The organism is Jiangella asiatica, from assembly GCF_004349065.1.
Lineage (GTDB): Bacteria > Actinomycetota > Actinomycetes > Jiangellales > Jiangellaceae > Jiangella > Jiangella asiatica.
Map to the genome: position 1 here is coordinate 1 of NZ_SMKZ01000046.1, position 56,471 is coordinate 56,471.

Sequence of the window (56,471 nt, forward strand, 5' to 3'; positions counted from 1 at the left end):
CACCACCCCCGGCCACGACCCACCCACACCACACACAACCCCAGTCAACGCAACACAGCGGCGACGACAACCAGGACCGGCAGCGAGGCGATCGTCGTCACCAGCACCGCCTCACGTACCAGCGTCGTCGCCTGGCCGTAGCGAATCGCGTACGTCAGCGCGTTCTGCGCGGTCGGTAGAGCCGACAGCACCACCGCGGCCAGCAGCTCATCCCGCGACAGGCCGGCGAGCACGCCGAGTGCCCATGCCGCGCCCGGGTGCACCACCGACTTCAACGCCATCGCCAGGGCGAGCGGCCGTCGGTCAGGACCCCGGCCCGGCCAGGAGCTGCCGCACAGCGAGATCCCGAAAACGATCAGTACGGCCGGGATCGACATCGAGCCCACCAGGACGAACGGCTCCATGACCGGCTCCGGAATGGCCACCCCGCTGGCCGCCACCGCGACGCCGGCGAGCGAACCGACGGTGACCGGGCTCTGCAGCGGCGTCAGGAAGCGCCGCCACAGTGGCACCGTCGCCGTGTGCCCGGCCAGGTCCAGGATCGTCAACGCGACCGGAACGATCACGATCGTCTGCATCAGGAAGATCGGCGCCACCAAGGTCGCGTCCCCCAGGACGTAGGCCGCGATCGGGATTCCGAGGTTGCCCGCATTCACCAGGCCGGAGCACAGCGCCCCGAGCGTCGTGTACGAGGTGCTCCACCCGCGCCACCAGCCCGCCACGGCGAACACCGTCATGACGACGAGCACGCTGCCGCCGGTGGAGATGAGGGGCTTGGACACCATCGCGGTGAGGTCGGCCTCGGCGACGGTGTGGAACATCAGCGACGGGCTGGCCACCCAGAACGCGAGCCGGCTGAGCACCAGAGGCCCGGTCGGTCCAAGGACGTCGCGGCGGCCGAGCACGTAGCCGATGGCGATGATCGTGACGATGACGGCGAACCCGGTGACGACGTTGGTCATCGAGGTCCGGCACCTCCCAGGGCGGTCATGTGGGGTGGAGGACGCCGTCGTCGATCCAGGGCACTTCGACTGCCAGGGTGTCATGCCACATCCGGCCACGTCTCGGCGGCCTCGACACCACGGACCATGCCCGGTGACCGTCGTAAACCCGACAGCACAGGGTCTTCGGTACATGCCTCGTGACGCATAGCGTCACGCTCATCATTTTCCGGCCGGGGGGCCGGCAACCAGGAACCTGTGCAGGAGGTTGCCCACGATGCTGAATCGACCGACACGACGATCCGCCGTCATCGCCGTGGCCGGGCTGGTGGCAGGCACGTGCCTGGTCGCGACGCCGGCACTCACGGCCACGGCCAAGGACAACGTGACCCTGCGCTCGCTCGACAAGGCCGTCACGCTCGAAGCCGTCATGGACCACCTCGAGGAGCTCCAGGACATCAGCGACGACAACGGGGGCAACCGTGCCTCCGGCCTGCCCGGCTATGAGGCCAGCGTCGACTACATCGTCGAGCAGCTGCGCCGCGCCGGCTACACGCCAGAGGTGCAGGAGTTCGAGTCGAGTACTTCGACGAACGCTCCGAGCTCGAACGCGTCACACCCGACCCGCGGACGTACGAGGAGGGTGTCGAGTTCATCCGCAACGACTTCGACACCGGCGGCCCGCAGGGCGAGGCCACCGGCCAGCTGGTCCCCGTCGACCTGCGGCTGGACGCGCCGAACCTGCCGGACAACACGTCGAACAGTGGCTGCGAAACCGCCGACTTCGCCGGCTTCCCGCAGGGCGGTATCGCCCTCGTCCAGCGCGGCACCTGTGGCTTCGCGCAGAAGGTGCTCAACGCGCAGGCGGCGGGTGCGGCTGCCGTCATCGTCATGAACGAGGGCCAGCCCGGCCGCACCGGACTGGTCGGCATGATCGGTGACGCAACCGGCCTGGCCGTGCCGGCGGTGTTCGCGACGTTCGACGCCGGCGCCGACCTGGCCAGCACGCCAGGCGCGACCGTTCGCGTCGAGGTCGACTTCGCCTCCGAGATGCGTCCCACCTGGAACGTCCTGGCCGAGACCCGGAAGGGCAACGACGACAACATCGTCATGGCCGGCGCGCACCTGGACAGTGTCCAGGACGGCGCGGGCATCAACGACAACGGCAGCGGCAGCGCCGCACTGCTGGAAACCGCGATCCAGCTGAACCGGATCAACGTCAAGAACACCGTCCGGTTCGCATGGTGGGGTGCGGAGGAGTCCGGCCTGCTCGGCTCCGAGCACTACGTCGCCGGCCTGACCGAAGCGGAGCGGGACGACCTCGCGCTCTATCTCAACTTCGACATGGTCGCCTCGCCCAACTACATGTTCGGCATCTACGACGGTGACAACTCCAGCGAAACCGCGCCGGAGGGCTTCATCCCTCCGGGCTCGAGATCGAGGACATCTTCGAGCGCATCTACGCCCGCCGGAACCTGGAGTTCAACGACACCGAGTTCTCCGGCCGGTCCGACTACGGCCCGTTCATCGCCGTGGGCATCCCGGCCGGCGGGCTGTTCACCGGGGCGGAGGGCGTGAAGTCCGAGGAGCAGGCCGCGCTGTACGCAGGCCTCGCCGACGTCGCGTACGACCCGTGCTACCACAGCTTCTGCGACAACCTCACCGGCGACGGCCAGGACGACGCCGTCTACGACGCGCTGAGCGCCCACTACGACCTGGCCGGAAACGTCAACACCGAGGCGCTGGACGTCAACTCCGACGTCATCGCTTCGGCGATCCTGACGCTGGCCTACGACACGTCGACGGTGAACGGCGTGAAGCCGCGGCGGTGACGCACCGCGGGCGCGACTCTCACACCGTCGACGACGGTGATCGTGGCCGGCCGCTGGCACGAGACGCCGGCGGCCGGTCATCGTCGCGCAGCCACCACGCCGCCGCCGCCAGCGCGCCGGCCAGGACGGCCAGGGTGAGCGTCAGATTGCCGTTGTGCCAGCGAACCAGCGGGTCGGGCAGTGCGGAGAAGGACAGCGCGACGCTCAACCCGACCAGCCACCGTTGCCCGGCGACGCCGACGCCGGCGGCCAGCACCGCCAGCCCCCACGCCAGGTACCAGGCGTGGATGACCGGTGCGGCCAGCGCCAGCACCAGCAGCGCCGCGCCGACCAGGACGCCGGCCCGGCGGGCCGGCCGGCCCGGTTCGCTGCCGCGGAGGAGCGCCGCGCCGATGAGCAGTGCCCCCGCGGCCGCACACGCGAGCCGGGCCCAGCTGAGGACCTGGCCGAAGTCGGCGCCGCCGACGGTGATGTCCAGGACGCCGTGGCCGAGCCGGGCGAGCACTGAGGGGACGGTGTAGACGTGCTCGACCTTCCCGGGCGTGTCAAGGGTGCTCAGCCACCCCCAGCCGTTCGGCACGGCCGCCGACGACGACACGACCACCGCCACGGACACCGCCAGCACGGCGAGCGTCCCGGGAACTCGGTGCAGCTCCGCCGACCGGAACCGCGCGAGGAGCACGTAGCCCACCAGCACCAGGCCTGGCAGCTTGACCGCGAACGCCAGAGCCGCCGCGGCCGCCGCCAGCCACCAGATCCGTCGTCGCACCGCCAGCAGTACCACCGCTGCCAGCGCGCCGACCAGCACGTCCAGGTGGGCGCCGCCGACCCCGTGCAGGATCGTGATCGGGTTCGCCGCCACCAGGGCAACCGTGGTCGCACGCCACTCCGGCCGGGCCAGCCGGGCCGCGGCGAACACGCCGGCGACCACGCCCGCCACTGCGAGGGCCCGTAGCAGCAGGACGAACTGGACCTGGTCGGTCCCGGCCACCTCCGCCAGCCGCGCCAGCAGTTCGAGTGACAGTGGCCCGTACGGCGCGGGCGTGGTCCGCCAGATCGGCGCCACCGCGTCCAGCAGCGGTCCGGGCCCGAAGACGATCGGCCCGCCGGCGTACGGGTCGATGCCCAGAGCCGCCATGTGTCCCTGCGCCAGGTACGAGTACGCGTCGAGGCTGAGCAGCGGCTGCACGAGCAGCATCGGGGCGGTCCACACCGCGGCCGCACCGGCGACGAACCGGGTGCCGGCGGCGCCGGACCGTGTCAGCAGGTAGAGCCGTACGAACGCCGCGGTCAGCGCCGCGATGGCGACGAGGGCCGCGACGCTCCACCCGCCCCGTCCGTCGTTGTCGGCGCGCCACAGGCCGAGTGGACCATCGGGCAGGGTCACTCCCTGGATCGGGCCGGCCCGGGTGACCGTGACGGCGACCGTCAGCGAAGCGACGGCGCCGGCGACCACCACCGTCAGGGGTGCGGCGCGCACCCGAGCGACCCGCGCTGAGATGAACATCGGGCTCCCTGCCTGGGGATGTGACCTCACGTCACACCAAGCCAGACGGCGGCGTGGAACGGGCGGCGCGGCGGTGAACGCGGCCGGACGCGAGGGTGAAAGATGCCCGCCGGCGGCACTCAGGCCAGCCGGGCCAGCCAGTGCCCGACCAGGTCGCGGAACACGGCCGGCTGCTCGAAAGGCAGGTAGTGCCCGGCGTCCGGGACGACCGCGAACCCGGCGTCGGGATAGTTGGACAGCGCGCGGAACTGGTCGGCGTACCCGGCGACGCGGTCCTGCCGGCCGGTGAGGACGGCGGTCGGCCCGGGGTAGCGGAACGGTTCGCCCTCGTCGGAGAGGCGGTAACCGGTGGAGCGCAGCCGTTCGAGGTACTCCTCGTCGCTGGGCGGCGCGGCGGCGATGACGGCCGCGACCCGCTCCGCGACGGCCGCGGTTCGGCGACCGAGCGCCGTCGCCAGGTGGTCGGCGAGCGGTCCGGGGACACCGGCCAGCCACCCGCCCGACGTCGCGCTGCCACCGTCGCCGCCGGCGTCGCCCAGGTCGGGTGGCGGCAGCTCCCGCTCGGCCGCGATGATCTTCTCGCCGGAGCAGACCAGCAACAGCCCGCGCACCCGCTCCGGGGCCCGCCGGGCCATCGCGGTCGCGACGTACCCGCCGTACGAGCACCCGGCCAGCGCGAACGGCTCCCCGGCGAGCTCGTCGTCCACGAACGCGAGCACCTCGTCGACGACGGCGTCCGAGGTCGGCACCCCGCCGGGCGAGCCACCGGTGCCGGGGAGGTCGACGTAGACGCGCCGCCAGCCGTCGTGACCGGAGACGGCCGGCTCGAGGGCGGCCGCCAGCGCCGCGCCGTCCAAGCCGAACCAGGGGAGCGCGACGAGCGGCCGACCCTCGCCGTGGGTCCGGAACGCGAGAGTCATGGCCACGACCGTATCTCGCGCGCACCGGCCGCGTGCTGCGATCATGCCTGCGGACGAACGACGAACGACGAACCACGAACGACGGACGACGGACGACGACACAGGAGGCGCGATGCGCATCGCACTGCACTCGGTTCTGCGTGAGGGCGCGGAGGCGGACTACGAACGCGAGCACGAGACGATCCCGGACGATCTCGCGGCGACGTTCGCCCGCATCGGCATCCATGCATGGACCATCTGGCGCAGTGGGCGCGACTTGTTCCATCTGGTCGAGTGCGACGACTACGACGCGGCGGTGCGCGCGCTGGCCGACGACCCGGCCAACGCACGCTGGCAGGCTCACATCGGCCGGTTCGTGGAAGGTGACATCGAACCGGTCCGGCAGGTGTGGACGCTGCCCCCGCACAACGCCTAGCGGGCCGCGGTCATCCGGTAGACCAGCCGCGGCGGGAGCACCCGGGTGAGCACCCCGACCAGCCGGGCGTCGCGGCCGATCAACCGGCGCGGCCGCGGGTTGGGCGGTCAGAGCGTCGACGATGATCGCGGCGACGCGTTCCGGCGGCGGATGCGTCAGAAGAGCCTCAAATGATCACGTTCAGCACGAAATTCCGTGTCGCACCACCCTCGCAAGCATGGTGCGGCGCGAAAAACCCTAGTGGTGTCGCACGCACCGGCCCGCCACCGGCCACAAGGGCAATGCCTGCGCGGGTCTGGGTTGGCCGAATCCCGGGTCCCGAGCTGACGCGGCGAGCTGGTCGTCCAACGCAACGGCGCCCGTGTCCGTCATCGGTCACGGGCGCCGGAGCGTCACGAGGATTCTGCGCGCATCACCAGGCTTGCGAGGGTGGTGCGACACGGAATTTCGTGCTGAACGTGATCATTCCCAGTCGGAGGAGGGAGGGAGGTGGGTCAGGGGACGGTGCTGGCGAGGGCGAGGGCGCCGTCGTCGGTGCTGAAGGCGACCAGGGCTTGCAGGTCACCGTCGGTGGAGCTCACCGCGACGTCGACCGTCGTCCGGCCGGATTCCACGTCCACCTGCGACGAGCCGACCACGCTGTCGCCGTCCCAGATGAACACGTTCGCCCGGCCCGACTCGTCGGCCTGCAGCTCGACCTCGACCGTGGAGCCGTCGAGCCGCGCCGACGTCAGCCGCGCGGTGCCGGCCGGCAGCTTCGGTCCGCCGCCGAGTCCGACGCCGTCGACGGCCGACTGCGCGATGCTCTGCGGCGAGTCGATGCTCAGCGCGGCGGTGTCGGGCATGGTCGGCGGCACCGGGTCCGACGGCGCGTCCGGCAGCCCGGGCAGGGTGGCCAGCGCCCATCGGAAGGGGTCGGCCTGCACGCCGTTGAACGTCGACCAGCCGATGCGGGTCTGGCCGGTCTTGTCCTGCGTGTCGGAGTCGTAGACCAGCACGTTCAGTCCCATCCGCGCGGGGTCAACCGCGTCGGGCAGCACGTCGAACGGGATCTTCGCCTCGATCGTGTACCCGTCGTAGGGCTCGTTCACGACGGAGGCGACCTCCATGCCCGGAGCGGTCTCCGCGCCGGGGCCCTGGTGGTTGTCGGCGTCGCGCTGGAAGCACGGTTCGCCCTCGGTCGTGGTGGGGAAGATACCGGTCTTGAACGTCGTCGAGGTGTTCGACGAGGCTCCGCGCGGGTCGACGGTGATCTCGACGGAGTCGGTGCGCCAGTGCCGCTTGCAGTCGGCCAGCGGCAGCACCGTGCCGAGGGTGTCGTCGGTGACCTCCACCAGCACGTACAGCGCGTCGTCGGTGAAGCTCAGGCGGGTGGTCGCCGACGCGTCGGACGGCTCGGCCGCCTCGCCCTCCCACATCGTCGACGTGTCCAGCGCCTCGCCCGGGTACTCGCCGTCGCCGGCGACCCCGTCGAGCACCGGCTCCGCGGCGACCTGCGGCACCGTCGTCGTCGGCACCAGTTCCAGGACGGCGTTCGTGGTGTCGGTGCCGTCGCCGAACTCGGTGACGATCCGGAACGGGTACCCGCCGTCCGGCGCCCGGTTGGACGTGGGCAGTGAGGTGTCGTCGTTCGTCACGTCGAAAGTCACGGTCGTGGTCGAGCCGGGCGCGAGGCCGGTGAAGGGCACCGACGCGGGCGCCGCGCTGAACCCGTCGGCCAGCTCCAGCGTGACCGTGCCCGACGTGGGAGCCACGCCGTCGTTGGTGACGTCGACGGAGACCGGCTGGGTGCGGCCGGTGCCGACGGAGGCGATCGGCGCGATGAGGCTCTCCAGCTTGGGCAGGTCCTGATCGGCGGTCCAGTCGGCGAAGACCTCGGCCTCCGGCCGCTGCGCGAGGTCGCCACGGACGGTCGGCGTGATCTCGACGGCGGCCTCGTTCGAGCCGCTGCCGCCGCCGGCGCTCAGCGTGGCCTGCAACGCCACCCGCTCGCCGGCCTGGGCTTCGGCCGGCGGGGTGACGACGGCGTCGACGCTCACCGTGCGGCCGGGCGCGATGAGCTGCGGCAGCGCCTCATCCACCGTCACCTGCCATCCGGACGGGGCGGACACGGTCAGCGACGAGCGCGCGAGGGGCCGCTTCGGCGGCGCGGTGACCTCGACGGTCGCGGTGAACGGCTCGCCGGGCAGCACCAGGAAGGGCTCGGGGTCGATGGTCAGCTCAGTGCCCAGCGGCAGCCCGTCCTCAGCCGGGAGCAGCGCGCCCTGCAGGGCCGCTGTCGGCCCCGCCGTCGTCGACGGATACGGCGTGCGGCTGGCGATCAGGGTGAACCAGTCGCAACCGTTCTGCTCGGGGTCGGTGGGCGGCGGCGGGAAGACGGCCCAGCCCTGGCTGACGTACTCCCATTGCGCCTGGCGCTCGCGCAGCGCCCACAGCTCGCCGGTCTCTTCCGACTGCCGGCCCTGCCATACGCCGAACACCCGGTCGGTCGGGTCGGCGGGGTCGTAGGCAACCGTCTCGCAGGCCGAGCCGGTGACGCCGGTGCCGGTGGCGCCGCCGCGCAGGATGCGGGAGGCGCTCCAGGTCGACAGGCCCTCCTCGGACAGCTGCTCCGGGAACGCCTCGGGGTCGGCCGCCGCCTCGTACGCCTCGACGGCCAGCCGCGCGGCCTGCTGGTGGTGGCCGTGGTTGCCCGCCGTCGGCGACGGGTTCATGGTGACGATGACCTCGGGCCGGGTCGCCCGGACCACCCGCACCACCCGCTCGAGCGCGTCCTCGCCCCAGGCGTCGTCGGTCAGCGGTGCGCTGGCGTTGTAGAAGAAGTCGACCTCGTCGAGGTTGTAGACGTTCGCGATGTTCGCGTTCGCGACCGCGCTGCGCTCCTCGGCCTCGCGCAGCATGCCGAGCTCCGGCCCCTCCTCGAGGCCGACGGCGTTGCCGCCACCCTCGCCGCGGGTCACCGTGATGACACCGGCGGTGAGGTCGGCGAACTCGTTCCATTGGCCGAACGCCGACAGCGATCCGGCCTCGTCGTCGGGATGCGCGCCGATGAACAGCACGTCCAGGTCGACGGCGTCGCCGCTCCCGTCGCCGCTTCCCGGCCGCCCTCCGTCCGCCGGCTGCGCTCCGGTGGCCGTCGCGGCCGGGAGCGTCGCGGCGAGGAGGGCGGCCGCCGCGGTGGCGGCTACAGCAGCGTGCCTGGCTGCTCGCATGGTGACTCCTCTCGAAAAGTGGTGCCAACCTTCGGACGCCGCCGCTACTTGACGGCGCCCTCGACCATCCCCCGGATGAAGTGACGCTGCAGGAACAGGTAAACCACGACGACCGGCAGCGCGACGAGCGTGGCGCCGGCGGCCAGCAGGGCGGTCCCGGACGTGTACTGGCCCTGGAAGAACGCCAGGCCCAGCGGCGCGGTGCGCAGGTTCTCGCTGGTGGCCATGATCAGCGGGATGAGGAACTCGTTCCACGTCCACATGAAGACCAGCACGACCATGGTGGTGACGGCCGGCCGTCCCATGGGCACCAGCACCTGCCACAGCGTGCGCCAGTGCCCGGCGCCGTCGATGTGCGCGGCCTCGACCACCTCGCGCGAGCTGGTGCGGAAGTACGCCCGCATCCAGAACGTGCCGAACGCGGTGGACTGCGCCACCTGTGGCATGACGATGGCGACCAGCGTGTTGGTCAGCCCCAGCGCGCGCAGGTCGAAGTAGAGCGCCACCACCAGCGCCTCGGCCGGGACCATGATGCCGAGCAGGATCAGGTAGAAGATCACCTCGGAGCCGCGGAACGACATGGTGCCGAAGGCGTAGCCGGCCAGCACCGAGATCACCGTCGACAGCCCGACCACGAGGATCGCGACGACGACGCTGGTGCGCATGTAGGAGGCGAAGTGGCCCTGGTCCCAGGCGTCGGCGAAGTTCTGGAAATTGAAAGACGATGCAGGACCGTCCGAGACTATGGCGTCGTTGGACAGCGCCGTCTGCAGGATCAGCAGGACCGGGAACAGCGCGATAGCGGCGAACAACGCGAGAACGGCATAGTTGGCGATCCTCTCGCCGCGGGAGATCACCGCTGCCCCCGCTCGCCGATCCGGTTGATGACGACCGTCACCACGAACACGACGGCGGTGAGCACGATGGCCAGGGCGGTCGCGGTGCCGACCCGGCCGAGCAGGAACGCGTTGTTGTACACCTGGTACGAGGGGACGGTTGTCTCGGTGCCCGGCCCGCCGCTGGTCATGACGTAGACCAGGTCGAACGTCTTCAATGCGGCGATGACGGTGAGCGTCAGCGCCACCGCCAGCTCGCCGCGCACCGACGGCAGCGTGATGGCCACGAACTCGCGCAGCGGGCCGGCACCGTCCAGCCGGGCCGCCTCGTACAGCTCCCGCGGGATGCGGGCCATGCCGGCCAGGAACAGCACCAGGCACAGGCCGGTGCCGACCCACGTGCCGACGATGCCCACCGACGGCAGCGCCCACGCGTAGTCGCCAAGCCACGGCCGGGCCAGCGAGTCCAGCCCGACGAAGCGCAGCAGGTCGTTGAGCGGTCCTTCCGGCTCGTAGATCTGCCGCCACGCGATCGCGACCACGACCATCGGGATGACCTGCGGCAGGAACAGCACAACCCGGAAGAAGCCGAGGCCGCGCAGCAGCGCCCGGCTCATGGTGGCCGCCAGCAGCAGCCCCAGCGTGACCGGGACGACCGCGTAGAACACGATCAGCACGAGCGCGTGCACGAAGGCGCCACGCAGCTGCGGCTCGCTGAAGACCGCCTGGTAGTTCGCCAGACCGACCCAGCTGCTGGCGCCCAGCCCGTCCCACTCGTACAGCGAGAACTGCGCCGTGCGGATGAGCGGGTACAGGATGAACAGCCCGAACACCGCGACGGCGGGCAGAATGTAGAGGTAGGCGACGCGGCGCGGCTCGCCCGGCCGGCCGCGCCGCCCGGACGGGGTCCTGACGGTCGCGGCCGGTGTGGCCATCTGTTGCACGGGTGTCATGCCGGCGACGTCACGACCCGGTCGCCGCTGTGTACTCCGCCTCGAGCGTGTCGAGGAACTGCTGCGGCGTAGCCTCGGCGCCCATGAGGTTCTGCACCGCCGCGGTGATGGTGTCGTAGAACGTCTCGGTCGCGTAGTCGAGGTAGGGGACGATCAGATCCTCTGAGCCGGCCTGCGCCCACGCCGCGAACACCTCGGCCTGCAGACCTTCGGTGGTCTGCTGGTCGGCCTCGATGACCGGCACGTTGCCGGCCTCGGTGACGGCCGTCATCGCGTCGGAGTTGGTGATGAAGTCGATGTAGGCCGCCGCGGCGTCCTGCGCGTCGCTGTTGGCCGGGATCGCCCACGGGATGCTGATGCCGCCGGTGACGAGGTTCTGGCCGCTCGCGCCCGCCGGCGGGAGGACGAACCCGACCTCCTCGCCCATGGCGGAGGCGAGGTCCGCGATCAGCCAGGTGCCGCCGACGAAGAACACGCCGTTGCCCTGGGAGAAGGACTGCCAGGCGCTGTCGTAGGTGATGCCGTTGAACCCGTCGACGAAGTAGCCGGAGTCGACCCACGATACGGTGGCCTCCGCGGCGGCGAGGTTGTCCTCGGACGTCCACGACGAGCCCGGGCGGCCGAAACCGAGGTTGCGGATGGTCTCGGCATCGGAGAACTGGTTCTGGACGAACCCGAACTCGTGGATGCCCGCCCACGGCTCGGAGTTGCCGAACTGGATCGGGATCTCGCCGGCCGCCTGCGCCGCGGTGAGCGCGGCCTCGAAGTCCTCGGTGGTGGCCGGCGGCTCCAGGCCGAGCGCGTCCAGCTTGGTCTTGTTGTAGTAGAGCCCGACGATCTCGCCCATCTGAGGCAGGCCGTACAGCTCGCCCTCGCCGTAGGTGGCGCCGTCGTCGCTGTAGGAGGCCAGCGCCCGCACCGACTCGGGGAACCGGTCGAACCACCCGTACGCCTCCGCGTACGGGTCGAGCGGCGTGAGCAGCCCGGACGCGACGTACTGACCCATCTCCGGCCGGCCGTTGTTGGCCTGGACGACGTCGGGCGCGTCCTCGCCGGACAGAGCCAGCCGTAGCGTGGTGCGCAGGTCGTCGGTGGACCGGGAGACGCGTTCGATGGTGATGTTCGGGTAGGCCTCCTCGAACGCGGCGTTGAGCGCCTCGATCTGCTCGGTCTGCCCTTCGCGGACCTCCTGGTCCCACACCGTCAAGGTGATGTCGCCCAGCTGTGACGCGTCGGTCTGGACGTCGCCGGCGGCCGGCGCCTCGGTGGCGTCATCGTCGCCGCCGTCGTCGCCCGGTGCGCACGCGGCGATCAGCAGCGCGGCGGCGACCGCCGCACCCCATCGGGTGGACGTTCTGGTGAACAGCCTCATGACTCGGCCCTTTCGCTCGTGCAGTCCTAGCGCCCGGCCCGGAAGCCCAGCGTCGCGATGGCTCGCGACACCTCCGGCAGAGCGTCGTCCGGGACGATCTTCTCCAAGAACTCGTAGTCGCCGCTCAGGGCCGGGTCTTTCGACCCGGTCTCGCGGTACCACAGCGCGATGTCGCCCCAGCCGGGTGAGGCGAGAGCGCCGCCGAAGTGACGTACGGACAGGGCGGCGCCCAGGTTCGCCAGCCGCAGGCTGTGCACCAGCGGCCAGCCCGCCAGCGTACCCACCATGAGCCCGGCCACGAACACGTCGCCGGCACCGGTCGGGTCCAGCGCATCCACCGGTACCGCGGGGGCGTGTACCGGGCGGCCCGTCTGGCGGTCGAACGCGACCGCCCCGTCGGCGCCGTTGGTGACGACGGCGAGCGGCACGAGCTCGGCGAGGGCCTCGGCGGCCGCCTCCGGGCTGTCGGTGCGGGTGTAGCTCATGGCCTCGACGGCGTTGGGGGAGAACGCGTGGCAGCCAGTCAGGCTCTCGCGCAGCCGGCCGAGGTCCCAGCGGTCCTCCGGATCCCATCCGATGTCGGCGAAGACGAGGCCGCCGCCGTCGGCGACGGAGCCGACCCACGGCTCGCGGTCGGCGCCCAGGTCGACGAAGCAGGAGCGAGCGCGTGGCGGCTGGTCGACCAGGCGCCGCAGGGCCTCGGGCCGATGGCCGTGGGTGACCATGGCCCGGTCGCGCTGGAAGACCATCGAGACGGTTACGGGGGAGTGCCAGCCGGTGACATACCGGGAGTACGTGAGGTCGATGCCCTCCTGGACGCCGAGCGTCTGGCGGCAGTAGTCGCCGTAGAGGTCCTCGCCGAAGGTCGCGGCCAGGCCGGTGCGCAGGCCGAGCCGGGCACAGGCGACGGCGAGGTTGGCCACGCCGCCCGGGCTGGAGCCCATGCCGGCGGCCCACACCTCGGTGCCCTGCCGCGGCGGGCCCTCCATGCCGGTGAAGACGATGTCGAAGAAGACGGTTCCGGTGAGGAACACGTCGAGGTCCGGGCCGTCGTCGCCGCGCAGCCCCGCCAGCGGGTCGTGCCGCGACGGTGCGCGGAACGGATCGCGAGCGATGTTGGACACTGCCGACCTCCCCGTGTGGATGGCAGAACACTAGTTCTGCTGCTCGCAAATGACAAGATATGAGCGCTTGTGGCGCTGCGCACGTGAATTTTCCCGTCGTTGGCCCTGCTGAACGCTCAGCTCCGCGCACGTTGCCGCACCGATGCTGTTCGAATGAGCGAAGATGACTGATATGGTTCAGTCGTGCTTCCACAGCGGCGGTACGAGCTCATCATGCAGATCCTCCGTGCCGAGGGTCCGGTGGCCGTGGCCACGCTCGGTGCGCGGCTCGGCGTCAGTCAGGCCACCGTCCGGCGCGACCTCACCTGGCTGTCCGAGCAGGGCCTGCTCACCCGGGTGCGCGGCGGCGCGGCGGCCAGCACGTCGTTGGAGCCGTCGTTCGCCGCCGTCGCCACCGAGGCGCACGAGGCCAAGGACGCCATCGGCCGGCGCGCGGCGGAGATGGTCGAGGACGGCGACGTGCTGCTGCTCGACATCGGCACCACAGTGCACCGGCTCGCCGCCCACCTGCGCGGCCGGCAGGTCACCGTCATGACCGCCAACATGGCCGTCTACGAGGAGCTGGTGCCCGACCCCGACATCGAGCTGATCCTGCTCGGCGGCGTGGTGCGGCGCAACTACCACTCCCTGGTCGGCTTCCTGACCTCCGACGCGGTGCGGCAGCTGCGCGCGGACAAGCTGTTCATGGGCACCAGCGGGGTGCGCTCGGACGGCACGCTGATGGACACGACCATGGACGAGGTCCCGGTGCGCCGGGCCATGATCGCCTCGGCCGACCAGGCGGTCCTCCTGGCAGACGCGGCCAAATTCCCCGGCAACGGGTTCGCCACCGTGTGCGGGCCCGACGCCCTGGACGTCGTCGTGACCGATGCCGACGAGGGCACTCCGGCCCTCGACGCGCTACGAGAGAACGGTGTGAAGGTGGTCCTCGTATGAGGTTGACGATCCTCGGCGGCGGCGGTTTCCGGGTGCCTCTCGTGCACCGGGCGCTGTCCGGTGGCGACTCCGGGATCGACACGATCGTGCTGCACGACACCGACCCCGCGCGGGTGCGCGCGGTGCAGTCGGTGCTGGCCGAACGGTCGGCCGCGGGCGGGCCGGCACTGGTGGTCGAGAGCGACCTCGCCGCGGCCGTGCGCGGCACCGACTTCGTCTTCTCCGCCATCCGGGTCGGCGGCCTGGCCGGCCGGTCCTGCGACGAGCGCTCGGCGCTGGCCGAGGGGGTGCTCGGCCAGGAGACGACGGGCGCCGGCGGCGTCCTCTACGGGCTGCGGACGGTGCCGGTCGCGCTGCGCATCGCCGAGACCATCGCCGCCGAGGCGCCGGACGCCTGGGTCATCAACTTCACCAACCCGGCCGGGATGGTCACCGAGGCGATGAGCTCGGTGCTGGGCGACCGCGTCATCGGCATCTGCGACTCGCCGGTCGGGCTGTTCCGCCGGGTCGCCCGGGTGCTGGACGTGTCGATGTCCGATGCCTGGTTCGACTACGCCGGGCTGAACCACCTCGGCTGGCTGCGCCGGGTGCTGGTGGACGGGCGCGACGTGCTGCCGCGGCTGCTGGCCTCCGACGACGCGCTGGGCTCGTTCGAGGAGGGCAAGCTGTTCGGTGCTTCGTGGCTGCGCACGCTGGGCGCCATTCCGAACGAGTACCTCTACTACTACTACTTCACCCGCGACGCGATCAGCAGCGCGCAGGCGGCGCCGGCAACCCGCGGGGAGTTCCTGATGGCGCAGCAGGAGGCGTTCTACTCGCCCGGAGCGGCCGACGCCGCCGGGCCGGACGGCGGCGCGGCGCGACGGTGGGACGAGGTGCGGCGCGAGCGCGAGGCCACCTACATGGCCGAGAGCCGCGACGCCGCCGGTGTCGGCGACCGCGACGCCGCCGACCTCGACGGCGGCGGCTACGACCGGGTCGCCCTCGAGCTGATGCGCGCGATCGCCGCGGACGAACGCACCACGCTGGTGCTGAACGTCCGCAACCGCTCGGCGCTGCCCGGCCTGGACGCCGACGCCGTGGTCGAGGTGCCCTGCCTGGTCGGCGGCAACGGCGCGCACCCGCTGGCCGCCGGCGCTCTCGACCCGGCGGCCGCCGCGCTGGTCGCGACCGTCAAGGCGACCGAGCGGGCGACCATCGCCGCCGCCCGGTCCGGGTCGTGGCGCGCCGCCGTGGCGGCGCTGGCCAACCACCCCTTGGTGGACTCCGTCACCACCGCCCAGCGGCTCCTCGAGAGCGAGCTGGCCGCGCTCCCGGAACTGCGCGCGGTGCTCGTCGCCGACTGACGCCGCCGCACGACGTTCGGCGCGACCTACGACTCCTGGCGTTTCCGGGCGCGATGGTTGGCGACGTTGACGCGGTTGCCGCAGACGTCCGGCATGCAGTAGCGACGTCGTCCTGCTTTGCTGGTGTCCACGAAGACGCCCGCGCATACCGGGGACGCGCACGGGCGGAACCGTGCGAACCCGAGGCTTCGCAGCGTGCCGAGCAAGCCCGTGCCCATGAGTACGGCCAGCTCGTCCGCGAGTGGAGCCTCCGGCGCGGTGGCAACCAGCCAGTGCCATTGGCCATTGCCGTCCTGCCTCAGCAACGGACCCCTGGCTGCCTTCTCCACGAGCGCGTTCGCGCCTGCGACGGCGTCGGCTTGGGTTTCGGTTTCCAGTACCGCGCGGACCTCGTCCCGCAGCGCATGGATCTGGGCCAGCTCCGTGCCGTTCGTGTCGCGCTGGATGTCATGCGCAGTAAGGAAGGCGTCCAGCGCTGCCGCATCGGCAACGGCGTCTCCCGCGGCACGCACGATCGGCGACGTGTTCACGAGGTCCGTCGCCACGACCGCGCCGCGAGAGTAATCGCTAAAATCTATGTACAACCCTTACCTCCAGCAGGGTAACCGGATAAAGTCGACTATACCCCTTAGCTAGGAGTTGAGATGAGCAGCTGGGAACTGCCGGATCGCATCTGCGTGTCGGGCGGCGAGGTGGCCGCTGGAGCGTTCGGCGACGGCCCGCCCGTGATCCTCACACACGGCACACCGGCGTCGTCGTTCCTGTGGCGCAACGTCGTCCCCACCCTGGCCCGCGAGTACACGGTGTTCGTCTGGGACATGCTCGGCTTCGGTGCCTCTCGGCTCGATGCCGGCGCCACGCCGTCGATCACGCGGCAGGCGCAGACGCTTGCAGAGCTTGTCGACCACTGGCAGCTCGACGCGCCGGGCCTTGTCGGCCACGACATCGGCGGCGGCGTCGTGCTGAGGGCTCACCTGCTCGAACACGTGCCGGTGAGCTGGCTGGCGCTGGTCGACGCGGCCGTCCTCGGCCCGTGGAACACCGAGTTCACCGAGCACATGCAGCGCAACGCCGAGGTGTACCGGACGATGCCGGAGCGCGTGTTCGCGGATCTGATCGGGCCGCGCTTGCGCACGGCCACGTACAGGCCGATGCCGGAGGACGTCGCCGACGCCTATCTCGCGCCGTGGCGGGGGAAAGCGGGACAGCATCGCTGGATCGACCAGGTCGCGGCCGTTGACTTCGCCGACACTCGCGAGGTCGTCGAAGGCCTCGACCACATTGCCGTGCCCACGCTGGTGCTGTGGGGCGAGCGCGATGGCTGGCTGACGCCCGACGTCGCCGACCAGCTCGCCGCGGCTGTTCCGGGGGCGCGCAAGGAACTCGTCGGCGACGCAGGCCATTTCCTGCCGGAGGACGCGCCGGACGAGGCAGCGAAGGCGATCCTTTCCCACGCCGCCGCGATGAGCCGGTCCGAGGTCGTCGACCAGGTAGGCCCGACGCTGCAGCCCTACCTCACCGGCGACTCGGGGAGTGGCCGGTGAGGTAGCGCCGATCGGCAGGGTGACGAGACCCGGGCGGAGTGCGTCAGGCGCCGGCAGCGGCGTTGTAGACCGACTGGGCGGTCCCGCCGAAGTACGGCCCGTACATCGTGTTGGGGTCGTTGTTGTACTTGTAGCTGTTGACGGAGTTCAGCTGGCCGCCGGTGATCCAGCCGCCGCCCGAGGAGCCGCCGGTCATGTCGCAGGTGAGGCCCTGGGTGGAGGAGCCGCCGGGGTCGTTGCGGGCGGTGCCGCTGCACGAGAACAGGCTCTGCCCATCGAATGGGCTGGCTGCTGGGTAGCCGTAGGACGTGTACGACAGCCCGCGACCGAGGTCGAAGGCGATCGGGTACGAGCCGACGACGTCGGTCAAGCTCTGGCCGGACCCATTCTCGTTCATGACCGCGAAGCCGACGTCGACGGTGAAGTCGCCGCTGTTGGCCCACCCGGTCGAGGTGTACAGGTCCGACGCCGACCACTGGCCGTGCGGCGCGGAGCCGTTCTCGTAGGCCGGCACGAACGTGAACTGCGAGGCGAACCCGCCGCCGGCGCCCTCGTGCACGCAATGGCCGGCGGTGGTGACGACGTCGCCGTTGGAGCTGGACGTGGCCGTGCCGGAGCACACGTAGTCGGTGCCGCCGAGGGTGAAGAACACCTTGCCGAACTCCGGGCGCGGGTTCTCCGGGACGGCGGCCGGCGCGATGTCGGCCTCGACCGCGGGCTCGGCGGCGGCCTCGCCCGAATCGGCGTCGACCAGCACGTCGGCGGGAATCGCGGCCTCCATCCGCTCCGCGGTCCAGTAGGTGGTGGTGCTGCGTTGCTCCGCTGTCGTCGTTGCCAGTTCCTGGTGGACGACGGCGCTGGCGGCCGCGCCGGTGGTGCCGGCGTCGGAGTCGGCCATCGCCGGGGCGGCGGCAACTCCGGGCACCACGAGCGCGGCACCGGCCAGGAGAGATCGAATGATGGGTCTCCTCATGCCCATTCCTCCCTGTTGAGACATATCGTCGGATTCGACGAAATGCTCAACGTACAGTCATCCTCCAGTCATGTACAGGTATGTCAGAATTTTTCGGCATGAGGTGGGGCGCAGACAATCGATGGAACCACCAGTCAGGTAGTGGTCATGGCATCTACCTCATCGTCAGGGCATCCTGACGCGTCACACGCCCTCACGGTGCGGGATGTCGTCGCCCGCTCAGAGGCTGGCGAAGAAGATCAGTGCCATGCCGCCGCTGAGGGCGACCTCGCTGGCGCAGCGACCAGCCGACGACCACAACAGTCGCGACGGAGCCGGTCGCGGCGCCGGTGCGGGGGGCAGGCCTGGACCGGCCGGCACCGCCATCCGGTACGTCGTGCGCACCGCCGGCTCGCCGACCCGGAACCCCAGAGACGTCGCGGCCACCAGGAAGTACAGGCCGAACAGCCAGCTCAGGCTGGTCAGCGGCGCCAGTTGGTGGTGGCCGAGGGCGGTCTCGGCGCCGGTCGTCGAGACGGCGCCGGAGCCGTGGCCGGTCGCGAACATGACGATCATCGCGACACAGCCGATGAGGTGGTGCAGGTTGTAGCCGGCGTGGTCGTCGCGTCGCTGGCCGACCCTGACCCCCGTCGAGACGCCGACTCCGCCGGCGCTCAGGCTCGAGGAGGCGCCGCCACGCCCGCGGTACGTCACGCCGGCGCGGCTCATCAGTCCGTCGTGCCACAGGATCGTCGCGAACCAGGCAGCGAGGACGCCGAAGACGAGAACGCCGAGCGGTGCCGGGACGAGGTCGCCGAACGGCGCGGTCATCAGCGCCATCGCCAGGCCCATCGCGGTATGGGAGATCTCGGCCACCGGTTCTCCCGCGTGGCGGTGTGCGCCGGCCCGGTCGTGGGGGCCGCGCCGGACTGCCCACCAGGCAGCCACTCGCGCCGCGCAATACAGCCCCACGGCGGCGAAGAGTACGGCCAGCGCGGTCCGAGCCAATTCCACGGAAGTCATCGGCGTCACTTCCCGTCGAGCATGGGCGACCGCAGTGCCGAGGTGTCTTCTCCGCCCGTCGCGTGCGGTGCCGGCCAGTATCTTGGTCGTCGGTCGAGGTCAGGATGGACGAGCCGGGCTCGCAGTGGCGGTTCGCTTCATGCGGCGGCCTCCCATGCGCGTGGCCGGATGACGCCGGCGCAGGTCGCGCCGTACGTTCACGATAATGGAAGCGAGCGTTCTACAGAAGTCTTGAATTTAGTTATGACCGGCAGTAATTTGGCCGTCATGTCTGTCTGGGCCAGGAGTATCGAAGAGTTGGGTGTGATAGTGCACCGATCCTTCGATAGTCAAGCCGTCTTCGCCGGATCGGGGTACCGCGCATTAATCTCGCCAAAACTCTTGATCGACTGTGACTCGCGATGCCATAGTGGAGTCACAACTGAACACTGGAGTCCCGCTCGGGACGACCAGCTTCACACTGGTTCCTGAGCGGCTGTGCTTGCGGCTTCTCGGGGGTCATTCCAACCCACAAGGGAGGAACGATGAAGGGTAGGCACAGGCGGCGGCGTCCCACCAGGTCGCGCAAGGGCTGGCCTCTCGGCTGGTTGAAGAGTTCGGCGCGTGGACGTGGGGAAGATCCGGATGCGGTGGTGGTCACGAGGTGATGCCGCGGCGCTCCAGCGTCCTGGGGTAGCTCGCCCCGTACGGGGGTGGGCGAGTGCCTACAGGACACGAGAGGTCCAGCTCATCGAGCTGGACCTCTCGTGTGTGTTGGGGCGTCAGTCCTCCTGGATCACCGACAGCACGTTGCCCGCGGGGTCGGTGAACCACGCGATCAACGGGCCGCCGCCGCGGAAGACGCCCTTCTCGTCGGTCTCGATCGGAGTCCCTACGTAGCGCTCGAACGTCACGCCGCGGCGGGTGAGCTCGTCGACGGCGGCCTCGATGTCGCCGACGGGAAAGTTGAGGATCGTGAACGTCGCCGGCGTGTGGTTGTCCTTGGGGTACACCAGAATCGGGTTGCCGCCGGCGATGTTGAGCATCAGCGCGTCGTTCTCCTCGCTGACATCGAGGCCCAGGGTCTGGCCGTAGAACTCCTTGGCCCGCGGGATGTCGTTGACCGAGAAGCCGCTGAAGGCTTTGGCGTCCTTGAACATGTCGGTTCTCCTTTCGTGATGGTCACGCGGCGAGCGCCGCGGGCGCGTCCTCGTCCACCTGGTCGGTGGCATCTACCGGTACCGACGAGGCTGGCACTGTTTTCTCATCGGTGGCCGACTGACGCAGTGTCGTCATCGCGAGCACGGCCAGCCCGACGAACAACGTGGCGCTCAGCCCGGCGACGGAGCTCAGCGCGCTGGTGAACGCTTCGCTGGCGCTCTGCAGGAGGGAGTCGCTGTCCGGTTGGGGCAGGCTGGGCACAGCGGCGACCGCGCCGGTGATGCTCTCGCGGGCGGCCGCGGCACTGTCGGCGGGGACGCCGGACGGCACGGTCACCTGGCTGCGGTAGATGCTGGTGACGAGGCTGCCGATGGAGGCGACGCCCAGGGCGATTCCCAGCTCGGCGCAGGTCTCGGACAGCGCCGCAGCGGCGCCTGCCTTCGACGGCGGCACGGAACCGACCACCACGGCGGTGCCGACGGACGCGGCCAGCCCGACGCCGACGAGCGCTACGACGAAGCCGACGACCAGGACCACAAGGCCGCCGTCGGCGTCGAGGCGAGTGAGCACCGCGTATCCGGCGGCCGCGATCAGCAGGCCGGCCGCGATGACGTTGCCCGAGTGGGTGCGGTGCGCGATGTGCGGCGCCAGCAGCGACGACACGATCATCCCGAGTGCTCCGGGCAGGAGCCACAGCCCGGCCCGCATGGGCGTCAGCCCGGCCACCGTCTGTAGGTACAGGGTGAAGAACAGGAAGGTGCCGCCCTGGATGGCGCCGAACAGCAGCCAGATGGTCAGGGCCGAGCTGAACGTCCGGTTCGCGAACAGTCGCAGGTCCAGCAGCGGGGACGGCAGCCGGCGCTGCCGCCGGGCGAAGGTCACGCCGAACACCGTCCCGGCCAGCAGAGCGATCAGCGGCGCCGCCCCGACGCCGTGCTTGGCCAGTTCCTTGAGCCCGTAGACCACGGGCAGCACGGTGGCCAGCGAGAGCGCAACACTGATCAGGTCGAGCGGGCCGGCGTCGTCGTTGCGGTACTCGGGCAGGAAGACCGGCCCGGTCACCAGCAGCACGACCATGACCGGCACGCCGAGCAGGAACGCCGCACCCCACCAGAAGGTCTCCAACAGCGCGCCGCCGACGACGGGGCCGAGCGCGGCGCCGCCCATGAAGCAGCTCATCCAGCACGCGATCGCGACGCCACGCTGGCGGGCGTCGGTGAACATCGTGCTGAGCAGCGCCAGCGTCGACGGCATCAGGGTGGCACCGGCGATGCCCAGGAGCGCTCGGGTCAGGATCAGCATCTCGGCGTTGACGGAGTAGGCGGCGAGCACCGACGCGACACTGAACGCGGCGGCGCCGATCAGCAGGAGCCGGCGGCGGCCGATCCGGTCGCCCAGGTTGCCCATGGTGACGAGGAACCCGGCGACCATGAAGCCGTAGACGTCCATGATCCACAACTGCTGGGTGCCGTCCGCGCCGAGATCCGCGCTGAGGTGCGGCAGCGCCAGGTACAGCACGCTCATGTCGAGCGCCAGCAGCAGCGTCGGCAGAGCCAGTACGGCCAACCCGATCCATTCCCGCCGGCCGGCTCGCCTGCTCGGGGTGGTGGTCGAGTACTCCATTGGAGTGTCCTTCCGGCTCCACGTGCCAGCGATGGGTTCGCTGACATCGGGGACGTCGGAGCCGTCGCCGCGTTCTCGACACGGACGAGCGGGAAGAACGGAGAAATGTCGAGCCGTCCGGGCGGATGCGTCGGCCTGGGTATCGACCGGCGCCCCTTGGACGCTCGGCGGATCGGGTCGGAGCGCCTCAAATGATCACGTTCAGCAGGATCCCTCGAGCCTCATCATGATTGCGAGCATGGTGTGACACGAGATTTCGTGCTGAACGTGATCATTTCGGACGGGCGGCGGGTCACCTGGCGGAGGCGGGTTCGGCGCGCAGGTCGGCGAGCAGGCGCTCGACCTCGGCCAGCTCGTCCGGCGCCAGCGGGCCGTGCGCCATGGCGCCGGCGTTCTCCTCGGCCTGGGCGACGGTGCGGCAGCCGGGAATCGGGATGGTCACGTCGCTGCGGGCCCAGATCCATGCCAGCGCGCCCTGGGCCAGGGTCCGTCCGCCGCCGCTCAGCACCTCGCGCACCGCGGCCACCCGCTCCAGCCACCGTGGCACCGGGCGCCCGTCGCGGAAGTAGACGAGCCAGTCCGGCGCGACGCCGCGCACGTCGTCTGGGCCCAGTGTCGACGACGCGGTGAACTTGCCGGTGAGCAGGCCCATCGCGAGCGGGCTGCGGTTGAGGCTGGCCAGGTCGTGCTGCTCGCAGGTGGCCAGCACGTCGGTGGCGTCGTGCAGCACCGAGAGGGCATGCTGGACGGCGGTGCAGTGGCGGCCGTCGCGGCCCCAGGACGCGGCCCGGTCGGCGTGGTCGGTGCTCCAGCCGTACCAGCGGATCTTGCCCTCGTCGACCAGCTCCTCGAGGGTGCCGAGCAGGTCGTGCGCCGTCGGGATCGGCAGGTTGCCGAGGTGCAGCTGGTAGAGGTCGACGCGGTCGGTGTCCAGGCGGCGCAGCGAACCCTCCAGTGCCCGGCGCAGGTACGCGGGGGAGGAATCGGCGCCGGTGAGCTCGCGCGTCGCCGCGTCGATGGTGTTGCCCCACTTGGTGGCGATGACGGCGTCGTCGCGGCGGCCGTCGAGCGCCCGGGCCAGGATGCGCTCGCTGTGCCCGGTGCCGTAGGCGTCGGAGGTGTCGAACAAGGTGATTCCGAGGTCCAGGGCGCGGTGGATCGTCCGTACCGACTCGTCGTCGTCGACCTGGCCCCAGCCGACGGGGTTGCCGTCCCGGGAGAACGGCCCGCCGATGGCCCAGCAGCCCATGCCCAGGGCGCTGACCTCGATGCCGCTGCGGCCGAGGGTGCGCTTCGTCATTGTCATGGGCCGACCATGCCACCTCGCGTGCGCTCGAGGTCAACGCCTCCGGGCGCCACCGGCGTACCGGGCCGGCGCGACGCCCAGGTAACGGGTGAAATGCCTGGTCAGGTGGGCCTGGTCGTAGAAACCGGCCGCGGAGGCGACGTCGGCGGGACGCCGGCCGGCCAGCAGCATCCGCCGGGCGAGCTCCACCCGGCGGCCGGTGAGGTAGCGGTGCGGCGGCAGGCCGAACGCCACGGTGAACGAGCGGACCAGGTGGGTGGGGTGGGCGTGCAGCTCTGCGGCCGCGTCGCTCAGCGTCATCCCCGTGGTCGTCCGGGCGTCCAGCAGCTCGAGCAGCCGGTCGGCCAGGCCGCGCGGTGCCGGCGGCGACGGTCGCGGGCCGCGCAGGCGATCGCGCAGCCGCTCGCGGATCAGCGCCAGCCGGCTCTCCGCCTCCAGGCCGTCGCCGGGCTCGGCGAGGACGCGGTGCAGCTGATGCACCCGCTGCCGCAGCTGGCGGTCCAGCAGGGTCGGGTCGTCGACGGCGGCGCCGATCAGGTCGTCGCCGAGGACGGGCGGTTCCATGTACAGGACCCGCTTGCGGAACCCGTTCGGTGTCGCGGCCCGGCCGTCGTGCGGGACGTGCGGGGGCAACAGCGTGACGGCGGACCCGGCGGCGCCGTGGTGATGGCGGTCGAGGTCGAAGCGGATGGCGCCGTCGTCGACGATCAGCAGCGTCCACGCGTCGTGAGTGTGCGCCGGGTAGGCGTGGTCGACGTAGCGGGCGTGGAAGACCTCGACCAGCCCCGGGACGTCCGGCCGCCAGGCGCGGACCGTGGAACGCGCGCCGCCGGCGGCCTGCGGGTGCGGCACGCTAACACCGTACAAGACTCACGGCACCGGCCGCGGCACGCTGGGACGGTGACCGAGGAGATCCGCTTCACCACGAAGATCGCCGTCCTGCTCCACGACGACCTGGCGGTCTGGCAGCGGCTGAACGTGACGGCGTTCCTCGTCAGCGGGGTGGCCGGCGCGGAGCCGGAGCTGCTGGGCGAGCCCTATGCCGACGCGGACGGCACCGAATACCTGCCGATGTTCCGCCAGCCGGTGATGGTGTTCGCCGGCGACGGTGACGTCCTGCGCGCCGCGCACGGGCGGGCACTGTCGCGCGGACTGCGGTTCACCGTGTTCACGCGCGAGTTGTTCGCCACCGGCAACGACCGCGACAACCGGGCCGCGGTCGCGGCGGTACGGCGCGACGACCTCGACGTCGTCGGGCTGGCGCTGCACGGCCCGCGCAACGCCGTCGACAAGGTGGTCAAAGGCGCGCGGCTCCACCACTGACCGGACGCCGAGGCCGCCGGCCAGCCGGACCTCCTGCCCGGTGAGCTCGCCGGGCAGCATCGGCATCGCGGCGGCGATGGCGGCCTTGGTCTCGGCAGCTCGAGGGAGGCGTCGCGGTGTTCCTCGCTCTCCCAGATCTCGCTGATCCGGATGAGGTCGTCGGCGGTGTCGCTGACGCCGACGGCGTAGAGGAGGCAGCCCGCGGCGCGCAGTCCCTCGGTGCCGGGTGCGCCCCGGTCAGCCGCGGTTGCCGATGTCCTCCACCAGCGCGCAGGTGTCGGCGACGGGATCTATGTGGTTGACGTGGGTGGCGAGCCGGCCGAGCAGCCCACGCAGCGCCGCGCGCTCATCGTCGTCGAGACACCCGAGCACATGGTCCTCGGTCAGCAGCATGCGGCGGTCGACCTCGGCCAGCGTCTCGCGGCCGTGCGCGGTGGCGACGATGCGGCGGTTGCGGCGGTCGGCCGGGTCGGGCTGCCGCTCGACCAGCCCGGCGCCGACGAGGTCGTCGAGCAGGTACGTCATGACCGTCTTGTCGATGCCGAGCCGCTGCGCCAGCGCCGACTGGCTGTGCGCCTCGTTCTGGACGGCCGCGGACAGCACGTGCCGGCCGCGGTGCCCGCCGGGCAGGCCGGCCGTGGCGGCGTCGGCCGCCTTGAGGTAAGACCGGAAGACCACGCCCAGCATGAAGCCGACGTCGCCGTCCAGCGCGCCCGGCGCGGGGGCGCCGGCCGCTTCGGTGGCTGTGGTCATGGTCCGATCCTACGCCCGGTCGGCGTCTCCACATAAAGTCCGGACCGCTGACGGTCTAGCTGACAGACGATTCCGCGTGGTCGCGGCGGACGGCGCCGGGCCCGGGCAGCGGCCGGACGTCGCGCACGGCCGTGACGTGGTGACCATCCTCGCAGCGCAACGTGGCGTGCACCGACGCGCCGCAGCCGGCGTGGGCGAACCGCGACGGCGAGCCGGCCGGCCCACTGAGATAGCGCTCGCCCCAGTCGTGGACGGCGAGGAGAACCGGGTAGAGGTCGAAGCCCTTCTCGGTGAGCCGGTACTCGTGCCGCTGCCGGGCGCCTGGCTCCTGGTAGGGAGCCTGCCGCAGCACGCCCTGTTCGACCAGGGTGGACAGCCGGTTGGCCAGTACCTGGCGGGGTATGCCGGTGCGCGCGCGCATGTCGTCGAAGCGCCGGATGCCGTTGAAGACCTCGCGCAGCACGACGACGGTCCATCGTTCGCCCAGCAACTCCATGGTCCGGCCGATGGGGCAGTTCTCCACCGACCAGTTCAACGCCTCGGGCCGCATGGCGCCCAGGCTAGGTCTTCTTGACAGACCCAGCAACCGCTGGGAGGCTGCATCCATGAACGAGACTCAGGTGATGCCGCGCGAGCGGACGTTCTCATGGTCCGATCCGGCTCTGGTCGCGGCGCACCTGGGCCGCCGCGGCGGGCTCGACCTGCTGCGCGCCATGATCGACGGTGAGCTGCCGCCTCCGCCGGTACTGCACATGATCGGCATGGACCGGATGGAGGCCGACGAGGGCCGCGTCGTCGTCTACGTGACGCCGCAGGAGTTCCACTACAACCCGCTGGGCACGGTGCACGGCGGCGTGCTGGCGACGCTGCTCGACACCGCGACCGGGTGCGCCGTGCACTCGGTGCTCCCGGCCGGAGTCGGCTACACCTCGCTCGACCTGACGACGAAGTTCCTGCGCCCGGTGACGGTGGCCTCCGCAGAGCTGCGGTGCGAGGGTGTCGTCGTCTCCCGTGGGCGGACGACGGCGCTGGCCGAGGCGCGGATGACCGACGGCGCCGGCCGGCTGGTGGCGCACGCGATCTCGTCCTGCCTGCTGTTCGAGGCGGCCGCGCCGACGGGGTGAAACGCGCGGCGGGGCGTCAGGCGGCGGCGATCCCGGCGATGAACAGGATCGTGGCCGCCAGGCTGGCCACCGCGCGGACGTGGTTCCACGACGTCCACTCGCTGTCGAAGCGGCGCCAGACCTCAGGTACCTCCGGCCCGTCGGCGTCGAGAGCGAGCAGCGCGTTGTTGCGGGGAATGTGATAGCCGGCGGTCAGGCCGAGCGACCCGCCGAGGAAGAGCAGCCCGGCCACCAGCAGGTACACGGCCTCGTCGTTGCCCCACCGAACGAACGACAGCACCACCGACAGCAGCGAGAACGCGGCCGATCCCATGAATACCGCGAGAAACCACGCGTTCATGAGCGCCACATTGATCGCCTGCATGGCCCGGGTCGCATCGGCCGGCTCGAGACGGCGCAGCCCAGGCATCACCATGGCCGAGAACGCGAAATAGACGCCCGCCATAAGGCCGGCGCCGATTGCAGATGCAAACGTCAGTGCGATGAACACGCTGTCGGGCATGGCGGCCTCCAGAGCACGGTCACGGTGATCCTAGAGGCTCCCGCGCTGATCTCCGGGCGGCCACGCCGTACGTCCCAGGCCGGCCGCGCTGACATCAGGAGGATGCTGTGTGCTCCACCATGCTTGCAGCCATGGTGAGGCGCGAGATCGCCTGGTGATGTCGCGGATCGTTGATGATCATGAGCGCAGGGGCGGAGGATGCGCCCAGGGCTTCACGTCACGACCGGCGCCGAGGGTCAGCGCGAGTCAGCCGGTTGCGGCCTCCAGTGCGCGCCGGGTGAGGACCCTCGCCAGGTGGCTGCGGTAGTCCGCGGATGCTATGCCGTCGCTCATCGGCGTCGTGCCGTCGGCGGCCCGGCCGGCGGCTTCGGCCAGGGCGTCCGCCGTCGCCGGTGCGCCGGCGAGCGCCGCCTCGACGGTGTGTGCCCGCACCGGCGTGGAGCCCATGCTCGTCAGCGCGACCCTGGCCTCGTCGACGGTGCCGTTGGAGCGGCGGACCGCGGTGGCCACGCCGACCACGGCCCACGCCTGCGCGGCCTGCTGGAACTTCTCGTAGTGGGTGCGCCAGCCGGGCAGCTTGGGCACTCGGACCGAGATCAGCAGGTCATCCGGCCGCAACGCCGTCGTCAGGTAGTCGACGAAGAACTCCGACGCCGGCACGTCGCGCGCGCCGCCCGGCCCCATGACCGAGAACGTCGCGTCGAGGGCGAGCGTCACCCCGGGCAGGTCGCCGGCTGGGTCGGCGTGCGCCAGGGAGCCGCCGAACGTGCCGACGTGGCGCACCTGCCGGTCCGCGACGGTCGCGGCGGCCTGGGCCACCAGCGGCGCGTGCTCCCGGACCAGAGCGTCGTTCATGAGCTCGTCGTGGGTGGTCATGGAACCGATGACGAGCGCGTCGCCGTCGTCGCGGACGCCCCGCAGCTCGCCGACCCCGCCGACGTCCACCAGCAGGGTGGGCGCGGCCAGGCGCAGCCGCAGCATCGGGATCAGGCTCTGCCCGCCGGCCAGGACCTTCGCGTCCTCGCCACCGTCCGCAAGAGCTGTCAGCGCGGTCCGGACGTCTTCGGCTCGCACGTAGTCGAACGCTGCCGGGATCATGGGCGCCCACCTCCATTGCGGATGGCCTGCCAGACGCGTTCCGGCGTGCACGGCATGCGCACGTCGGTGACGCCGTACGGACGCAGCGCGTCGACCACCGCGTTGACGACGGCGGGTGTCGAGGCGATGGTGCCCGCCTCGCCGACGCCCTTCGCGCCGAGCGGGTGCCCGGGCGCGGGGGTCTCGGTGCGGTCGGTGACGATGTCGGGCAGGTCGGCCGAGCTCGGGATCGTGTACTCGACGAACGTGCCGGTCATGAGGTTGCCGTCCTCATCGTAGATGGCCTCCTCGAACAGCGCCTGGGCGATGCCCTGGGCGACGCCGCCGTGCACCTGGCCTTCGACGATGAGCGGGTTGACGACCTTGCCGATGTCGTCGACGGCGACGTACGAGCGCAGCCGTACCTGGCCGGTCTCGGTGTCGACCTCCGCCGCGCACAGGTGGGTGCCGTGCGGGAAGGAGAAGTCGACGGGGTCGTAGCTGGCGTCCGCGTCGAGGTAGGGCTCCACTCCGTCGGGGAGGTCGTGCGCGGCGAAGATCGCCAGCGCGCACTCGGTGATCGACTTCGACGCGCCCGGCGTGCCCTTGACGCGGTACGAGCCGTCGACGAACTCCAGGTCCGCCGGGTCGCACTCCAGCAGGTGTGCGGCCATCGGCCGGGCTTTCTCGACGACCCTCTTGCAGGCCTCGACCAGCGCGTATCCGCCGACGGCCAGCGACCGGGAGCCGTAGGTGTCCAGGCCCTTGTGCGACGTGCGGGTGTCGCCGTGCATGACCTCGATGTCCTCGAACGGCACCCCGAGCTGGTCGGCGACGATCTGGCTCCACGCCGTCTCGTGCCCCTGACCGTGCGGCGAGGTGCCGGTCAGCACCTCGACCTTGCCCGTGGGCAGCATCCGGACGATCGCCGACTCCCACCCGCCGGCGGCGTAGCCGAGCGACCCGAGCCAACGACTGGGAGCCAGCCCGCACATCTCGGTGTACGTGGAGACGCCGATGCCCAGCTGCACCCGGTCGCCGGCGGCCCGGCGCTCGGCCTGCTCGCGGCGGAGCTCGTCGTAGCCGAGCAGGCCCATGGCCTTGTCGGTGGCGGCCGCGTAGTCGCCGGAGTCGTAGGTCAGCCCGGTCACCGTCGTGAACGGGAACTCGTCGCGCTCGATCCAGTTCCGGCGGCGCAGCTCGACCGGATCCATGCCCAGCTCGGCCGCCAGGTCGTCCATGACCCGCTCGATGGCGAACGTCGCCTCCGGCCGGCCGGCGCCGCGATAGGCGTCGGTCGGTGTCGTGGTGGTGAAGACGCCGGTGCACTCGAAGCGGTGCGCCGGGAACTTGTAGATGCCGTTGTACATGTACCTGCCGAGCAGCGGCGTCGCCGGTGTGAGCAGCCGCAGGTAGCCGCCCATGTTCGCCAGCAGCCGCACGCGCAGCGCGGTGACGGTGCCGTCGCGGTCGGCCGCCACGTCGACGTCCTGGATCATGTCGCGGCCGTGGTGGGCGCTCAGCATCGCCTCCGACCGCGACTCCGTGTACTTGACCGGCTTGCGCAGCCGCTGCGCGACCAGGAAGCTGATGAACTCTTCGGCGGTGATCTGCAGCTTGCCGCCGAACCCGCCACCGACGTCGGGTGCGATCACCCGGATCTTGTGCTCGGGCGTGCCCAGGACGGCGGCCAGGAAGAACCGCACGAAGTGCGGCACCTGGGTGGACGACCAGACCGTGATCTGGTCCGGTGTCGGGTCGACGACGACGCTGCGCGGCTCCATGAAGGCTGGGATGACGCGTTGCTGCACGTAGCGCCGGCGCACCACGACGTCGGCGGCGTCGATCGCGGCGGCCGCGTCGCCGCCGGTGCCCTCCTCGGCGGAGTCGAAGGCCCAGGTGAAGCTCTTGTTGGTGCCCAGGCTCTGGTGGACCAGCGGCGACCCGTCGGCCAGCGCGTCCTCGATGTCCATGACAGCGGGCAGCGGCTCGTAGGCGACCTCGATCGCCTCGAGGGCGTCCAGCGCGGTCGCGTGGTCGCGGGCGGCGACGACGGCGACCGGCTCGCCGGCGAAGCGAACCTCGTCGACGGCGAGCGGCGGGTGGTCGGGGTGGGCCATGTCCGGCGTGACGGTCCACGCGCACGGCAGGCTGCCCTGCACGTCGGCGACGTCGCGACCGGTGATGACGTCGACGACGCCCGGCATGGAGCGGGCCGCCGAGGCGTCGATGCCGTCGATACGGGCGTGCGACATCGGGCTGCGCAGGATCGCCAGGTGCAACATCCCGGGCAGGCTGACGTTGTCCGTCCACATCGTGCGGCCGGTGATGAGACGCGCGTCCTCCTTGCGACGGCGGTCGCGTCCGACCTCGCGGCCGGCGCGGTCCTCGGTGACCGTCACGTGGTCACCTCCTCACCCATGGACGGTGCCGGCGCGCCCGCGGCCTCCGGCGTCGATGGGACGCTGGTCCGCATGGACGTCGCCGCCGCGTGCACCGCGCGGACGATGTTCTGGTAGCCGGTGCACCGGCACAGGTTGCCCTCGAGCCCTTCGCGGATCTCGGTGTCGCTGGGGTCGGGGTTCTCGGTGAGCAGGTCGACCGCGGCCATGATCATGCCGGGCGTGCAGAAACCGCACTGCAGCGCATGGCTTTCGTGGAACGCCAGCTGGACGGGGTGCAGCTCGCCGTCGCGCCCGGCCAGGCCCTCGACGGTGGTGATGTCCACGCCGTCGGCCTGGACGGCGAGGAGCGAGCAGCTCTTCACGCTGCGGCCGGAGAGCAGGACGGTACAGGAGCCACAGTTGCTGGTGTCGCAGCCGACGACGGTGCCGACCTTGCCGAGGCGGTTCCGCAGGTGGTGCACGAGCAGGGTCCGCGGCTCGACGTCGTCGTCGTAACGCACGCCATCGACCGTCATGCTGATTCTGGTCATGGACACTCCCGCCTACGCCAGGGGCCGACCAGGGCGCGTCGGCCCGACCGTGCGCAACGGAAGGCACCGCGTGGCGCGCGCCCACCTCCTCGTGTCGGCGATCTCCTGCGGCTGGCCGCGGCCAGATCCCGATGCGCGCTTCCTGGCTTTAGCAAAGTCCCTCGCCCGGCGCACCGCAAGGGTTTCCGCCGAACCGGTGTGACCTGGCACACACGGGTGAGCGGTCTCACCCGCGGCCGCCCTGGCGATCAAGCTGCGATCCGCGCCACCATGGCTGGGACGACTCGCGGCAAGGACGGCGCGATCACCCGTCGCAGCGCGAGGAGACCCCCACCATGCTGTTCGACTGCCCCGACTGCGGGCTGCCGGCGACGGTGACTACGCGCGGCAGGCTGCCCAGCACGTCGGGACCGGTCGAGCACGTCGAGGTCCACTGCGTGGCCGACCACCGCTTCCTCGGCCCGGCAGACACCTTGCGGGTCGTGCTGGCGCCCGACACCGTCTGACCTCTCGGCCACTGCGAAGATGGGCAGATGGCCGATACCTACACCGTCGACGGTGCCCAGGCCGAGCTCGCGCGGCTCCGGCCGGTGATCGACCAGGTCGTCGAGGTCCGGGCCGATCTGGCCGAGCTCGGCGCGGCGGTGCGCGACGGCGTGGCCAGCCGGCTGGGCAGGTTGCCGGAGCTGAAGGCGGCTCAGGCGCGGCTGGACGAGCTGGTGTCGGAGATCGTCTCGGCCGGTGTCGAGATCAAGGGCATCGCACCGCTGCTCCTGGACTTCCCGTCGGTGCTCGACGGCGAGCCGGTGTTGCTGTGCTGGGTCGAAGGCGAGCCCGAGCTGGCCTGGTACCACCGCGCCGACCTGGGGTTCGCCGGCCGCCGCCCGCTGCCCGCTGCGTGATCAGCGGTCCGGACCAGCGCCTTCACAGGCAACGTCGCACGCAGTAGCGTCCGCAGCGGCGGGCCCGGGGGGCGGCGGAACCGCAGTCAGCCCTGCTCTCGAGTTCGCAGTCGACGTCGTCGCTGAGCGGACAAAGGAGTCCATCATGGCTGCAGCGCGTTCCTCGTCCCGTCTTCTCGCCGCCGTCGCGGCCGTAGGTCTGGGGGTGTCGCTGCTGGTCACCAGCGGCGCTGGCGCCCAGGAAGATCTCGCGGCCGGCGACGAGCCCGCCCTGGAGGCCTACACCGCGCAGGTCAGCGCGGACGAGGCCGCCGCCATCGTCGCCGACGGCATGGACGTCACCGCCACCGAGCCGAGCGGCGCCGGCCTCAGCATCGACCTGATCCTCAGCGACGACGAAGTCCAGGCGCTGCGTGGGCGCGGGATCGACGTCCAGGTCAAACGGAACGAGGACGGCCTGAGCGCTACCCAGCTCGCCGCCCGGCAGGCCGCCAGCGGCTTCGAGGTCTGGCGGTCGTGGGACGAGCCCGGCGGCCTGCGCGACGAGCTCTACGAGCTGGCGCGGCGCAACCCGCAGTTGGTGAAGCTGGTCGTGCTCGGCGAGACCTACAACGGCCGCGAGATCATCGCGGTGAAGCTGACCCAGGGCGCCCGCGGCATCGCCGACGGCACCCGCCCGGCCGTGCTCTACAGCTCGCTGCAGCACGCCCGGGAGTGGATCTCCGGTGAGGTCAACCGCCGGTTGCTGAACTGGTTCGTCGACGGCTGGCGGGCGAACGACCCCGAGGTCCGCAGCATGCTGCGTCGCAACGAGTACTGGTTCGTCCTGGTCTCCAACCCCGACGGGTACCAGTACACGTTCGACGAGGAACGGCTGTGGCGGAAGAACCTGCGCGACAACGACGGCGACGGCGTGATCACACTGCTCGACGGCGTCGACCCGAACCGCAACTACCCGGAGCACTTCAAGTACGACGAGGAGGGCTCGTCCTCCCTGCTGTCCAGCGAAACCTACCGGGGACCGTCGGCCGGGTCGGAGCCGGAGACGCAGGCGATGATGTCGCTCTACGACCGGGTCCGGTTCGCCTTCCACGTGAACTGGCACTCGACCGGTGAGTGGCTGCTCTATCCCGAGGGCTGGCAGATCGCGACTCCCACCGCGGACGACCCCATCTACTTCGCCCTCTCGGGCAACATGGACACGCCGGCCATCCCTGGCTGGGAGCCGGGGCTGTCGTCGGACGTGCTCTACGTGACCAACGGCGAGACCACCGACTTCGCCCACGCCCAACGCGGCACGCTGGCCTGGACCCCCGAGCTGGGGGAGGGCATTCCGGGCAGCGGGTTCGTCTTCCCCGACGACGAGGCGCTGATCCAGGCCGAGTTCGAGAAGACGCTGCCGTTCGCGCTGGACGTGGCGAAGTCGGCCGCCGACCCGGCCGACCCGGTGTCGCACCTGGGCCTGACCACGAAGCCCTTCTACCTGGAGAGCGACGACACCTACAAGGCCGGCCTGCCGCAGGCCGACTTCACGTTCGAGTATTCCTACGGCGACCCGCAGGAGGTGCGGGTGCTCGCCAAGCGCGAGCTCGGCGAGGTGACGCTGAAGTACCGCGTCAACGGCGGCGACGAGGTCAGCGCGCCCACCGAGGAGTGGAAGGGCGGCGACCGCTACGGCGGCACGACCTCGGTCCACTACCGCGTCATGGGCGGCATGGTCACCGGTACCGACCCGGGCGACACCGTCGAGGTCTGGTTCGAGGGCGGCGGCGCGACCAGCGAGACGTTCACGTACACCGCCGTCGAGGAGTCCGGTGACGACGTGCTCGTGCTGGCCGCGGAGGACTACACCGGCGCGTCCCCGCCGCAGGCCGGCGGACCCAACTACCTGGAGTTCTACACCGACGCGCTGACGGCGAACGGTGTCGGCTTCGACGTGTACGACGTGGACGCTCGCGGCCGGGTCGCGCCGGACGCCCTCGGCGTGCTGTCACACTACGAGGCCGTCATCTGGTACACCGGCGACGATGTCGTCACGCGCGAGGCCGGCTGGGCAGCCGGCAACGCGTCACGGCTGGCCATGGACGAGCTGCTCGAGGTCCGCGACTTCCTCAACGAGGGCGGCCGGCTGCTCTACACCGGCTCGTGGGCGGGCAGCCAGTACACCCCGAACGTCGGGGGGCAGCTCTACGATCCGACCGCCGCGAACGCGCAGTGCACCGCCGACCCGGCCGTCGCCGCGCGCTGCCGGCTGCTCACCGGCTCCGGTGATCTCACCAACGACGTGCTCCAGTACTGGCTGGGCGCATACCTGGTGGTCGACAACGCCGGCACCGGCGAGGACGGCACCCTGCTCGACGTCATCGGCGTCGAGGGTGGTCCGTTCGCCGGTTTGGCCTGGGGGTTCGACGGCGCCGGCAACCAGAACCACAGCAACTCGCTCATCGCGACCAGCGGCGTCCTGGACCCGGCGGAGTTCCCGCAGTTCCAGAGCGACGTGGCGGCACGCTGGGACCGTGAGGGCGGGCCGTTCGAGCCGCACACTGGCGACTTCTACGTCTACTCGCAGATCGCCGACGTCTCCTACAAGCGGCTGAGCAACACGATCAGCGTCCCGGCCGGCGGCGCCACCGTGTCGTTCTGGACGTCCTACGACACCGAGGCCGCGTGGGACCACCTGTTCGTCGAGGCGCGCCCGGCCGGCACCGACGACTGGACGACGCTGCCCGACGTGAACGGGCACACGACGCAGGAGCCCGGCGAAAGCTGCCCGGCCGGCTGGGCCGACCTGCATCCGCAGCTGGAGCACTACCAGACCTTCGTCGACGACGAGACCTGCCTGCCCACCGGCACGACCGGCGAGTGGTGGGCCTCGTCGGGCAGCTCCGGCGGCTGGCAGCAGTGGGAGGTCGACCTGTCGGCGTACGCGGGCAGCGAGGTCGAGCTGTCCATCACCTACGCCAGCGACTGGGCGGTCCAGGGCCTGGGCGTGTTCGTCGACGACATCGTGGTGTCCACCGGCGACGGCACGACCTCGTTCGAGACCGACCTCGGCGGATGGGAGGTCACCGGCGCGCCGGCGGGCAGCGCGCCCAACGCGAACGACTTCGTCCGCACGACCGCGGCCGACTTCCCAGAGGGCGCCGTGGTGTCCACCCCGGGGACGCTCTTCGCGGGCTTCGGCCTGGAAGGGATCGAGGATCCGGCCGACCGGGTCGCCGTCATGGATCGCGCACTGGGGTATCTGCTTCCACAGCCGTGATCCCGGTGGGCCGCTGGCGCAGCGGTGGGGCGGTGAGGCGCTGTCCCACCGCTGACCCCCCGAACCCCGGCGGTCTCCCGGCGGACCTGCGGACCCAGCCGTCAGCGCAGGGCTTCGGCGTCGGCGGCGATCACCGCGGCCAACTCGGCTGGGAGTTGTTGACCGCCGACGCCGCTGTGCGCGATCGAGCCCACGCGCAGCCAGTCCTCCCGGTCGATCGCGCGCAGCAGCTGGTCGCGCAGGCTGCGCGTGACCTCGGGCCCGGTGACGAGCCGGACCAGCCCGGCGCCGGAGGGCTGCACGGTCACCGTCGCGGTGGCGGTCGCGGTGCCGTTGACGCCGACGGCGGTGACCTCGACGACGTGCTCGCCGGCGGCCAGGGCGTCGACGGCGATCGGCGCGCCCTCGGCGACCGGTTCGCCGTCGAGTGTCACCTCGATCGTCTCGGCGTGCTCGGAGGTGACCGCGGGCACGAGCGCGTCGCCGCGGGTGAGCACGGCACCGTCGACCGGCGCGGCGATAGCGACCGTGGGCGCGTCGGGCACCGTCTGCACGTGCCGGGCGTTCCACCCGACCAGGGCGCCGGGGCGGTTGGTGATGATGCCGTCGACGCCGAGGTCGCGCAGGATGCGCCACTGCTCGGGGTCGTCGATGGTGTACGGCATGACGGCGACCTCGGACTCGTGCAGGTCGGCGACCACCTCGGGCCGGTTCTGCAGCGCCGTCCACGACGGGTTGTACGCCACGACGCCGAGGTCGCGAGCCACCGCCGCCGGGTCGGCGTCCAGGCTGGAGCGCAGCAGCGCGATCCGCAGCTCCGGCTCGATCTGGGCGACGTCGCGCAGCACCTGCACGTCGAAGCTCTGCAGGATGGTCTGCTCGACGAGCCCGTGCTCGCGCAGCTGCCCCACGATGGTCTCGAGCTCGGTGTAGGTCTCCGGGCCCTTGACCTCCAGCAGCAGCACCGGCGCGCGGCCGCGCAGCATGGGCAGGACGTCGGTCAGCCGCGGCACCGGCTGCCCGGCGAACGCCGGCGAGAACCACATCCCGGCGTCCAGCGTCGCGACGTACTCCGACGTCACCAGCGGCAGTGCGCCGGTGCCGTCGGTGGTCCGGTCGAGGGTGTTGTCGTGCAGGATGATCGGCACGCCGTCGGCGCTGCTGGCGACGTCCACCTCGACGTAGTCGGCGCCGCTGCGAAGTGCGGACTCCACCGCGGCGAGCGTGTTCTCCGGTGCGACGCCGGAGTAGCCGCGGTGCGCCACCACGGCCGGCACCGACTCCGGTCCTACCGGCCGGATCACGGGCTCCTCCTCGAGCTCGGAGACGACGACGTCGTCGAAGGATACGGTGGCGCCGTTGACGACCAGGCCGAGGACTCCCGCTTCGGAGCGCTGCAGCGCGCTGGTGCTCATGACCTCCTGGCCGTCGAAGATCCACCTGGCCCGGCTGCCGTGCACCTCGACGGCGATCCGCACGTCGCGTCCGGTGCCGGCGGCGTGCGGCGCCGCGGCGGTGTTGGTGACGTTCCACGAGTCCGAGGCGGTGCGCTGGGCGAACTCCAGGCCGTTGGACGCGGTCGTGCCGCTGCGCATGGTGGCGATCCACCACGGGGTGGACCCGTCGGCGGCCATGTCCAGGGCGACGGCGGTCCACCGCGCGGCGTTGGCCACCTGCTCGAACCGGGCGGTGACCTCGACCCGGTAGTTGCGCAGGTGCGAGCCGAACGTGATGCGCGACTGCTGCGACGACGACGCGCTGACGCCGACCAGCCGCCCGTCGGACACCGACCACTCCCCGTCGACGGGGTTCCAGCCGGCCGGGAGCTCGCCGCCGGCGAAGTCCTCGGTCAGGACGACGGTGGGCTCGTCGGGCTCGTCGGTCTGTGCCGAGCCCGACGGCGCGGCCACCAGGACCAGCGCGGCCGTCGTCAGCGCGGCGGTGATCAGGGCGGACAGGCGTGGTGGACGCACGGCTTCCTCCAACGTGATGGCCGAGGTGTCCGAAGCGTACGGATGCTCCCTGAATGCGGGTTGTCGTGCGGATGAAGCCTGGGTCCACGGGCGCGGGCCGCGGGCCGACGGCGTGCCTGACAGGATGGGCGTCCGTGGAGCGAATCCTCGTCACCGGTGCCGCCGGACTTATCGGCCGGACCACCACCTGGCACTTCGCCCGGCTGGGCGCCGCCGTCACCGCGCTGGACCTCGACGACCCCGGCGACCTGGCGGCCGACCGCGTCGTCGTCGGCGACGCCCGCGACCGGGCCACGCTGGCCAGTGCGCTCGCCGGCGTCGACGCCGTGGTGCACCTGGCCGCCATCCCGGCGCCGGAGCTCGGCAGCGCCGACCAGGTGTTCGCCACCAACACCGCGGCCACGTTCGCGGTGCTCGACGCCGCCGGCGAGCATGGCGTGCGGCGCGCGGTGATCGCCAGCAGCATCAACGCCCTGGGCTACCGGTACGGGCCGCGGCCGGGCCGCCCGGCGTACCTGCCGCTCGACGAGCGGCTGCCCAGCCTCGCCGCCGACCCGTACTCGCTGTCCAAGCAGGTGGACGAGCTGACGGCGGCGGCCATGCACCGCCGGCACGGCATGGACGTCGTGGCGCTGCGGTTCCCGATGGTCGCCGGGCTGGGCGGGGCGGACGGCCTGGACGACCGGCTGCCCGGGTTCTTCGACGTGATCGCCGGCGACCCGGGCCATGCCGCCGTCGACGCCTGGCTCTACCTGGAGACCCGCGACGCCGCCCGCGCGGTCGAGCTGGGGTTGCGGCCGGCCCGGCCTGGTGCACACACCGTGTTCGTGGCGGCGCCGGAGACGTCGGCGCCCTACCCGACCGAGCAACTTCTCGGCGCGTTCCTGCCGGACGTGTCGCTGCGCCGGCCGTTCCCGGGCCGGACGGCGCCGGTCGACCTCACCCTGGCCGGCGAGCTGCTGGGGTTCGCCGCGGAGCACGTCCCGGACCTCCCGATGCGGGACCTGGAGCCGTCTCCCCGGCCGGGTCACGACGCCGCGACGTCCCAGGTGCGCAGGCGGCCGCACATGCCGTAGCGGTAGGTTGCCTCGCGCCGGGCGCCGACATGCACCGACGCCGCGGCCAGGTGCGGTGCCCGGCCGCCGGCGAGGTCGTCGAGGGCGCGGTCCGTGGCGTCGACGGCGGTGCGCACGTTGCGCTGCCAGGTGTCGCGCCAGCCCGGGACCCGCGCCATCACCAGCGCGGCCGCCCTCTCGTGCAGCGCGGCCAGCGCGGCCGGTCCGTCGGTGGCCACGGCCTCGCGCAGCCGCGCGTACCCATCGAGCGCCAGGTCGCGGCGGGCTCTGGCGGCGGCCGCGAGCGCGTCGTCGTCGTCGGTGTGCGGCAGCGCCGCGGCGGCCGCATAGGCGTCGGGGTCGGCGAGCACCTCGGGCGGGAAGGTGAACACCGCGTCGCCGGCCTCGGGCAGGCCCGCGTTCTGCATGACCACCACGATCTCGAGGCCGCCGTCGTTGACCAGCCGGTGCACGGTGCCGGGGGTGAACCACAGCACGACGCCGGGGGAGAGGGGGTGCTCCTCGGCGCCGGTGGCGCTGAGCGTCTGCAGCCGGCCCTGCCCGCCGACCACGACGTAGCCCTCGCCGGAGGCGGTGTGCAGGTGCGGGGCGCCGCCGGCGAGCCCGTCCGCGGTCGGCCAGTCGTAGACCGTGAGGTGGCTGACCGCGGTGCCGCCGGGGAATCCCGGCCGGGTTCGCGTCATGGTGCCTCCTCGTGGTCGTCGGTGAGGGCGTGCACGCCGACCTCCGCCAGGGTCGCGGCCCGCGCCGGGTCGGACTCGCCGTCGGCCACGACGACGGCGTAGGAGAACCGCAGCGTCAGGCCGGGCTCGAAGGGGAGCTCCTCGCTGAAGAACGGCGCCGGGCACAGGGCCGCGAACGCCTCGGTCCGCACGAACCACTGCGGCGGGTGCGACGGGTTGGCCTCGTGGTCGACGACGACGACGGTGGACGCGGCGGCGGTCTCGTCGTGCCGGCCGGTGAAGCCCATCCATGGCGCCCGCTTGCCGCGCAGGTCGTCGCCGCCCGCGGTACCCGGCGCCAACACCGTCCCGCCGGTGAACGACCGCGGCCCGCGCCACAGGAGCCCGCCGTAACCGGCGTTGTCGCGCCCCGCGGTGGTCGGGCTCCCGAGCATGATGGTCTCGCCGGACACGTTGGTCATCGCGGTGTCGAACCGCTGCGTCCACGCGTCGTGCCCGGGCGCGACGGTCACTGTGACGGTGCGGTCCTCGTCGACGATGTGCCGGCCGGCCTGGGTGATCCAGGCCAGGTCGTGGCGGATGCGGACCAGGTCGGCCAGCGCGTCCAGCGCCGTGAGCCGCTGGTGCCGCATGGCGCCGTTGTTGTCGCGCTGCACGTACCGGCGCTCGGCGTGGGTGTACGTCCCGCCGCCCCAGAAGTTCTCGCTGCCCACGTGGGGCAGTGACCAGGCCAGGCCTTTGTGCCACACGTGGTCGTGCGGGCGTAGCACCGTGACGACCTCGCCGCCGAGCGTGCGGACGGGGTGGGCGTAGGGCCGCGGCGCCTCGCGCTGCGCGTCGGCGGGGTGGTACACGTACTCGAGCAACTCGGCGCCGTCGTACGTGACGTGGACGGATATGCCCACGTCGTGCACGCATCCGAAGGTCATCGGGCTCCCAAACGATCGGAAAGCGCTATCCTCTCACACTTCCCATGATCATCAACGGTTGGCTACGCCATAGCGTCGCCAACCGTTGATGATCATGGGGCGATCCGCGGTCAGTCGCCGATGAAGGGCCCGCCCGTGGGGCTCTTGCGCCAGACGGTGACGACGGACGGCCGCGGCTGGTCGCCGTACGGGAACGTCGACAGCGGGTTGTCCGGCGACGCACCCGAGCCCTCGCCCGGGTGCTGGACCGCGATGGTGGCGGAGCGGCCGTCGGGGGTGATAAACGGACCCGAGCACTCCGCGCCGCGCGGCACGGACGCGAACCGGCGCAGGTGGCCGGTGTCGTCGCCCTCCACCGGCATGACGAACAGCCCGTCGGCCACACCGGAGGCACCGGGCATGCCGTCGGTGGAGATCCACAGCCGCCCGGCCGGGTCGAACGCCACGTTGTCCGGGCAGGAGACCTGGCTGACCTGCGACTTGTCGAACCCGTCGAAGTAGGTCTCCGGGTCCTCCGGGTCGCCGGCGATCAGCACGATCTTCCACGTGAAGGACAGCGCCGCCGCGTCGCCGCGGTCCTCGTCCAGGCCGATGACGTGGCCGAACTTGTTGGCCGCGCGCGGGTTGGCCTCGTCGCGCTGCTCGGGCGTGCGGGCCGAGTTGTTCGTCAGGGCGATGTAGACGGTTCCGGTGACGGGGTTCGGCTCCACGTCCTCCGGGCGGTCCATCTTCGTCGGACCGACCTGGTCCGCGGCGAGGCGGGTGAAGATCAGCACGTCCTCGACGCTCCAGCCCTCGACCTTGCTCTCGCCGTCCTCGATCAGCGGGATCCACTCGCCGGTGCCGTCGAACAGGCCGTCCGCGGGCGCGTCGGCGGGGAACTCGGGGCTGTTCCCGGCGAACTTCGCGACGTAGAGGTCGCCCTCCTCGAGCAGCCGCAGGTTGTGGTCGCGGTCGCGCTTGGAGTCACCCGGGCGGTAGGTGTTCTTCGACACGAACTTGTAGACGTAGTCGAACCGCTCATCGTCGCCCATATAGGCCACCGCGCGGCCGTCCTCGGCGATCGCGATGCTCGCGCCCTCGTGCTTGAGCCGGCCCAGCGTGGTGAGCTTGCGCGGCGTGGAGTCCGGGTCGTACGGGTCCACTTCGATGATCCAGCCGAACCGGTTGGCCTCGTTCGGCTCGGTGGCCAGGTCGAACCGGCTGTCGGCGCGTTCCCAGCCGCGGTCGGTGCCGGCTTCGGTGCGGATGCCGTAGCGAGACAGCCGCTGCACCGTCTCCGGGTCGGTGATGGCGGCCGTGGCGCCGAAGTACTGGTTGAAGTTCTCCTCGGCGGTCAGGATCGTGCCCCACGGCGTGGTGCCGCCGGCGCAGTTGTTGAGCATGCCCTTGACCTTGGTGCCAGTGCGGTCGGCGCTGGTCTTGAGCAGGTCGCTGCCGGCCGCCGGGCCGACGAGCCGGAACTCGGTGCCGGTGTGGATGCGCCGGTTGTAGCGACGGCGCCGGGGCACCGGGCGCCACTCGCCGGTGTCGTCGACCCGCTCGATCTCGACGACGGAGCCGCCGTGCGCGGCCTGCACGATGAGCAGCTGCTCGTCGGTGGCGTTCTCCGGGCCGGCCCAGCCGCGGAACATCAGCTCCTCGTTGGTGTACTCGTGGTTGACCCACATGAGCGCACGCTCGAAATGCCGGTCCAGCGGCAGGATCGCCACGAAGTCGCAGTTGTAGCCGAACTGCTGCTGCTGCGCCTCGACGGACTGGTTCTCGAAGTCGAACTCCGGCGCGCCGTCCAGGATGGGGTCGCCCCACGCCGCGGTCACCGACCAGTCGTAGCCGTTGGGCACGACGATGCTGTCGACGGTGTTGTCACCGACGGCCTGGAACCCGACCGGGCGGCCGCGCTCGGGCAGGTCCGGGAAGGTGGGCGTCGGCGGCTTCGGCCCGGCGGCGCTCGACGACGTGCGTACCGGCGCCGCCGCCGCGGTGAGAGCCGTGCCGGCACCGGACCCGACGACGAGAGCGGCGACAGCGCCCGACCGCAGCAGCCCACGCCGCGACATCGCCTTGTTCACCATGTCGCCGAAGTACTCGTTGTCGCTGGTGTTCGGCGCCGGGTGGAAGCAGGCGTCGGCGCAACGGTACTTACAGGTCATGGTGCTGCGACCGCCGTGGTTGCCGCCGAGCAGCGGCAGCAACCGGCGGCGCTGGCCACCTTCGGGTTCGGGCATGGGAGTCCCTTCGTCACGTTTCCAGCACGTTCCTCCGCTGAACCTAGGAACCCGGTGCTGGCGGGAGCCACCACGCCTGGACGAACAGAAGGTGAAGGGCGCATGAGTTAGGGCAGCCTCAGTTCCCGTGCTGACCAGCGTCGTTGCCGAGCGGTGAGGGTGCGGTCATGTGACGCCCGGGTCGTGCGCAAAGATGGCGAGGTCCCCGGCGGGCGCCAGGGTGTCAGTCGCCGATGAACGGGCCGCCGGAGGGGCTCTTGCGCCAGACGGTGACGACGGACGGGCGCGGCTGGTCGCCGTACGGGAACGTGGACGCCGGCGCGTCCGGCGACGCACCGTCCTCCTCGCCAGGATGCTGGACGGCGATGAACGCGGTACGGCCGTCGGCGCTGACGAACGGGCCGCAGCACTCCGCGCCCACCGGAACCGACGCGAACCGGCGCAGGTGGCCGCGGTCGTCGCCCTCGATCGGCATGACGAACATGCCGTCGTTGACGCCGACCGAGCTGGGCATGCCGTCGGTGGCCAGCCACAGCCGGCCGGCCGGGTCGAAGGCGATGTTGTCCGGGCACGAGATCATGCTGACCTGCGACTTGTCGAAGCCGTCGTAGTACGTCTCCGGGTCCTCGGGGTCGCCGGCGAGCAGGACGATGCGCCAGGTGAACGTGGCGGCCGCGGCGTCGCCGCCGTCCTCGTCCAGGCCGATGACGTGGCCGAACCGGTTGGTGGGCCTGGGGTTGGCCTCGTCGACCTCGGCCGGGGTGCGGCGGTCGTTGTTGGTGAGCGCGATGTAGACGGTTCCGGTGACGGGGTGCGGCTCGACGTCCTCGGGCCGGTCCATGCGGGTGGCACCGGCGGCGTCGGCGGCCAGCCGCGTGAAGACCAGCACCTCCTCGACGCTCATGCCGTCGACCTGGCTCTCGCCGTCGACGACCAGCGGCAGCCACTCGCCGGTGCCGTCGAAGGACCCGTCGGCCGGGGGCGAGCCGGGGAACTCGGGGCTGTCGCCGGTGAACCTGGCGACATACAGGTCGCCCTCGTCCAGCAGGTTGAGGTTGTGGTCGCGGTCGCGTTCGCTGCCGCCGTCGCGGTACGTCCTGGCCGAGACGAACTTGTAGACGTACTCGTAGCGTTCGTCGTCGCCCATGTAGACGGCGACGCGCCCGTCCGCCGTCAGCGCCGTCGTCGCGCCCTCGTGCTTGAACCGGCCCAGGGCGGTGAGCTTGCGGGGCGTGGAGTCGGGGTCGTACGGGTCGATCTGGCAGACGAACCCGAACCTGCTGGGCTCGTTGGGCTCGCCGATGACGTCGAAGCGAGGGTCGACGCGCTCCCAGCCGTGCTCGGTGCCGGCTTCGGTGCGGATGCCGTAGCGGGCGTACCGCTCGGCCGTCAGCGTGTCGGTGACCGGGGCGGACGCGCCGAAGTACTGGTTGATGTTCTCCTCGCCGGTGAGGATCGTGCCCCACGGCGTCGTGCCGCCGGCGCAGTTGTTGAGCATGCCCAGCACCGTCGTGGCGTCCGGGTCGGCGGACGTGCGCAGCAGGTCGCTGCCGGCGGCCGGGCCGGTGAGCCGGAACTCCGTGTGCGCGTGGATGCGGCGGTTGTATCGACGGGGCCGCGTCGCCGGCCGCCACTCGCCGGTGTCGTCGACCCGCTCGATCTCGAGGATGGTGCCGCCGTGCGCGGCCATCAGCACGAGCAGCTGGTCGTCGGTGGCATTCTCCGGGCCGGGCCAGCCGCGGAACATCAGCTCCTCGTTGGTGTACTCGTGGTTGACCCACAGCAGCGCGTGGTCGGACTGGCGCTCCAGCGGCAGCACGGCCACGAAGTCACAGTTGTAGCCGAACTGCTTGCGCTGGGCGCGCGACGTCTGCCCGTCGAACTCGAACGCAGGCGCCCCGTCCTCGACCGGTTCGCCCCACGCGATGGTGACCGACCAGTCGTAGCCGTTGGGGACGATGACGGAGTCGACCGTGTTGCCGGCGACCGGCGTGAACGCGACCGGACGGCCGTACTCGGGAACGTCGTCGTCCGGGCGGCGGTCCGCGGGGCCCGAGGCCGCGGCCGAGCCCGAGGCGGTCGCCGTCGACCCGCCGGCCAGGGATCCGGCCGCTGCGGTGCCGACGACGACGGCTGCGGCGGCTCCGGTGCGCAGCAGCCCGCGGCGCGACACCGCGGCCGTGACGATGTCGCCGAAGTATGCGTTGTCGCTGGTGTTGGGCGGCTCGTGGGCGCAGGCGTTGCCGCAGCGGAATTTGCAGGTCATGGCGCTGCGGCCACCGTGCCCGTCGGTCAGCAGGGGTAGCAGGCGGCGCCGGGGCTCCGGGGCGTCGTTGGTGTCGGGCATGACAAATTCCCTCCGCCGGGGGCACGCGTGGTGTCACAGCGTAGGTAATCGTTCACCCGTTGGCCACCAGTTGTTCACGAAACTCCCAGAACCGCCGAAGTCGGGCGGAGAAAGTACCGGACGGCGCCGTGGAGGGTGCATTCTGGACACCACGGCCGTCGACGCCGCCGGCCGGGCGAGAGGGGGCTCGCGCATGACCACGACGACGTCGCTGATCGAACGCATCCGCCGAGGCATCATCGGAGAGGGCGAGGTGCTGCACGGGCCGTTCGGCGCCCGGCGCATCACCTACGCCGACTACACCGCGTCCGGCCGGTCGCTGGACTTCATCGAGGACTTCATCCGCGACCAGGTGCTGCCGCTGTACGCCAACACGCACACCGAGAGCTCAGGCACCGGACTGCAGACGACGCTGCTGCGCGAGGACGCCCGCCGCACCATCGCCGCGTCCGTCGGCGGCACCGACGACCACCTGGTCATCTTCACCGGCTCCGGCGCGACGTCGGCGGTGAACAAGCTCATCGGCATCCTGGAGCTGCGGCTGCCGGAAGGCGCTCCGAAGCGGCACGGCGTGGTCTGGGACCTGCCGGCGACCCGGCCGGTGGTGTTCGTCGGCCCGTACGAGCACCACTCCAACGAGCTGCCGTGGCGCGAGAGCATCGCCGACGTCGTCGCCGTCGACACCGACGCCGACGGCCACATCGATCTCGAGCAGCTGGACCGGTTGCTGCGCGAGTACGCCGACCGGCCGCTGCGCATCGGCAGCTTCTCCGCCGCCTCCAACGTGACCGGCGTGCTCACCGACGCCGACCGGGTCGCGGCGCTGCTGCATCAGCACGGCGCGCTGTCGTTCTGGGACTACGCGGCGGCCGGTCCGTACGTGGCGATCCGGATGGCCGAGAGCGCTCCCGGCGCGCTGGACCACAAGGACGCGATCTTCCTGTCGCCGCACAAGTTCGTCGGCGGCCCGCAGACGCCTGGCGTCCTCGTGGTCCACCGGGAGCTGGTACGCAACGCCGTCCCGACGGTGCCCGGCGGCGGCACCGTCGAGTTCGTCAACCTCGACCAGCACCGCTACCTCGAGGACCCGGTGGCGCGGGAGGAGGGCGGCACCCCCGCCATCGTGGAGTCCATCCGGGCCGGGCTGGTGTTCGGGCTCAAGGACGCCGTCGGCACCGACGTCATCCAGGAGCGCGAGGAAGAGCTGTGGCGCCACGCCGTCCGGCGGTGGGAGGCGGTGCCGCAGATCGACGTGCTGGGCAACCACGATGTCGCCCGGCTGTCCATCGTGTCGTACCGGATCCGCTTCGGCGACCAGTTCCTGCACCACAATTTCGTCGTCGCCCTGCTCAACGACCTGTTCGGGATCCAGGCCCGGGGCGGGTGCTCGTGCGCCGGGCCGTACGGGCACCGGCTGCTCGCGGTGGGCCCGGCGCAGTCGAACGCGTTCCGCGACGTGGTCGGAGTCGGCTGCGAGGGCATCAAGCCCGGCTGGACCCGGCTGAACTTCAACTACTTCATCTCCGACACCGTCCGCGACTACCTGGTCGACGCGGTCGAGCTGATCGCGCGCGAGGGCTACCGGCTGCTGCCGGAGTACGTGTTCGACCCGCACACCGCACTGTGGCGGCACCGCGACGGTGCCACTCGGCCGCCGATCCGCCTCACCGGACTGAACTACGACGACGACGGCGTGTTGGTCGGCGCGCGGCGGGGCGAGCGGGTCGGCGAGGAGGCGCTGAGCAAATACCTCGCGCAGGCGCGCAGGGAGCTGGCGTCGCGGCCGGAGCGGCTGCCCGACGGACCGACCGGGCTGTCGCCGGAGTTCGAGGCGCTGCGGTGGTTCGTGCTGCCGCCGTCGTGCGTGCCCGCCGGCACCGACGCCGTCGCCGTCCTGCATCCGAGCTGCGCGGCCCCCGCCCCGACCCCCTGACCGCGCTGGTGTGGCGGAACGTCCCGCTGCCGGAGACACATCTGGCGGCGATCGCGACCGGCCTCGCCCTGCACCGTGGCCGCCGATGGATTCTGCCGCTGTCGCGGCGGCGCTGCCTCGGGGCGGGAGTCGTCGTCACCGCACTGGGCCTCGGCACAGCACTGCGGTCCGTCGCGCCGGTCGGGCGCCGGTGATCATCAACGGTTGGCGACGCTATGAGGTCGCCAACCGTTGACGATCATGGGGAGACCAGCCAGGCCAGCACCACGAGCACCTGGCCGGCCGCCTGGGCGAGGACGAAACGCTCCAGCGACGGACGCAGCGCGGCCCGCTCCACCGCGGTGCTCGGCGGCACCACGGCCGCCAGCGCCGCCAGGACGTGGGTGGCGTGCAGGGTGAGTACCGCGAGCGACGTCAACGCCGTCACGCCGTCGGCGCCCAGAGCGAGCAGCGCGACCGCCGCGAGGAACGCCGTCGGCAGCTGTGACGCCGGCTGCGCGACGGTGGCCAGTCCCAGCAGGCCGAGCGCGACCAGCAGGAACGGCGACGCCGACGTCCAGGCGCCGACGGCGGCCACGGCACCGACGGACGACGCGGCCAGGCCCAGGCGCAGCGTCCACCACGGCAGCGTCGGTGCCAGCCCGCCGGGCGGGATCGTCTCGGGACGGGCGTCGGCCGTCATGGGCGCACCCGCCGGACCGCGCGGTGCAGCCGGGCCAGGCTGAGCGCCAGCGCCGCCGGATCCGCCGAGGTGACCGGCACACCGCCCGCGGCGAGCGAACGCATCCGTTCGTCCCGTTCGGCCAGCACGATCCGCGCGGCCATGGCGACGGCGGCCTCGGCCCGGTCGACCACCAGCGGGGCCGGCAGCACGTCGACGGCGAGCACCGGGTGACCGGCCCGCCGCCACGACGTCGCCAGCGTGCTGACCGCGTCGTCGAGGAAGACCGACGTGACGACGACGATGGCACCGGGAGGGAAGCGCGGCACCTTGCGCGGCAACGGCAGGCTGTCGCCCGATCCGGGCCGGCCGGTGTGCCGGGCCAGCTGGGTCCGCAGCCGCAGCAGGTGCCGGCGACCACTGCCCAGGAGCGCGTGGTCGCGCGGGCGGGCGAGGTCGAGGACGCCGACGCGGTCGCCGTGCTCGATGTAGGCGGCCGCGACCGAGGCGACGGTGTCGACGGCGATGTCTATGCTGCTGCGGCCGGCACCAGGCTCCGTCGCCAGCTCCGACCAGCCGCCGACCTCGGCCCGCAGGTCGAAGCGGTTGTCCAGGCAGCAGACCACGTCGGCATCGGCGTCCACCTGGGTGTGCCGCGTGTACAGCTCCTCACGCGGGCCGGCCTGGCGCGCCGTGACCCGCCAGTCGATGCGGCGCAGCCGGTCGCCGGGCGCGAACGGCGACACGTCGTGCAGCTCGGTGCCCTCACCGGGCCGGCGGGTGCGGTGTGCGCCGACCATGCCCGACGGGCGGGGCGGCAGCGGCCCGGGCGGCAGCGCCGTCGCGATGGACGGCAGCACCTGCGCGGTGTACGGCACCCCGGTGGTCGGGCCGGCGGTGAACAGCCCGTCGGCGGCGACGGCGAGATGGTCGGGCCGCGCCAGCAGCTGCGACCCCCACACCGGCGACGAGGTCTCGGTGACGATCTGCCGCGGCCGGTCCGCGGGTGCGACGACGGCGACTCGCTCGGCGACCGCGCCCGGCTCGGGCATCGGCAGCACCGTCGTGACGAGCTGCGCGTCCGACGACGGGTCGACCCGTACCGCGACCGCGGCCGGCCGGCCCACGTGCAGCACCTTCGGCCCGATCGCGCGGACCCCCGGCGGTGGCCGCAGCGCGCCCCGTCCCATCCGCCCGCCCAGCGCCAGCACCGTGCCCAGGGCGAGCGGCACGCCCAGCAGCACCAGCTCGGCGCGGCCCAGCGCCAGCCCACCCGCCGCCAGCAGCCCGGGCAGCAGCATCGAACGGATCAGCGCGGGGCTGGCCCGCCACTGCGGCTCGTCGGTTCTCATCGCCGGGAGGCCGGGCCGGGTACGCGGTCGAGGATCTCGGTGACGATGTCGGCGGTGCGCAGCTGCATGGTCCAGGCCTCCGGCGTCAGCGTCAGCCGGTGCGCGAGCGCGGCCACCGCGACCTCCTTGACGTCCTCGGGCAGCACGTAGTCGCGCCCGTCGAGCACCGCGATCGCCCGCGCGGTCAGCAGCAGCGCCAGCGACCCACGCGGCGACGCGCCGACCTCGACCGCCCGGTGGCGCCGGGTGGCCACGGCGAGGTCGACGCAGTACGCGACGATCGACGGGTCGGTGTCGACCGCCTCGACGCCGGCCTGCAGCGCGGTGACCGTGCCGGCGTCGACGACCGGATCGACGTCGGCCCGCTCCTGCCGCCGGGCCACCCGGCGTGCCAGCACCTCGGCCTCGTCCGGCGGCTCCAGGTAGCCGGCCGACAGCCGCAGCATGAAGCGATCGAGCTGGGCCTCCGGCAGCGGGTAGGTGCCCTCGTATTCGACGGGGTTGCTGGTGGCGAGCACGTGGAAGGGCTGGGGGAGCGCGAACGTGCGGCCCTCCACCGTCGTCTGCCGCTCGGCCATCGCCTCCAGCAGCGCCGACTGCGTCTTCGGCGGGGTGCGGTTGATCTCGTCGGCCAGCAACAGCCCGGCGAACACGGGTCCGGGCCGGAAGGTGAACTCGCGCGTGCCCGGATCCCACACGAACGACCCGGTGACGTCGCCGGGCAGGAGGTCCGGCGTGCACTGCAGCCGGCGGAACTCCAGGCCCAGGGCGCTGGCCAGGCTGCGTGCGGCCAGCGTCTTGCCCAGGCCTGGCACGTCCTCGAACAGCACGTGCCCGCCGGCCAGGACGGCGGCCAGCGCGAGCCGCAGCGTGGTGCGCATCCCGACGACGGCGGTGCCGACGCCGTCGAGCACGGCGGTGCCCACTCGGGCCACCTCGGCGACGGGCAGCGCGGTGGTGCTGGGCGAGGTCATGGCTCGGTTCCTCCGGGTTCGACGTTGTGGCGGCCGTGCTCGGCGGTGTGGTCCTGCCCGACGGTTCGCAGTTGTTCGATCGCGGTGACGACGCGGTCCAGGGTGTGCAGGTCGGCGGCGAAGGTGTCGGCCTGGAGAGCGGCGTGCACGTCCGGCCCGAGCGCACGCACGGCGCGCGGGTCGCTCCACTCCAGGCCCAGCCGGCGCAGCCGCGCCGTCGCGAGGCGGCGCAGCCGGTACTGCAGGGCGGGGTCGGAGGCCGACGCCTCCGCGTGCAGCGAGCGCAACCGGTTCGCCAACCGCCACACCTGGCTCGAGCCCCCGCCGGGCGGCCGCTCCGGCCGAGCCGGCCAGGGCCCGTACCACGAGGCGGGCACCCTGGTCAGGGCCGTCACGGCCGCGGCGACGCACAGGCCGATCAGCGCCGGCCGGGCGCCCTGCACGCCGGCGAGCCAGCAGGCCAGCCCGGTGGCCAGGCCGGCGAGCAGGCCGTGGACGACGGCGCGCCGGGGCAATGCCCGGCGCAACCGCTCGCGCATGGCGGCGCCGGAAGCGTGTTCAGTGGTCATCGGGGTCCTGCCGGTGCGGGCGCGCCGATCGTGGCCAGGATGGCGCCCAACGCCCGGCGGGCCGCGGCGACGTCGTCGTCGGTGATGTCGGGGCGCACGGCGAACCGCGCCCGCTGGTACAGGTGCAGCAGCGTCGCGGTGGCGGCGTCGTCGGCGTGGTGCCGGCGCAGCAGGGCGGCGGTGAACTCGCTCGGGGTCTGCGCCGCGTCGCGGGGCGCGCCGCTGCCGGCGGCCGCGGACTCCAGCGCCAGCCAGGCCTCGACGACCGCCTGCGCACCGCTGCTGCCGCCCCCGCTCAGCGCCGCGTCGGCGGCTCGGGCGCCGTCGCGCAGTTCGTCGGCGACGTCGACCAGCTCGTCCAGCTCGCCGCCGAGCACCGTCGGCGCGACCCGCCCAGACCCCGGCGGGCGCAGCCGGCGCACCAGATACACCGCCAGCGCTGCCGCCGCCGCGATCAGCAGCGCCAGCAGGACGCCCTGCCACGGGAGGTCGAGCTCGGGCGGCTCGTCGCGGGTGCGCTCGGGCAGCGGCGTGGGCAACTCCTGGGGCGGCGGCTGGTCGAGCGGCTCGAGGTCCGGGGGGTCCTGCCTGCTGGAGAGCCAGTCCGGCTGGACCACCTCGACCGGCCCGACGCCGGCGGCGAGCACGACGACGATCGCCGCGGCGAGCAGCACCGCTGCGGCGGCGGGGAGGTTCCCGGGGCGGCGCATCGTGTCGATCCTGGCATATCGGCCGGCCAGCGACGTTGATTCGTGATCTGTTGCCGGGCACTGGGCGCGGGTAGCGTACGTTGTTGGAGCATCGGAGACCTACGAACACGGGTGACATCCATGGCCGTGCAGGAAAGACAACACATCGACGACGACGAGGTCGTGCTGCCGGAGCGGCGCGCCTCGATCACGGTGCTGGGCTGGCTGCTGGCCGTCGGCGGGTCGGTCGGTATGCTCGCGTCGGCGATGCTCGTCATCGAGCGCGTCCGCCTGCTCGAGGACCCCGACTACACCCCGTCCTGCAGCTTCAACCCGGTCGTCACCTGCGGCCAGGTCATGGAGAGCTGGCAGGGCTCACTCTTCGGTTTCCCCAACCCGGTCATCGGCGTCGCCGCGTTTCCCATCGTCGTCACGGCCGGCGTGGTGGCGCTCACCGGCGCCAAGCTGCCCCGCTGGTTCTGGCTCGGCCTCAACACCGGCGCGCTGGCCGGTGCGGTGTTCATCACCTGGCTGTTCACCCAGAGCGTCTACTACATCGGCGCGCTGTGCCCGTACTGCATGGTGGTGTGGGCCGCGACCATCCCGATCTTCGTCTACACGACGGGCTACAACCTCTCCGAAGGCCACCTCAAGGCACCGCCGGCGCTGCGCCGCGCAGTCGTCGACAGCCGCGGCCTCATCGTCACGGTGTGGTACCTCATCATCGCGATCCTCATCACCATCGAGTTCTGGGACCGCTGGTACCTCGTCTTTTGACATCCTCAAATGATCACGTTCAGCACGAGATCTCGTGTCGCACCGGGATCGCAAGCCTCGTGACGCACAGGTAGTCCTGCTGAACGTGATCATTTCGGGCTGCATGCCTGCCTGGTGCGGCGGGCGCCGTCCACGTGACGGGTTCGCGCACGCCACCGGCCGCGCGGCGGCTGCGGGCCACGGCGCCGGCGCTGGTGCGCTATCCTGAGAACGTGCGAGGCCTGCTGCTCCTTATCGGGCCGCGCTGACTGGTAAGCGGACGCCCTCAGCGGCGTCACGTCGGCGCGGCTGACCCCTCCTGCGTGAGGGGTCTTTTCACGTTCCGGCCCGACACACACGATGAGGGACGATTTTCCGATGAGCCAGATGGACACCGGCACGACGTCGTCGCCTGCTGACGACGCGCCGTACCGCTACACCGCCGAGGTGGCCGGCCAGATCGAGCAACGCTGGCAGGACCGCTGGGAGCACGACGGCACCTTCAACGCCCCCAACCCGAGCGGACCACTGTCCGAGGCAGGCGCCGAGCTGCCGGCCGCCAAGTTCTTCCTGATGGACATGTTCCCCTACCCGTCGGGCAAGGGGCTGCACGTCGGGCACCCGTTGGGGTACATCGCCACCGACGTCATCGGGCGGTTCCGGCGCATGTGCGGCGACAACGTCCTGCACGCGCTGGGCTACGACGCCTTCGGGCTGCCGGCCGAGCAGTACGCCGTCCAGACCGGCCAGCACCCGCGCAAGACCACCGAGGAGAACATTGCGACCATGCGCCGGCAGCTGCGCCGGCTGGGGCTGGCGCACGACACGCGCCGCTCGTTCGCGACCATCGACCCCGAGTACATGCGCTGGACGCAGTGGATCTTCCTGCAGATCTTCGACTCCTGGTACGACACCGAGGCCGACGACGGACGGGGCCGGGCGCGGCCCATCGCCGAGCTGGTCGAGCAGTTCGAGAACGGCGAGCGGACGGTCCCGGGCGGGCGCACCTGGAGCGAGCTGAGCGAGGTCGAGCGGCGCGCCGTCGTCGACGAGCACCGGCTGGCCTACGTATCGGAATCTCCTGTCAACTGGTGCCCAGGGCTGGGGACGGTGCTGTCCAACGAGGAGGTCACCGCCGACGGCCGCAGCGAGCGCGGCAACTTCCCCGTCTTCAAGCGCAACCTGCGGCAGTGGATGATGCGCATCACCGCCTACGCCGACCGGCTGATCGACGACCTGGACCGCATCGACTGGCCCGAGAAGGTCAAGACGATGCAGCGCAACTGGATCGGCCGCTCCACCGGCGCCACGGTCCGGTTCGCCACCGACGGGGGCGACCTGGAGGTCTTCACCACCCGCCCCGACACGCTGTTCGGTGCGACGTTCATGGTGGTGGCGCCCGAGCACCCGCTGGTCGACCAGCTGACGACGAACGCCTGGCCCGAGGACGCGAAACCGGCGTGGACCGGCGGGCACGCGACGCCCGCGGACGCCGTCGCCGACTACCGCACCCAGGCCGCGGCGAAAACTGATCTGGAGAGGCAGGCCGCGTCTTCAGAGGGCCGCGACAAGACCGGGATCTTCACCGGCTCGTTCGCCGTCAACCCCGTCAACGGCGCGCGCATCCCCGTCTTCGTCGCCGACTACGTGCTGATGGGCTACGGCACCGGCGCAATCATGGCGGTCCCCGGCCAGGACGAGCGCGACTGGGAGTTCGCCGAGCGGTTCGACCTGCCCATCGTCCGCACGGTGGAGCCGCCGGCGGAGTTCGACGGCGAGGCCTACGTCGGCGAGGGTCCGGCCATCAATTCGGCGAACGAAGAGATCTCGCTGGACGGCCTGGGTGTCGTCGAGGCCAAGGCCGCTATCATTGCCTGGCTAGAGTCCAAGGGCACCGGTGAGGGCACCGTCACCTACCGGCTGCGCGACTGGCTGTTCAGCCGCCAGCGGTACTGGGGCGAGCCGTTCCCGGTCGTGTACGACGAGAACGGGTCGCCGTTCGCACTGCCGGACGACCAGCTGCCCGTCGAGCTGCCCGACGTGCCCGACTACTCGCCGCGGACCTATGACGCCGACGCGGCCGACACCGAGCCGGAGCCGCCGCTGGCCCGCGTCCCGGAGTGGGTCGAGGTCGAGCTGGACCTGGGCGACGGCCCCAAGCGGTATCGCCGCGACACGAACACCATGCCCAACTGGGCCGGCTCCTGCTGGTACGAGCTGCGCTACGTCGACCCCACCGCCACCGACCGCCTGGTCGACCCGGAGAACGAGCGCTACTGGATGGGTCCGCGCCGTGACGGCGACGCCGGTGGTGTCGACCTGTACATCGGCGGGGTCGAGCACGCCGTGCTGCACCTGCTGTACTCCCGGTTCTGGCACAAGGTCCTGTTCGACCTGGGCCACGTCTCCAGCGAGGAGCCGTTCCACAAGCTGTTCAACCAGGGCTACATCCAGGCCTACGCCTACACCGACGAGCGCGGTCAGTACGTGCCGGCCGAGCAGGTCCTCGAAGAGGAACAGGGCGGAGTGTCCGGTTGGTACTTCGAGGGCAAGCCGGTCAACCGCGAGTACGGCAAGATGGGCAAGAGCCTGAAGAACATCGTCACACCCGACGACATGTACGACGCCTACGGCGCCGACACGTTCCGGGTGTACGAGATGTCGATGGGCCCGCTGGACCTGTCCCGGCCGTGGGAGACCCGCGCGGTCGTCGGCTCGCTGCGGTTCCTGCAGCGGGTCTGGCGCAACATCGTCTCCGAGGAGACAGGCGAGGTCGTCGTCGGCATGCACCCGGCCGACGACGAGACCAACCGCGTCCTGCACCGCACCATCGCCGCGGTCCGCGCCGACATGGAGGCGATGCGGTTCAACACCGCGATCGCCCGCATGATCGAGCTGAACAACCACCTGACCAAGCTGACGGTGGTACCGCGCGAGGTCGCCGAGACGCTGGTGCTGATGCTGGCGCCTGTCGCGCCACACGTCGCCGAAGAGCTGTGGTCGCGGCTGGGCCACCCGCAGTCCTTGGCGCATGAGCCGTTCCCCGTCGCCGATCCCGCGCTGCTGGTCGAGGAGACGGTCACCTGCGTGGTCCAGGTCGCGGGCAAGGTGCGCGACCGGCTGGAGGTGCCGCCGTCCGTCGACGACGACACCCTGCGCGAGCTGGCGCTGGCCTCGGAGGCGGTGCGGCGCACGCTGGACGGCCGGGGGGTGCGCACGGTGATCGTGCGCGCGCCCAGGCTGGTCAACGTCGTCCCGGCCTGAGCCGGGTCTGGATGGCGGACCGGGTCGCGGTCGTCACCGACTCGACGGCGCACCTCGCGCCCGAGGACGTCGTCGAGCGCGGCATCGAAGTGGTGCCGCTGCAGGTCGTGGTCGACGGTGCCGCCATGAACGAGGGAACGGGCATCGGGCTGCACGAGGTCGCCGACGCACTGCGGTCGCATGTTCCCGTGACGACGTCACGGCCCAGTCCGCAGGCCTTCCTCGACGTGTACGAGACGGTGGCGGCACGGGGGTGCTCGGCCGTCGTGTCGGTGCACCTGTCCGGCAGCCTGTCCGGCACCGCCGACGCCGCCCGGCTTGCCGCTCGCGACGCGCCACTGCCCGTCTATGTTGTCGACTCCCGGTCGCTGGGTATGGGGCTGGGCTTCGCGGTCCTGACGGCGGCGTCCGCGGCCGCGCGCGGGCTCACCCCTGACGAGGTGGCCGCGCTGGCGCGGGACCGCGCGGTGCGATCGTCGGCCTTCTTCTACGTGGACACCTTGGAGTACCTGCGCCGCGGTGGCCGGGTCGGAGCGGCGTCGGCGGTGGTGGGCACGGCGCTGGCCATCAAGCCGCTGCTCTACCTGCGCGACGGATGGATCGAGCTGCTGGAGAAGGTGCGCACGTCCGGCCGGGCGCGGGCACGGCTCGAGGACCTGGCCGTCGGGGTCGGCATGCGCGCGCCCGGCCCCGTCGACGTCGCCATCCATCATCTCGACAACGCCGCGCGGGCCGGACAGCTCGCCGAGCGCCTGGCCGAACGGCTCCCGTCGCCGGGGTCGGTGGTGGTCAGCGAGGTGGGCGCGGTGATCGGAGCGCACGTCGGGCCGGGCATGCTGGCCGCGGTGATCAGCCCGCGGTGACTTGCGCTCCGGAGTGGACAGGGACCTGGCCGGACGTTGTCGGTGCTGGTTGGCAGGATGCACGGCACACCCGGTCTCCCGAAGGGACAGCTGCCATGGCTCCGAGGTCCTCCCAGGTCTTCAACCTGACGTTCGACGCCGCCGATCCCGCCCGGCTGGCCCGGTTCTGGGCCACCGCGCTCGGCTATGAGCTGGAGCCGCCGCCCGACGGATTCGGCTCCTGGGAGGAGGCACTCGCGGCGTGGAACGTGCCGGAGGACCGCTGGGACAGCGCCAGCGCGGTCATCGACCCCGACGGCGTGCTGCCGCGGCTGTTCTTCCAGAAGGTGCCCGAGCCGAAGACCGCGAAGAATCGCGTGCACCTCGACGTCCGAGCCTGGCGTGGTGACGAGCGGGCGCCCGCCGAGCACCGCGAGCTGGTCGACGGCAAGGTCGCCGAGCTGGTCGAGGCCGGCGCCACGGTCGTCGCGCCCGTCGACGACCTCGGCTCCTACTGGGTGGTCATGCTCGACCCAGAGGGCAACGAGTTCTGCGTGACGTGATCGGGCGGTGGCTGTCGGAAGCGGTGGGCTGTCGACCGGTGGGCTCGTCCACAGGCGCTGACCTGGGGTGCCCGTTGTCCACATTCGGGCCTTGGCCCGTAGCCCGGCGGCCGGTGGCGGCCTAGCGTCCGTTGGCATGCGACCCCTGCGCGACCGTCCCGCCGACGACCACACCGTGTCCCTGGTGCGGGCGCGCGTGGCGCGGCTCTCCGGGACGGCGCGCGGTGTCTCGTACGGCGACGGCGGCGACGCCGACCGGCTCGGCGCGGTCGGTGGGGTCGAGGCCGGCGGGTCGAGGTCCGAGCAGCGGGACGGGGACGACGACGCCGAGCCGGAGCCGGAGGGGCGGTGGGCCGGAGCGGTCGACGATTACCTGCCGCCGGTAGTACGGGCGCGGCTCGGCCTTGAGCGCGGGCACGTGGCGGTCGTCGTGCTCGTCGTGTTGCTGGGGGTGCTCGGCGCCGGGCTGGTGTTCCTACTGGCCCGGCCCGAGGTCGTGCCCATCGACACCGAGGTCACGGCTGAAGGCACCCCGGTCGAGTCGGAGCCGGGCGAGTCGGAGGGCGGCGGGGCGTCGGAGGGCGCTGGTGGTGACGCGTCGACACCGGCCGGCACTACCTCGGATGGGCCCATCGTCGTCCACGTCGCAGGCCTGGTCACCAGCCCAGGCGTCGTCGAGCTGCCGGCCGGCGCGCGGGTGGTCGACGCCATCGAGGCCGCGGGCGGAGCCGCCGCCGAGGCCGACCTCACCCCGCTCAACCTCGCCCGCGTC

The 56,471-nt window shown here is 71.8% G+C and carries 50 protein-coding genes (1 of these 50 running past the window's edge); 19 read left to right on the forward strand and 31 right to left on the reverse strand.

Annotated features, from left to right (window positions below):
- Positions 1-44: 44 nt before the first annotated feature.
- Positions 45-962 (reverse strand): AEC family transporter, encoded by a 918-nt coding sequence (locus E1269_RS24430; protein ID WP_131899466.1) that lies wholly within the window; start codon positions 960-962, stop codon positions 45-47.
- 720 nt (positions 963-1,682) lie between these two features.
- Between E1269_RS24430 and E1269_RS33590 the strand changes: the two genes are divergently transcribed.
- Together E1269_RS33590 and E1269_RS24440 are read left to right on the forward strand one after the other, a co-directional pair.
- A complete protein-coding gene (locus E1269_RS33590) occupies positions 1,683-2,519 on the forward strand; it encodes a M20/M25/M40 family metallo-hydrolase (RefSeq protein WP_239001017.1) in 837 nt (278 codons plus the stop codon).
- Positions 2,474-2,773: a zinc-binding metallopeptidase family protein gene (locus E1269_RS24440; protein ID WP_338033591.1), complete on the forward strand. Its 300-nt coding sequence runs from the start codon at positions 2,474-2,476 to the stop codon at positions 2,771-2,773. The genes E1269_RS33590 and E1269_RS24440 overlap by 46 nt, the downstream gene beginning before the upstream one ends.
- A gap of 19 nt (positions 2,774-2,792) precedes the next feature.
- Here E1269_RS24440 and mptB read toward each other — a convergent pair whose 3' ends face one another.
- A complete protein-coding gene (gene mptB, locus E1269_RS24445) occupies positions 2,793-4,280 on the reverse strand; it encodes a polyprenol phosphomannose-dependent alpha 1,6 mannosyltransferase MptB (RefSeq protein ID WP_131899470.1) in 1,488 nt (495 codons plus the stop codon).
- Between the two features lie 119 nt (positions 4,281-4,399).
- The gene (locus tag E1269_RS24450) at positions 4,400-5,200 is read right to left on the reverse strand and encodes an alpha/beta fold hydrolase (protein WP_131899472.1); all 801 of its coding nucleotides are present in this window, start codon (positions 5,198-5,200) and stop codon (positions 4,400-4,402) included.
- Positions 5,201-5,312: 112 nt separating this feature from the next.
- Here E1269_RS24450 and E1269_RS24455 point away from each other — a divergent pair, with 112 nt between their 5' ends.
- The gene (locus E1269_RS24455) at positions 5,313-5,615 is read left to right on the forward strand and encodes an L-rhamnose mutarotase (RefSeq protein WP_131899474.1); all 303 of its coding nucleotides are present in this window, start codon (positions 5,313-5,315) and stop codon (positions 5,613-5,615) included.
- 494 nt (positions 5,616-6,109) lie between these two features.
- Here E1269_RS24455 and E1269_RS24460 read toward each other — a convergent pair whose 3' ends face one another.
- The 5 genes from E1269_RS24460 to E1269_RS24480 are packed head-to-tail and all read right to left on the reverse strand — an operon-like array spanning position 6,110 to position 13,112.
- Positions 6,110-8,827, reverse strand: a complete 2,718-nt coding sequence (locus E1269_RS24460) for a sugar-binding protein (protein WP_131899476.1) — start codon at positions 8,825-8,827, stop codon at positions 6,110-6,112.
- A gap of 44 nt (positions 8,828-8,871) precedes the next feature.
- Positions 8,872-9,684 (reverse strand): carbohydrate ABC transporter permease, encoded by an 813-nt coding sequence (locus E1269_RS24465; RefSeq protein WP_131899477.1) that lies wholly within the window; start codon positions 9,682-9,684, stop codon positions 8,872-8,874.
- Positions 9,681-10,616, reverse strand: a complete 936-nt coding sequence (locus E1269_RS24470; RefSeq protein ID WP_203434031.1) for a carbohydrate ABC transporter permease — start codon at positions 10,614-10,616, stop codon at positions 9,681-9,683. The genes E1269_RS24465 and E1269_RS24470 overlap by 4 nt, the downstream gene beginning before the upstream one ends.
- Positions 10,617-10,626: 10 nt before the next feature.
- Positions 10,627-11,988: an extracellular solute-binding protein gene (locus E1269_RS24475; protein WP_131899479.1), complete on the reverse strand. Its 1,362-nt coding sequence runs from the start codon at positions 11,986-11,988 to the stop codon at positions 10,627-10,629.
- 26 nt (positions 11,989-12,014) lie between these two features.
- Positions 12,015-13,112 carry a PfkB family carbohydrate kinase gene (locus E1269_RS24480; protein WP_239001016.1) on the reverse strand — a complete coding sequence of 366 codons (1,098 nt, stop codon included), beginning with the start codon at positions 13,110-13,112 and terminating at the stop codon, positions 12,015-12,017.
- A gap of 183 nt (positions 13,113-13,295) precedes the next feature.
- Here E1269_RS24480 and E1269_RS24485 point away from each other — a divergent pair, with 183 nt between their 5' ends.
- Together E1269_RS24485 and E1269_RS24490 are read left to right on the forward strand one after the other, a co-directional pair.
- Positions 13,296-14,048, forward strand: a complete 753-nt coding sequence (locus E1269_RS24485; protein ID WP_131899481.1) for a DeoR/GlpR family DNA-binding transcription regulator — start codon at positions 13,296-13,298, stop codon at positions 14,046-14,048.
- Complete coding sequence (locus tag E1269_RS24490; RefSeq protein WP_131899483.1) at positions 14,045-15,394, forward strand: 6-phospho-beta-glucosidase; 1,350 nt, start codon at positions 14,045-14,047, stop codon at positions 15,392-15,394. Before E1269_RS24485 ends, E1269_RS24490 begins: the two co-directional genes overlap by 4 nt.
- A 26-nt stretch (positions 15,395-15,420) precedes the next feature.
- Here the strand turns inward: E1269_RS24490 and E1269_RS24495 are convergent, their stop codons facing one another.
- Positions 15,421-15,939, reverse strand: a complete 519-nt coding sequence (locus tag E1269_RS24495; protein ID WP_203434032.1) for a CGNR zinc finger domain-containing protein — start codon at positions 15,937-15,939, stop codon at positions 15,421-15,423.
- A 99-nt stretch (positions 15,940-16,038) separates the two neighbouring features.
- Here E1269_RS24495 and E1269_RS24500 point away from each other — a divergent pair, with 99 nt between their 5' ends.
- A complete protein-coding gene (locus E1269_RS24500; protein ID WP_131899487.1) occupies positions 16,039-16,938 on the forward strand; it encodes an alpha/beta fold hydrolase in 900 nt (299 codons plus the stop codon).
- A gap of 43 nt (positions 16,939-16,981) precedes the next feature.
- On the opposite strand, the gene E1269_RS24505 is transcribed toward E1269_RS24500, so the two are convergent.
- From E1269_RS24505 to E1269_RS24530, 6 genes are all read right to left on the reverse strand, one after another.
- Entirely contained in the window at positions 16,982-17,911 is a 930-nt protein-coding gene (locus E1269_RS24505) for a trypsin-like serine peptidase (protein WP_131899489.1), read from the reverse strand.
- 219 nt (positions 17,912-18,130) lie between these two features.
- Complete coding sequence (locus E1269_RS24510) at positions 18,131-18,766, reverse strand: DUF5134 domain-containing protein (protein ID WP_131899491.1); 636 nt, start codon at positions 18,764-18,766, stop codon at positions 18,131-18,133.
- A gap of 908 nt (positions 18,767-19,674) precedes the next feature.
- Entirely contained in the window at positions 19,675-20,052 is a 378-nt protein-coding gene (locus E1269_RS24515) for a VOC family protein (protein WP_131899493.1), read from the reverse strand.
- Between the two features lie 22 nt (positions 20,053-20,074).
- On the reverse strand, positions 20,075-21,676 hold the full coding sequence (locus tag E1269_RS24520) for an MFS transporter (RefSeq protein ID WP_131899495.1): 1,602 nt from the start codon (positions 21,674-21,676) through the stop codon (positions 20,075-20,077).
- A 292-nt stretch (positions 21,677-21,968) separates the two neighbouring features.
- Positions 21,969-22,982 (reverse strand): aldo/keto reductase, encoded by a 1,014-nt coding sequence (locus E1269_RS24525; RefSeq protein WP_131899497.1) that lies wholly within the window; start codon positions 22,980-22,982, stop codon positions 21,969-21,971.
- A 33-nt stretch (positions 22,983-23,015) separates the two neighbouring features.
- A complete protein-coding gene (locus E1269_RS24530; RefSeq protein WP_131899499.1) occupies positions 23,016-23,834 on the reverse strand; it encodes a helix-turn-helix domain-containing protein in 819 nt (272 codons plus the stop codon).
- 48 nt (positions 23,835-23,882) lie between these two features.
- Between E1269_RS24530 and E1269_RS33045 the strand changes: the two genes are divergently transcribed.
- Complete coding sequence (locus tag E1269_RS33045) at positions 23,883-24,305, forward strand: DUF2000 domain-containing protein (protein ID WP_203434033.1); 423 nt, start codon at positions 23,883-23,885, stop codon at positions 24,303-24,305.
- 237 nt (positions 24,306-24,542) lie between these two features.
- Here the strand turns inward: E1269_RS33045 and E1269_RS24540 are convergent, their stop codons facing one another.
- On the reverse strand, positions 24,543-25,058 hold the full coding sequence (locus E1269_RS24540; RefSeq protein WP_131899503.1) for a MarR family winged helix-turn-helix transcriptional regulator: 516 nt from the start codon (positions 25,056-25,058) through the stop codon (positions 24,543-24,545).
- 55 nt (positions 25,059-25,113) lie between these two features.
- Positions 25,114-25,608 carry a winged helix-turn-helix transcriptional regulator gene (locus tag E1269_RS24545; RefSeq protein ID WP_131899505.1) on the reverse strand — a complete coding sequence of 165 codons (495 nt, stop codon included), beginning with the start codon at positions 25,606-25,608 and terminating at the stop codon, positions 25,114-25,116.
- A 55-nt stretch (positions 25,609-25,663) separates the two neighbouring features.
- Here E1269_RS24545 and E1269_RS24550 point away from each other — a divergent pair, with 55 nt between their 5' ends.
- On the forward strand, positions 25,664-26,182 hold the full coding sequence (locus E1269_RS24550) for a PaaI family thioesterase (protein ID WP_131899507.1): 519 nt from the start codon (positions 25,664-25,666) through the stop codon (positions 26,180-26,182).
- 16 nt (positions 26,183-26,198) lie between these two features.
- Here the strand turns inward: E1269_RS24550 and E1269_RS24555 are convergent, their stop codons facing one another.
- From E1269_RS24555 to E1269_RS24570, 4 genes are all read right to left on the reverse strand, one after another.
- On the reverse strand, positions 26,199-26,684 hold the full coding sequence (locus E1269_RS24555) for an anthrone oxygenase family protein (protein WP_131899509.1): 486 nt from the start codon (positions 26,682-26,684) through the stop codon (positions 26,199-26,201).
- A 246-nt stretch (positions 26,685-26,930) separates the two neighbouring features.
- Positions 26,931-27,782 (reverse strand): FAD binding domain-containing protein, encoded by an 852-nt coding sequence (locus E1269_RS24560; protein WP_131899511.1) that lies wholly within the window; start codon positions 27,780-27,782, stop codon positions 26,931-26,933.
- Positions 27,779-30,163, reverse strand: coding sequence for a xanthine dehydrogenase family protein molybdopterin-binding subunit (locus E1269_RS24565; protein WP_203434034.1), 2,385 nt, complete (start codon positions 30,161-30,163; stop codon positions 27,779-27,781). Before E1269_RS24565 ends, E1269_RS24560 begins: the two co-directional genes overlap by 4 nt.
- Positions 30,160-30,696, reverse strand: coding sequence for a (2Fe-2S)-binding protein (locus tag E1269_RS24570; protein ID WP_131899513.1), 537 nt, complete (start codon positions 30,694-30,696; stop codon positions 30,160-30,162). Before E1269_RS24570 ends, E1269_RS24565 begins: the two co-directional genes overlap by 4 nt.
- Before the next feature lie 335 nt (positions 30,697-31,031).
- Here E1269_RS24570 and E1269_RS32485 point away from each other — a divergent pair, with 335 nt between their 5' ends.
- The 3 genes from E1269_RS32485 (at position 31,032) to E1269_RS24580 (ending at position 34,860) form a co-directional block, all read left to right on the forward strand.
- Positions 31,032-31,202 carry a hypothetical protein gene (locus tag E1269_RS32485; protein ID WP_162606609.1) on the forward strand — a complete coding sequence of 57 codons (171 nt, stop codon included), beginning with the start codon at positions 31,032-31,034 and terminating at the stop codon, positions 31,200-31,202.
- A gap of 27 nt (positions 31,203-31,229) precedes the next feature.
- Positions 31,230-31,598 carry a DUF2203 domain-containing protein gene (locus tag E1269_RS24575; protein ID WP_131899515.1) on the forward strand — a complete coding sequence of 123 codons (369 nt, stop codon included), beginning with the start codon at positions 31,230-31,232 and terminating at the stop codon, positions 31,596-31,598.
- A gap of 145 nt (positions 31,599-31,743) precedes the next feature.
- Positions 31,744-34,860, forward strand: coding sequence for a M14 family metallopeptidase (locus tag E1269_RS24580; RefSeq protein ID WP_131899517.1), 3,117 nt, complete (start codon positions 31,744-31,746; stop codon positions 34,858-34,860).
- A 101-nt stretch (positions 34,861-34,961) separates the two neighbouring features.
- On the opposite strand, the gene E1269_RS24585 is transcribed toward E1269_RS24580, so the two are convergent.
- Complete coding sequence (locus E1269_RS24585; protein WP_203434036.1) at positions 34,962-36,833, reverse strand: glycerophosphodiester phosphodiesterase; 1,872 nt, start codon at positions 36,831-36,833, stop codon at positions 34,962-34,964.
- Between the two features lie 134 nt (positions 36,834-36,967).
- Between E1269_RS24585 and E1269_RS24590 the strand changes: the two genes are divergently transcribed.
- Entirely contained in the window at positions 36,968-37,909 is a 942-nt protein-coding gene (locus E1269_RS24590) for an NAD-dependent epimerase/dehydratase family protein (protein ID WP_203434037.1), read from the forward strand.
- Here the strand turns inward: E1269_RS24590 and E1269_RS24595 are convergent.
- The 4 genes from E1269_RS24595 to E1269_RS24610 form a co-directional block, all read right to left on the reverse strand.
- On the reverse strand, positions 37,861-38,592 hold the full coding sequence (locus E1269_RS24595) for a cupin domain-containing protein (protein WP_131899521.1): 732 nt from the start codon (positions 38,590-38,592) through the stop codon (positions 37,861-37,863). The genes E1269_RS24590 and E1269_RS24595 overlap by 49 nt on opposite strands.
- Positions 38,589-39,521, reverse strand: coding sequence for a DUF6807 domain-containing protein (locus tag E1269_RS24600; RefSeq protein ID WP_131899523.1), 933 nt, complete (start codon positions 39,519-39,521; stop codon positions 38,589-38,591). Before E1269_RS24600 ends, E1269_RS24595 begins: the two co-directional genes overlap by 4 nt.
- A gap of 110 nt (positions 39,522-39,631) precedes the next feature.
- The gene (locus tag E1269_RS24605) at positions 39,632-41,749 is read right to left on the reverse strand and encodes a PhoX family protein (protein ID WP_131899525.1); all 2,118 of its coding nucleotides are present in this window, start codon (positions 41,747-41,749) and stop codon (positions 39,632-39,634) included.
- Between the two features lie 223 nt (positions 41,750-41,972).
- The gene (locus tag E1269_RS24610) at positions 41,973-44,096 is read right to left on the reverse strand and encodes a PhoX family protein (RefSeq protein WP_131899527.1); all 2,124 of its coding nucleotides are present in this window, start codon (positions 44,094-44,096) and stop codon (positions 41,973-41,975) included.
- 193 nt (positions 44,097-44,289) lie between these two features.
- Here E1269_RS24610 and E1269_RS24615 point away from each other — a divergent pair, with 193 nt between their 5' ends.
- A complete protein-coding gene (locus E1269_RS24615) occupies positions 44,290-46,029 on the forward strand; it encodes an aminotransferase class V-fold PLP-dependent enzyme (protein WP_131899529.1) in 1,740 nt (579 codons plus the stop codon).
- Between the two features lie 8 nt (positions 46,030-46,037).
- A complete protein-coding gene (locus E1269_RS24620; protein WP_131899531.1) occupies positions 46,038-46,223 on the forward strand; it encodes a hypothetical protein in 186 nt (61 codons plus the stop codon).
- Between the two features lie 44 nt (positions 46,224-46,267).
- Here the strand turns inward: E1269_RS24620 and E1269_RS24625 are convergent, their stop codons facing one another.
- The 5 genes from E1269_RS24625 to E1269_RS24645 are packed head-to-tail and all read right to left on the reverse strand — an operon-like array spanning position 46,268 to position 50,295.
- Positions 46,268-46,711 carry a hypothetical protein gene (locus E1269_RS24625; protein ID WP_131899533.1) on the reverse strand — a complete coding sequence of 148 codons (444 nt, stop codon included), beginning with the start codon at positions 46,709-46,711 and terminating at the stop codon, positions 46,268-46,270.
- On the reverse strand, positions 46,708-48,042 hold the full coding sequence (locus E1269_RS24630; RefSeq protein WP_131899535.1) for a DUF58 domain-containing protein: 1,335 nt from the start codon (positions 48,040-48,042) through the stop codon (positions 46,708-46,710). Before E1269_RS24630 ends, E1269_RS24625 begins: the two co-directional genes overlap by 4 nt.
- On the reverse strand, positions 48,039-49,016 hold the full coding sequence (locus E1269_RS24635) for an AAA family ATPase (RefSeq protein ID WP_131899537.1): 978 nt from the start codon (positions 49,014-49,016) through the stop codon (positions 48,039-48,041). The genes E1269_RS24630 and E1269_RS24635 overlap by 4 nt, the downstream gene beginning before the upstream one ends.
- Complete coding sequence (locus tag E1269_RS24640; protein WP_131899539.1) at positions 49,013-49,585, reverse strand: hypothetical protein; 573 nt, start codon at positions 49,583-49,585, stop codon at positions 49,013-49,015. Before E1269_RS24640 ends, E1269_RS24635 begins: the two co-directional genes overlap by 4 nt.
- The gene (locus tag E1269_RS24645) at positions 49,582-50,295 is read right to left on the reverse strand and encodes a DUF4129 domain-containing protein (protein WP_131899541.1); all 714 of its coding nucleotides are present in this window, start codon (positions 50,293-50,295) and stop codon (positions 49,582-49,584) included. The genes E1269_RS24640 and E1269_RS24645 overlap by 4 nt, the downstream gene beginning before the upstream one ends.
- 120 nt (positions 50,296-50,415) lie before the next feature.
- Here E1269_RS24645 and E1269_RS24650 point away from each other — a divergent pair, with 120 nt between their 5' ends.
- From E1269_RS24650 to E1269_RS24670, 5 genes are all read left to right on the forward strand, one after another.
- Entirely contained in the window at positions 50,416-51,051 is a 636-nt protein-coding gene (locus E1269_RS24650) for a vitamin K epoxide reductase family protein (RefSeq protein WP_131899543.1), read from the forward strand.
- A 357-nt stretch (positions 51,052-51,408) separates the two neighbouring features.
- A complete protein-coding gene (gene leuS / locus E1269_RS24655; protein ID WP_131899545.1) occupies positions 51,409-54,294 on the forward strand; it encodes a leucine--tRNA ligase in 2,886 nt (961 codons plus the stop codon).
- Positions 54,295-54,305: 11 nt separating this feature from the next.
- Complete coding sequence (locus tag E1269_RS24660) at positions 54,306-55,157, forward strand: DegV family protein (RefSeq protein WP_131899547.1); 852 nt, start codon at positions 54,306-54,308, stop codon at positions 55,155-55,157.
- Positions 55,158-55,252: 95 nt separating this feature from the next.
- Positions 55,253-55,699, forward strand: a complete 447-nt coding sequence (locus E1269_RS24665; RefSeq protein WP_131899549.1) for a VOC family protein — start codon at positions 55,253-55,255, stop codon at positions 55,697-55,699.
- A 136-nt stretch (positions 55,700-55,835) separates the two neighbouring features.
- On the forward strand, positions 55,836-56,471 hold the 5' portion of the coding sequence (locus E1269_RS24670) for a ComEA family DNA-binding protein (protein WP_131899551.1). Its footprint extends 300 nt past the window's final position; the window shows 636 of its 936 coding nt (coding positions 1-636); it begins with the start codon at positions 55,836-55,838; its stop codon lies off the right edge, out of view.

What these genes read in the sequence shown, in the direction of transcription:
- E1269_RS24430 (WP_131899466.1), bottom strand. Translation starts at nt 962, where the DNA reads ATGACCAACGTCGTCACCGGGTTCGCCGTCATCGTCACGATCATCGCC.
- mptB (WP_131899470.1), bottom strand. Translation starts at nt 4,280, where the DNA reads ATGTTCATCTCAGCGCGGGTCGCTCGGGTGCGCGCCGCACCCCTGACG.
- E1269_RS24450 (WP_131899472.1), bottom strand. Translation starts at nt 5,200, where the DNA reads ATGACTCTCGCGTTCCGGACCCACGGCGAGGGTCGGCCGCTCGTCGCG.
- E1269_RS24455 (WP_131899474.1), top strand. Translation starts at nt 5,313, where the DNA reads ATGCGCATCGCACTGCACTCGGTTCTGCGTGAGGGCGCGGAGGCGGAC.
- E1269_RS24460 (WP_131899476.1), bottom strand. Translation starts at nt 8,827, where the DNA reads ATGCGAGCAGCCAGGCACGCTGCTGTAGCCGCCACCGCGGCGGCCGCC.
- E1269_RS24470 (WP_203434031.1), bottom strand. Translation starts at nt 10,616, where the DNA reads ATGACACCCGTGCAACAGATGGCCACACCGGCCGCGACCGTCAGGACC.
- E1269_RS24475 (WP_131899479.1), bottom strand. Translation starts at nt 11,988, where the DNA reads ATGAGGCTGTTCACCAGAACGTCCACCCGATGGGGTGCGGCGGTCGCC.
- E1269_RS24490 (WP_131899483.1), top strand. Translation starts at nt 14,045, where the DNA reads ATGAGGTTGACGATCCTCGGCGGCGGCGGTTTCCGGGTGCCTCTCGTG.
- E1269_RS24500 (WP_131899487.1), top strand. Translation starts at nt 16,039, where the DNA reads ATGAGCAGCTGGGAACTGCCGGATCGCATCTGCGTGTCGGGCGGCGAG.
- E1269_RS24505 (WP_131899489.1), bottom strand. Translation starts at nt 17,911, where the DNA reads ATGAGGAGACCCATCATTCGATCTCTCCTGGCCGGTGCCGCGCTCGTG.
- E1269_RS24515 (WP_131899493.1), bottom strand. Translation starts at nt 20,052, where the DNA reads ATGTTCAAGGACGCCAAAGCCTTCAGCGGCTTCTCGGTCAACGACATC.
- E1269_RS24520 (WP_131899495.1), bottom strand. Translation starts at nt 21,676, where the DNA reads ATGGAGTACTCGACCACCACCCCGAGCAGGCGAGCCGGCCGGCGGGAA.
- E1269_RS24525 (WP_131899497.1), bottom strand. Translation starts at nt 22,982, where the DNA reads ATGACAATGACGAAGCGCACCCTCGGCCGCAGCGGCATCGAGGTCAGC.
- E1269_RS24540 (WP_131899503.1), bottom strand. Translation starts at nt 25,058, where the DNA reads ATGACCACAGCCACCGAAGCGGCCGGCGCCCCCGCGCCGGGCGCGCTG.
- E1269_RS24545 (WP_131899505.1), bottom strand. Translation starts at nt 25,608, where the DNA reads ATGCGGCCCGAGGCGTTGAACTGGTCGGTGGAGAACTGCCCCATCGGC.
- E1269_RS24550 (WP_131899507.1), top strand. Translation starts at nt 25,664, where the DNA reads ATGAACGAGACTCAGGTGATGCCGCGCGAGCGGACGTTCTCATGGTCC.
- E1269_RS24555 (WP_131899509.1), bottom strand. Translation starts at nt 26,684, where the DNA reads ATGCCCGACAGCGTGTTCATCGCACTGACGTTTGCATCTGCAATCGGC.
- E1269_RS24560 (WP_131899511.1), bottom strand. Translation starts at nt 27,782, where the DNA reads ATGATCCCGGCAGCGTTCGACTACGTGCGAGCCGAAGACGTCCGGACC.
- E1269_RS24570 (WP_131899513.1), bottom strand. Translation starts at nt 30,696, where the DNA reads ATGACCAGAATCAGCATGACGGTCGATGGCGTGCGTTACGACGACGAC.
- E1269_RS32485 (WP_162606609.1), top strand. Translation starts at nt 31,032, where the DNA reads ATGCTGTTCGACTGCCCCGACTGCGGGCTGCCGGCGACGGTGACTACG.
- E1269_RS24575 (WP_131899515.1), top strand. Translation starts at nt 31,230, where the DNA reads ATGGCCGATACCTACACCGTCGACGGTGCCCAGGCCGAGCTCGCGCGG.
- E1269_RS24580 (WP_131899517.1), top strand. Translation starts at nt 31,744, where the DNA reads ATGGCTGCAGCGCGTTCCTCGTCCCGTCTTCTCGCCGCCGTCGCGGCC.
- E1269_RS24595 (WP_131899521.1), bottom strand. Translation starts at nt 38,592, where the DNA reads ATGACGCGAACCCGGCCGGGATTCCCCGGCGGCACCGCGGTCAGCCAC.
- E1269_RS24600 (WP_131899523.1), bottom strand. Translation starts at nt 39,521, where the DNA reads ATGACCTTCGGATGCGTGCACGACGTGGGCATATCCGTCCACGTCACG.
- E1269_RS24605 (WP_131899525.1), bottom strand. Translation starts at nt 41,749, where the DNA reads ATGCCCGAACCCGAAGGTGGCCAGCGCCGCCGGTTGCTGCCGCTGCTC.
- E1269_RS24610 (WP_131899527.1), bottom strand. Translation starts at nt 44,096, where the DNA reads ATGCCCGACACCAACGACGCCCCGGAGCCCCGGCGCCGCCTGCTACCC.
- E1269_RS24615 (WP_131899529.1), top strand. Translation starts at nt 44,290, where the DNA reads ATGACCACGACGACGTCGCTGATCGAACGCATCCGCCGAGGCATCATC.
- E1269_RS24625 (WP_131899533.1), bottom strand. Translation starts at nt 46,711, where the DNA reads ATGACGGCCGACGCCCGTCCCGAGACGATCCCGCCCGGCGGGCTGGCA.
- E1269_RS24630 (WP_131899535.1), bottom strand. Translation starts at nt 48,042, where the DNA reads ATGAGAACCGACGAGCCGCAGTGGCGGGCCAGCCCCGCGCTGATCCGT.
- E1269_RS24635 (WP_131899537.1), bottom strand. Translation starts at nt 49,016, where the DNA reads ATGACCTCGCCCAGCACCACCGCGCTGCCCGTCGCCGAGGTGGCCCGA.
- E1269_RS24640 (WP_131899539.1), bottom strand. Translation starts at nt 49,585, where the DNA reads ATGACCACTGAACACGCTTCCGGCGCCGCCATGCGCGAGCGGTTGCGC.
- E1269_RS24645 (WP_131899541.1), bottom strand. Translation starts at nt 50,295, where the DNA reads ATGCGCCGCCCCGGGAACCTCCCCGCCGCCGCAGCGGTGCTGCTCGCC.
- E1269_RS24650 (WP_131899543.1), top strand. Translation starts at nt 50,416, where the DNA reads ATGGCCGTGCAGGAAAGACAACACATCGACGACGACGAGGTCGTGCTG.
- leuS (WP_131899545.1), top strand. Translation starts at nt 51,409, where the DNA reads ATGAGCCAGATGGACACCGGCACGACGTCGTCGCCTGCTGACGACGCG.
- E1269_RS24660 (WP_131899547.1), top strand. Translation starts at nt 54,306, where the DNA reads ATGGCGGACCGGGTCGCGGTCGTCACCGACTCGACGGCGCACCTCGCG.
- E1269_RS24665 (WP_131899549.1), top strand. Translation starts at nt 55,253, where the DNA reads ATGGCTCCGAGGTCCTCCCAGGTCTTCAACCTGACGTTCGACGCCGCC.